Here is a 40,712-nt window from a genome sequence, read left to right on the forward strand (position 1 = left end):
TACGTGGGTGTCGGAAGTTTACGAAGAGTTCTGAATTTTTTCCACATTGTTAGAATTGAGAACAAGGTCAAACATTGTTCGAAAATTATGTGCAACGAGTTGTGTTGTATGGTGGGTTGTTGGTGTGGATTGGCCTGCCAATCGTTGATGCCTAAGGGGTTAGGCGTCTCTTGGTAGCCCTTTCTCAACGATGCGTATTAGCCTGTGCTTTTTGGTGAGGATTTTGCTGCTATCTTTTTGCACACAACTATTTTTCTGCGTAGAGCTATCTTCTTGCATGCTGCTAGCATTGGGTAACTGTTGTAGTTGTTTATTTAAAGCCCACTCAATATGTACATCCAGCATTTCGTTGTTGCCTCGATGAGATTCCAGTGTTTCAACAATGCGTTGTTGAAATGGCGCATTGCCCATAGCAACAAAGATATTGCGTAACCATTGGGTGTGTCCAATACGTCTTATCGCTGAGCCTTCCATCTTCTTTAGGAAGGTAGCTTCATCCCAACTTGAAAGTGAAACAAGGTTTGCCTCTCGGAAGTCTTCTCTGCGGTGGAAGTCAGTTTGCTCAGTGAGTTCGGCATGGCGGTTCCACGGGCAAACTAACTGACAGTCATCGCAACCGTAAATACGATTACCAATTGCGTCTCTAAACTCTTCCGGGATCACACCATCATATTCAATGGTTAAGTACGAGATACATTTTCGAGCATCCACTACGCCATCAGCAATAATGGCGCCCGTTGGACAAGAGGTGATACATGCGGTGCATTTGCCGCACTCATCGACACTGGGTTCATCTGTTGGAAGAGGAATGTTAACTAACAATTCTCCTAGGAAGAACCAAGAGCCAGCGTCTTTATCAAGAATTAATGAGTGTTTACCTGTCCAGCCCAACCCTGCTTTTTGAGCGAGCGGTCGTTCCAAAATGGGCGCTGAATCCACGAAAGGACGTGAGTCTAAACCTTCGACTTCCTTTTCGATTCTTTGTCCCAGCTTTTTCAACTGGTTGCGGAACAATTTGTGATAATCGCGGCCTAAAGAATAACGGCTGATATAACCTTGAGTGGTATCGCTTAGGTTAGAGGCAAACTGAGCTTCTGGTGGTAGATAGTTCATTCGGGCGCTGATCACTCGAATGGTGCCTGGGTGAAGTTCATTGGGACGAGCACGCATCATCCCATGTCGAGCCATCCAATCCATTTCGCCGTGGTTGCCAGCATCTAGCCATGCTTGAAGAGGGGCTTCATGTTCACTTAAATCAACATCGCAGATGCCAACTTTTTGAAAGCCTAGTTCTTTTCCCCAGATTTTAATTTTTTCAGCAAGATGGTCTAGATTCATGGCTTCATTCTTAATTCTTATTTTCTCTGTTTTACAATTAGAGATAAGGCTAATTAAAATTAGGTTCGGCAAAAATGGGGGCGGATCTTAACGGATCTTAGTGGTATTGACCAGAACAGACGTGTTTTGATCAGTATTTTTCATAGAACTTACACTTGAGTGCTTGTCTCCCAAAAGCATCACGGTTTACTATTCTTGTTCTTTTGATTTTTATATAGTCAACGATCGATTTTTAGAGAACGTATTCATGAGCACTAAACAATTTACTTTGAAAGATGAACAAGCAACGATTCAATTAGGAACGGAGCTTTCTAATCTTTGCTCACAGCAGACAACTATTTATCTGCATGGTGATCTTGGCGCAGGTAAAACGACCTTCAGTCGTGGTTTTGTAAAAGCACTTGGCCATCAAGGAAATGTAAAGAGCCCAACGTATACTCTAGTTGAACCTTATCAACTTGCCGATTGGCAGGTGTACCATTTTGATCTTTATCGCCTAGCTGATCCTGAAGAGTTAGAGTTTATGGGGATTCGTGACTACTTCACGCCAGATGCTATCTGTTTGGTTGAATGGCCAGAGAAAGGTTATGGAATGCTACCAGAAGCAGATTTGGATATTGATATTCGTTACCAAGACGATCACCGCATTGTTTCTTTAACCGCTAACAGTGAATACGGACAGCGCTTACTTAGTCAGTTGGAGTTATGTTGATTTCTAGACGCCTTATTTCAGCAGTAGCTATGTTGGCTGCTGTTTTTTCTATATTGTTTTCTTCACTTGTTTCTGCAAACTCACTAAAGAGTTTAAGGGTTTGGCCTTCTCCAGAAGAAACTCGTGTGGTTATCGATTTAAAATCAGAAGCGGATTTCAGCTATTTCACCCTGAGTAGCCCGAGTCGCTTGGTTGTTGATTTAAAAAAGACCAACCTTGCAACTAAGTTACCTGTCGTGGTGAAAGACAGCCCCGTTCTATCTAAGATTCGTAAAAGCTCACCGCCAGACAAAAACACCTATCGCTTGGTTTTTGAGTTAAAGAAGTCGTCTAAAGCAGAGTTGTTTAAACTCAGTCCGACTCCTGGTGGTCAGTACGGACATCGCTTGGTGATCGACTTGCCTCATGGTGCGGCAAGTAAAGGCAAAGCAACATCAACGCCGAGTAAGCCAACAGTGAGTAAGAACCTCAATCAAGTTAAGCGTCAGCGTGATGTTCTGATTGTGATTGACCCAGGCCACGGTGGTGAAGATCCTGGTTCCATTGGCCCATCTCGTAAATATGAGAAGAATGCGACTCTTAGTATTTCGAAAAAGATCGCTGCGCAGTTAAATGCAGTTCCAGGAATCAAAACGCGTTTAACACGTAATGCTGATTACTTTGTAAACCTGAACAGACGTGTTGCAATTGCTCGTGAGAACGAAGCACACCTCTTGATCTCTATTCACGCCGATGCCTTTACGACGCCTCAACCAAGAGGTGGTTCGGTGTTCGTGTTGAATACTCGACGGGCAAATACTGAGATTTCCCGTTGGATTGAGAACAAAGAGAAGCAGTCAGAATTGCTGGGCGGCAGCGGTGCTGCGTTTACTGGCAATATTGCAGATAAAAACGTCAACCAAACCCTGCTTGATTTGCAGTTTAGCCACTCTCAAAAAGAGGGCTATAAACTGGCAACGACCATTCTCTCTGAAATGGGTAAGGTCGCAAAACTGCATAACAGTAAGCCGATTAACACCAGCTTGGCAGTGTTACGTTCACCACAAATTCCATCGGTACTTGTAGAAACGGGCTTTATTTCGAATCCGACCGAAGAGAAGCTTCTTTTCCAACGTTCGCATCAAGACAAACTTGCGCGAGCTGTGACCAAAGCGGTCGTTAAATATTTGAAAGCGAATCCACCAGAAGGGATTGTTATTTCTAACGCGGCGGCATCTTCTAACTCTACCAGTCAGCACAAAGTACAGCGTGGTGAATCATTGTCTGTGATTGCGAAGAGGTACGGCACGTCTACACAAGCATTAGTGAAGTTGAATGGTTTGAAGTCGACGAGCTTAGCGGTAGGGCAAATTCTAAAAATTCCAAGCTCGGGTTCACAAGCGGCTACCACAACAAGCCGTAAAACGGTGACACACACGGTTAAGTCTGGAGAGTACTTAGGCAAGATAGCTAGCCGTTACAAAGTATCGGTAGCAAGCATTAAACGTGAGAACCGCTTGAAATCAGAAACCGTGAGAGTAGGCCAAAAGTTACGTATTACGGTTGAAGTAAAAGATATACCTCTACGTAAACATAAAGTCGCAAGAGGCGATTATCTTGGCAAGATTGCTTCGAAATATGGCGTGAGCGTCAACAGTATCCGTCAAGCAAACAAACTACGTTCCGATGAGTTGGCCATTGGCCAAGTGCTGATTATTCCGCACAAATAGTTGGCTAATGTTGAAGTAATGTTTAGAGCATAGAAGCAATCTCAAACGCGAGAAGTGCTTCTATAAATGGCAGTAAGGTAGCTATACATATGACGATCAAAATACTGCCAGCTCGGCTAGCTAACCAAATCGCAGCGGGTGAAGTGGTAGAAAGACCTGCTTCTGTTGTGAAAGAGTTGGTTGAGAACAGTTTGGATTCTGGTGCGACACGTATCGATATCGATATCGAGAAAGGTGGCGCTAAGATGATCCGCGTTCGTGACAACGGCAAGGGCATTGTTAAAGATGAGCTTGCCTTGGCATTAAGCCGTCATGCTACCTCTAAAATTCATACTCTTGATGACCTTGAAGCGATCGTCAGCCTAGGTTTCCGAGGTGAAGCACTGGCGAGTATTAGCTCTGTTGCCCGCCTAACTATGACTTCACGTCCTACGACTCAGGATCAAGCTTGGGCTGCACATAGTGAAGGTCGTGATATGCAGGTGAAACTGCAGCCAGCAGCGCATCCCATTGGCACCTCGGTTGAGGTATTGGATCTGTTCTTCAATACTCCGGCACGACGTAAATTCTTACGCACCGAGAAAACTGAATTCACGCATATCGATGAGCTGCTTAAACGCATTGCATTGAGCCGTTTTGATGTGACGATTAACCTTCGTCATAACGGTAAAATGATTCGTCAGTACCGCGCTGCAAAAACACAAGTTCAAGCCGAAAAGCGCATCGCAGCAGTATGTGGCAATCCTTTTGTTCGCCATATGCTTAAGATCGAACTTGAGCATCAAGGCTTAAAACTTCATGGTTGGATCACCACGCCTGAAGGAGCAAGACAACAAAGCGATCTGCAATACTGTTATGTGAATGGTCGTATGATGCGCGATAAGCTGATCAATCATGCGATTCGTCAAAGCTACGAAACTAGCTTGCGCCCCGACCAATTCGCGACGTATGTGTTGTTCATTGAGCTAGACCCACATCAGGTGGACGTGAATGTTCATCCTGCAAAACATGAAGTGCGTTTTCATCAAGCCCGCCTTGTACACGACTTTATCTACCAAGCCTTGAGTGATGGCTTAGCCCAAAGCAAACAAATTGATGCAGCACCGATCAAGCAGTCTGCGTTTCATCAGTCAGAAGTGATGCATCATCAGCAAGGTAGCTCGAATCCGGGTATCGGAGAGATTGCCAGTTTCTCAGAGCCTGAAAGCATAATGCCGAGCAGTTCAGAACAACCTCAAGTATCTGATAGTGAAAGATATGCTATTGAGCAAACGCCAGCCTACCCAAGAAAAGCCGAATCTGAACAGGTTTATGATAACCCTCAGCACAGCGTTAATGATGGTGGGCAGCGTTATAGCTCACCAGCTAACCGAGGTTCATCGTCTAGCAGAGGCTCGTCGGATCGCGAAACCAGTTTTACAGGCTCGCCTCGCCAAGAGTGGATAGAGTCTCGACCTGAACCTAAAAAAGAAAAAGAGCCGCACCAACATCATGGTGAACCTGCTCCATCTAAGCGAGAAGTGAAGGCCTATAAAGAGCTTCTGAAAACGCCAGATTTTGATGATCAAGTTGTACAGCCATCATCTCCTCAAGAGCACGTGGCACCAGTAGAAACCAGAGATAACATAGACAAAGAAGCTAAGCCTTCTCAACAGAATCCCGTTAACTTGAAACCAAGAGCACCTGTAACGGACTTGGGTAAAGCGGTCTCGATTGTGGAACGTCAATATCTGGTGATGGGCAATAAGAACGGCAGTGTGTTGGTTTCTTTGGCTAAGGCTGAGTTATTGCGTGTTGTTGGTCAGCTTGATACTCGAGGGGGCGCGTTAAAAAGCCAGCCACTATTGGTGCCCTTATCGATTAAGCTGGGCAGTGAACTTGTCGAAGTTGCTAAGGCGCTGAGTCAAACTTTGGCGTTACTGGGGATTGAGCTTAAGGCGCGAAACAGCGAGGCGGTAATGGTGATGGGCGTGCCTTCTCCTTTAAGGCAGCAAAACTTACAAATTTTGATCCCAGATCTGTTATCTTACGCGGCTTCATTAAACGCTCAGATTGTTGATAATCACTCGGCTAATGTTTCCAGCGATCTGTTGCCATCATTGGTTAACTGGATCGGGATTCAAACGGCACAAGTAAAAAGCGACTACACTTTATCTGAAGCGGTTCAACTAGTTGGGGAACTTGAACAACTTTGGCATGGTCTACTTCCATTAGATGATCCAGAGTTTGTTAATCCTATCGACTTTTCTGCAACCATCGCTGCTTTTATGGCTTAGTTTGCAGGTGAATTTTCACAGCTGAGTTTTAGATAAATTAAGCTTATTTACGGCTTCGGCTGTTTACGATTTAACTGTTGCGATGAGGCTTTTCTTAGTAGACAAGAGTATCGCGACATGAAGCCTTTTAATTAAGTGCTCTAACAGAGAAATAAATACAAAATATCATGACTGAAAAATTACCTTTAGCGTTGTTTTTAATGGGCCCAACGGCATCAGGAAAAACAGATTTAGCTATCCGCTTACGTCAGAAATACCCGGTAGAGATCATCAGTGTCGATTCGGCGCTAATCTACAAAGACATGGATATTGGTACTGCTAAGCCGGATGCAGGAGAGCTCGCGCTCGCGCCTCATCGCTTGATTGATATTCTCGATCCAAGCGAAGCGTATTCTGCGGCTGACTTTCGTCGTGATGCGATCAGTGAAATGAATAAGATTGTAGCGGAAGGTAAAATCCCGCTACTTGTTGGTGGCACAATGCTTTACTACAAGGCATTGTTGGAAGGTTTATCGCCACTACCCGCCGCGGATCAAGAGATTCGTAAGCAGATTGAAGCGGAGTCTATTGAACAGGGTTGGCAGGCATTGCATGATCAATTAAGAGAGATAGATCCCGTATCCGCTGAAAGAATACACCCAAATGATCCACAAAGGCTTTCAAGGGCATTGGAAGTTTATCGAATTTCGGGTAAAACATTAACAGAGCTAACTCAAACGAAAGGCGATAGCCTGCCATTTCGTGTAAAACAATTTGCAATAGCTCCCAAGGAAAGGAAAGAACTCCATCGCCGCATTGAGCTGCGTTTCGAGAAGATGATAGAAGCGGGATTTGAAGATGAAATGAAAGCGTTGTACGCCAGAGAAGATCTTCACCCTGAACTGCCGTCGATCCGATGCGTTGGTTATAGGCAGATGTGGGATTATTTAGATGGGAATTGCGATTTAGACGAAGCGGTTTTCCGTGGTGTCTGCGCAACCCGTCAATTGGCCAAGCGACAAATCACCTGGTTACGCAGTTGGGATGATTTAACTTGGTTGGATAGCGAAAACATTGAACAGGCGTTAGAAACTCTTTCAGATGCAATAGCATCTGATTAGTATTGCTGTGTATAATGTGATCGCTTTTGCGTGAATATACTCTGGAAAGGATCAGTTGTTGAGGCTTTTAAAAATCACAGCCTTTCAATAACAACGGAGTTTTTTTATTCGTTTAGCTCAGATGCAAAGGCCGCACCTTTTTGTGCACCACTAGCTAAATAATTACAACAAAATATAAATAAGGAAAATAAAATGGCTAAGGGGCAATCGCTACAAGACCCATTCCTAAATGCACTCCGTCGTGAGCGCATTCCAGTCTCTATCTATCTTGTTAACGGCATCAAGCTGCAAGGTCAGATCGAGTCTTTCGATCAATTCGTGATCTTATTGAAGAACACAGTAAACCAAATGGTTTACAAGCATGCGATTTCTACTGTGGTTCCTGCTCGTGCAGTTAGTCACCACAGCGGCGAGCAACAACGCGCGCCATCTGATCGTCCTGAGAAGACTGAAGATTAATCGTTCAATTGATACAGCTTGCGCTGTAATAAGGAGTTGGTTGCTTGTTTGACCGTTATGAATCCGGCGAGCGAGCCGTACTTGTTCATATCAACTTCACGCAAGAGGGAGAATGGGAAGACCTGAGCGAATGTGAAATGCTGGTCTCCTCAGCGGGGGTAGAAACGCTACAAGTGATTACTGGTAGCCGACAATCCCCACTCCCTAAATACTACGTTGGAGAAGGTAAAGCCCTAGAAATCGCACAAGCTGTTCAGCTAACCGGTGCTGAAATTGTGATTTTTAACCACTCCCTCTCTCCTGCCCAAGAGCGAAACCTCGAGCAATTGTGTAAATGTCGTGTGATTGATCGCACGGGTTTGATCTTAGATATCTTTGCACAACGTGCGCGAACTCATGAAGGTAAGCTACAAGTTGAGCTCGCTCAGCTTCGTCATATCTCTACTCGATTGATTCGTGGTTGGACTCACCTTGAAAGGCAGAAAGGTGGTATTGGTCTTCGTGGTCCAGGTGAAACTCAACTGGAAACCGATCGACGTTTGTTGCGTGACCGTATAAAGGCAATATTACGTCGTTTAGCGAAAGTCGCTAAGCAGCGTGAACAAGGACGACGTGCTCGTAATCGAGCTGAAATCCCAACAATTTCTTTGGTTGGTTATACCAATGCGGGGAAATCAACACTTTTCAATCGCATCACAAGTGCTGGTGTTTATGCGGCAGACCAACTGTTTGCAACCTTAGACCCAACACTACGTAAGATTGATTTGGCAGATGTCGGGCCTGCAATTCTCGCAGATACCGTAGGTTTTATCCGTCATCTACCACACGACTTGGTCGCTGCGTTCAAGGCTACGTTACAAGAGACGCAGGAAGCTGACATTTTGTTACATGTTGTTGATGCCAGTGATGACCGCTTTCGTGAGAACATTCAGGCTGTTCATGAAGTATTAGAAGAAATCGATGCTCATGAAGTGCCAACCCTTGTAGTCATGAACAAAATTGACTGCATGGAAGACCAAAAACCTCGAATTGAAAGAGACGAAGAGGGCGCACCTCGCGCTGTTTGGGTTTCTGCAATGGAAGGAGAAGGCATTGAACTGCTGTTTGAAGCTTTAACTGAGCGTTTAGCAAGTCAAATGGTTCAATTCCGATTGTGTATTCCACATCAACATCAGGGCCGTATTCGTAGCTTATTCTTTGAGATGAAATGTATTCAACAAGAAGAGTATGATGAAAATGGTAACTTGTTGATAGATATCCGAATGCAACAAATAGATTGGTCTAAACTTGAAAAAAGAGAAGGGGCGCTCTTAGGTGGCTTTATCGTTACCAAAGAGACTGCTACAGTATAACGTCATATCAAATGATGGAGCTTTCTAATGGCGTGGAATGAGCCTGGAAATAACAACAACGGCGATAATAACGGCCGCGATAACGACCCTTGGGGTAAGAACAATAATCGCGGCGGCCGAGATCAAGGACCGCCAGACTTAGACGAAGTGTTTAGTAAACTAAGTCAAAAGTTAGGTGGCAAGTTTGGTAAAAAAGGTGGCAACGGTAACGGGCCATCTATTGGTGGTGGCGGTGCGATTGGCTTTGGTGTCATTGCTGTCATTGCGATTGCTATCTGGTTCTTCGCGGGTTTCTATACCGTTGGCGAAGCAGAAAGAGCAGTAGTACTTCGACTGGGTCAGTTCGACCGTATCGAGGAACCTGGTCTTAACTGGCACCCACGCTTTATCGATGAAATCAAAGATGAGCAACTGGTAAACGTTCAAGCGATTCGTTCTCTACGTGCTGCTGGCACCATGCTAACGAAAGATGAAAACGTTGTGACCGTTGAAATGGGTGTTCAATACCGTGTTTCTGACCCATACAAATACTTGTATCGTGTAACGAATGCAGACGACAGTTTACGCCAAGCAACCGATTCTGCGCTTCGTGCGGTAATTGGTGACTCACTAATGGATAGTATCTTGACAAGTGGTCGTCAGCAGATTCGTCAAAGCACTCAAGAAACGTTGAACCGTATTATTGATAGCTACGACATGGGTATTCTGATTGTTGACGTGAACTTCCAGTCAGCACGTCCACCAGAGCAAGTGAAAGATGCATTTGATGATGCTATCGCGGCTCGTGAGGATGAAGAGCGTTTCGAGCGTGAAGCTGAAGCTTACCGAAATGACATTCTTCCAAAAGCAACAGGTCGTGCTGAGCGTTTGAAGAAAGAAGCGGTGGGTTACTCAGAGCGCACAGTTAATGGTGCTCTAGGTCAAGTAGCTCAGTTCGAGAAGCTGCTACCTGAATACCAAGCAGCTCCTGAAGTAACACGTAACCGTATGTACCTTGATACAATGGAAAAAGTGTACTCAAGCACATCGAAAGTCCTGATTGATTCTGAATCAAGCGGTAACTTGCTATACCTACCAATTGATAAGCTAGGCGCACAAGGTGGTTCTCAGTCGGGCACTCGCCCTGCAAAAACATCATCAACTTACGATCAAATTGAGTTAGAAACTCAAGCGGATCCAAAGTCTAGCACTCAAACTCGTTCAGACAGTTCACGTCAAGGGAGATACTAATAATGCGTAAATTAATGATCCCTGTATTAGTTGTGACGATTGCCCTTCTATTGATGTCACTATTTGTGATTCAAGAAGGCGAACGTGGCATGGTAATTCGTTTTGGTCGAGTTCTCGATGACAACGGCGTATCACGAATCTATGAACCAGGCTTGCACTTTAAACTGCCGATGTTTGATCGCGTAAAAGTACTTGATGCTCGTATTCAAACGATGGATGGTCGTTCTGACCGTTTCGTAACATCAGAGAAAAAAGACGTTCTAATTGATACTTACGCAAAATGGCGTATTGCTGATTTTGGACGTTTTTATCTGAGTACCGGCGGCGGCAATATCATGACGGCAGAAGCACTTCTTGAGCGTAAAGTGACAGATGTTCTTCGTTCTGAAATTGGTTCTCGTGAAATTAAGCAGATCGTGTCAGGCCCTCGTAATAAGGACATCCTGCCAGACTCTGCTGATAGCGAAGTTGTCACAACGGTAGCGGCTGCAGAAGCACTAGAAGTTGATGGCGAACGCGATAAGATCATGGAAAACGTTTTGTCTGGAACGGCAGAAAGTGCGATGGCTGATTTAGGTGTTGAAGTTGTTGATTTCCGAATGAAGAAGATTAACCTTCCTGACGAAATCAGTGAATCTATCTACCGCCGTATGCGTGCAGAACGTGAGTCGGTTGCTCGTAGACACCGTTCACAAGGTCGTGAGAAAGCAGAAGTTATCCGTGCTCAAGCTGAGCTAGAAGTCGCGACTGTTCTTGCTGAAGCTGACCGTACTGCTCGAGTGACTCGTGGTGATGCTGATGCAGAAGCAGCGAAGATCTACTCTGATGCATTTAGCAAAGACCCTGAGTTCTATGGCTTCATGCGTTCACTGCAAGCTTATGAGACATCATTTAGCGATAAGAGCGACATTCTAGTACTGGATCCGAAGACTGACTTCTTCCAATACATGAATCAAGCAAGCGGTGCTCCAGCAAAATAAGCTGATTCGTTAATTCATTAAATTAGCGAAGTACCTAAAAATCAAAAGGCTCCCATAATGGGAGCCTTTTTGTTTTCTATTCGTTGAAGACTGCAGGTTGACCATTGAATCTTCGAGGGAAGTCGTAGTGACAGCTCCGTACTTTGAGAAAACCTAGCGGTAGGTCATGAAAGCGATAACGGCACCAGCCACCACAAGACAACCGCCAATACGGCGCAGTTGGGTGTCTGGTTGCTCGCTCAGTTGCGCGACCATGTTTCTCCAGCCATTAGGTGCAATCAAGGGGCCGAGCCCTTCAGCGATAAGAACGAGCCCAATAGCGAGCCAAATTGATTGAGACATGGTTCTGCCTTTTGTCTATAAAATGCAATGATATCAGCATCTTTACACATTCGCCCTCAGTTATCTCTGGTTTATTTTTGTACAGCGTTAACGTTTATGAACAAAAAGTGACTGCAAGAAGTGTGATTCAGTGCTAGAATCCATTTTTAATTAGCAACAGAAATTGGAAAGATGGGAAATAACGTAGTCGTTCTAGGCACCCAATGGGGTGATGAAGGTAAAGGTAAAATCGTTGACCTTTTAACTGAAGATGCAAAATACGTGGTTCGCTACCAAGGCGGTCACAATGCAGGTCACACACTTGTAATTGACGGTGAAAAAACCGTTCTTCACTTAATTCCATCAGGCATCCTACGCAATAACGTTAAATGTGTTATTGGTAACGGTGTTGTATTATCGCCTGACGCACTTCTTAAAGAGATGAAGCCTCTTGAAGAACGCGGTATCCCAGTGCGTGAGCGTCTTTTCATCTCTGAAGCTTGTCCTCTAATTCTTCCGTACCATATTGCTATCGACAACGCGCGTGAAATCGCTCGTGGCGCTAAAGCTATCGGTACAACAGGTCGTGGTATCGGTCCTGCTTACGAAGATAAAGTTGCTCGTCGCGGTCTACGCGTTGGCGACCTTTTCGATAAAGAAGCATTTGCTGAGAAGCTAAAAGAAGTTATGGAATTCCACAACTTCCAACTAGAGCACTTCTACAAAGCTGAAACAGTAAGCTACGAAGAAGTACTTGAGCAAGCGATGAGCTACGCAGACATGTTAACTGCGATGGTTATCGACGTAACTGACGAACTAGACGCAGCACGTAAGCGCGGCGACAAGATCATGTTTGAAGGTGCTCAAGGTACGCTACTAGATATCGACCACGGTACTTACCCATACGTAACGTCTTCTAACACGACTGCTGGTGGTGTTGCTGCAGGTTCTGGTTTCGGTCCTCGTCACATCGGTTACATCCTTGGTATTACTAAGGCTTACTGTACTCGTGTTGGTTCAGGTCCATTCCCAACTGAGCTATACGATGGCCTTGAGAAGCAAGACCCAGTCGGTAAGCACCTAGGCGATGTTGGTCACGAGTTTGGCGCAACTACTGGTCGTCTACGTCGTACAGGTTGGTTCGATGCTGTTGCTATGCGTCGTGCAATCCAAATCAACTCTCTATCTGGTATGTGTCTAACTAAACTAGACGTTCTAGATGGCCTAGAAGAACTAAAAATCTGTACTGGTTACAAGATGAAAGATGGTTCTATCCTAGAAGTTTCTCCAATGGCTGCTGAGTCATTCGAAGAAGCGACGCCAATCTACGAAACAATGCCTGGTTGGTCTGAAAACACATTTGGTGCTAAATCTATCGACGCGCTTCCACAAGCTGCTCTAGATTACATCAAGCGTATCGAAGACCTAACTGGCGTTCCAATTGATATCGTATCAACTGGCCCAGATCGTAACGAAACTATCATCAAGGTTCACCCATACGGCGCATAATGCCCAGTTGAGTGATTACCACAGCACGAAGCGTACTGAGGTAATTAAAGTACTTTGATAATGAAATAGTTTTCTAAAAGCCGACTTTGTTAAGTCGGCTTTTTAATACCTGCAATTTGAAAACTAAGCCGCTCGTGATGATCTTTTGAACGCCATATGGCAAAATATTGCCCATTAGCGGCAAGTTTTGTCTAAAGCCGTCAAGGTTATTGCCGATACAGATATCATGGAAAGTGAAGTTCACCCTATTTTGGTGCGTGCAGAAATCGTCTGCTGCCCTCAATAGATAGCTTTAACGACAGATAATAGAGTGCAGGTATGAAGCTACGAATTGTAGCAGCTTCATTGATAGTGGCGCTGAGCTCACCCTTGAGTCATGCAGATTTGGCTGATGTGGGAGAGCCCGTTCCAATATATACAGAAGCTGAACTGATTAATTTAATCGAGAATAATCAACACCTAGAGCGAGTGAAAGCTGATAAGTGCCAGTTAGTTGAAGATATCGTTGCTCGTGCAACACGTATTAGCTTGCCTTCTTATGAGTTTTTATACGGTGATATGTTGGCTTGGGGTGTGTGTGTTCCGCAAGATGTAGAGCTTGGCCTTTACTATATGGAAAACGCGGCACATCAAGGTTTACCAGCGGCACTCGAGCAGTTAGGACGTTATTATTCTCTTGGCACTTTGGTGCAACAAGATAAAGAGCGCGCGATTCCGTATCTCCGAGAAGCAGCTTCAATGGGTAACTTAAGTGCAAGTATCCACTTAGCGGAACTCTTGCTACGTGATTACGGTAGCCCGTTAGATTATGAAGATGCTTATCGCTGGTTATACAACTCGGTGACAGCGGATCAAAGGCAACATAAGCGTATAACTGTGCTTCGAAGCGGTTTGGAGCGGAGAATGCCAGACAACATTATCGCTCGAGCAAAACGTCGAGACGTGTTCTGGTAATTACAATTATTAATTAAGGTTGATGATTAACGACTGCACTCGTTAACCATCAGTCTTGAACTAGAAATATATCGATATAAAAAGGCCTCATAGGTAAATACCTATGAGGCCTTTTTTGATCTGAACGGAAAACCGTTTATTTCATTCGATGACGTTACTGAACAACTTCACCAGATTCAATTACCGTCTTACGAACGACTTTGGTGAAATCGAGTGCTTCTTGGCGAATTTGATCTTCATCGACCGTTAGCATGTCGCGATCTTGCATGATGATCTTGCCATCAACGATGGTGTGACGAACGTTCCCCGAGTTAGCTGAGTAAACTAATGCAGAGTATGGGTTGTACACAGGAACCATGTTTGGAGCCTTGGTGTCGATCACTATGATGTCGGCTAGCTTGCCAGCTTCAAGAGAGCCGATCTTATCTTCCATGTGTAGTGCTTTTGCTGCGCCCATTGTTGCCATGTCGATCACTTTGATCGGCGGCATTGCAGCACGATCTTTATTCACCAATTTGTGAACCTTAGCGACTTGGTTGAACTCATCAATGGTGCTCAATGTGTTACCTGACATTGGGCCATCAGTACCTAAACCGATACGTACATTTTCGTCATACATCTTAAGCGCAGGTGACACGCCTTTTGCTGACTTGATGTTGGCACTCATGTTGTGAGCCACGCCCATATCTGATTTTTTCACTAGCTCGATATCATGATCGTCTACTAGGATCATGTGTGCGCCAACTAAGTTTTTGTTTAGTGCACCAATGCTGTCCATGTATTGAACCGGAGATAAACCTTCAGCTCGTTTTGCAATTTTTTCTTCTTCACGATGAGATTCAGCTAAGTGAATCATTACTGGAACATCAAGTTCTAGAGAAAGCTTTGCTACTTTTTGAAGGACTTCGGTTGTGTTTGTGTAAGGGGCGTGAGGAGCAAATGCAGGCGTAATACGCGGGTGATCTTTATATTCTTCAATGAAGTTTAAAGCGTATTTAATACCTTCTTCCGCGTTTGCTGCATCTGCCACTGGGAATTTGATTACTGTTTCGCCTAATACTGCGCGCATACCAATTTTATCAACAGTTTTAGCGACTTCGTCTTCAAAGTAGTACATATCAGCGTAAGTAGTTACGCCACCTTTTACCATTTCAACGTTACCAAGGTTGGCGCCTATACGAACCATATCGCGAGATACTAACTTAGCTTCAAGTGGGAAGATGTAGCGGTGCAAGCGATCAGGCACATCATCGGCCAACGAACGGAAAACCGTCATGGATACATGAGTATGAGTATTGATGAGACCTGGCATTACGATATCGCCATCAACGTCTAGCACTTGTTTAGCTTGGTACTGCTTCTCTAGTGAAGCATCGCCAACCGCAATGATTTTGTTGTCTTTGACCACAACAGTGCCGCTCTCGTAAACCGTTTTTTCTTGGTTCATGGTTAGAACCATGGCATCGGTTATCATCAGGTCAGCTTTTTCCATTGCTGAACTCGCAAATGGAAATAGAGCTAGGCTTGCCATCGCTGAAGCCAATAGGGTGCGTTTTAGTTTCATATCAATACTCAGAACAGGTGTTGTTAAAGTGTGTGGATAATAGTGTATTTCATTCATGGCGCAAACGTTTGTTTTATCGTTTGCTTGAAATTTTGATGATAGTCCGCGTCTATGAAGTGATGTTTCACAAAGTGAAGATATGTATCAATCTTAGGTTATTTTAGGCTTTTCCAAAGCATATCTGTAGCTTACCTCTAGCATCAGATATACTAGGGGTAATATACCTTCCTTGCTTAAGCAGGCCCGCCTATGTCAAAAAACACACCAATGTCAGAAAACACGACAGCGACAACCACTGTTGATCCTTTTGCCGACCGAGAGTCGAAAAATTACGAAAACCCAGTACCAAGCCGTGAGTTCATTATTTCGTTTCTAACAGACGCGAATATTCCTATGAACCGCAACGATCTATTCGAAGCTTTGGGTTTGGCTGGAGAGGAACAATATGAAGGGCTGCGTCGTCGTTTACGTGCAATGGAACGTGATGGACAGCTTATCTTTACCCGTCGTCAGTGTTACGCATTGCCTGAGAAGATGGAATTGATTAAAGGCTTTGTGATTGGTCATAAAGATGGTCATGGTTGGGTACGCCCAGACGGCAGTGTGGGTAAAGACAATGATATCGTGCTGCCGCATCATCAGATGAAAACCATCATGCACGGTGATTACGTATTGGTTCAGCCTACTGACAACAGTAAGCGTGGCCGTCGTGAAGGCCGTTTGGTTCGTGTGCTTGAAGAGCGTAAAACGCCACTTGTTGGTCGCTTCTTCCTAGAGTACGGCCATTCTTATGTGGTTGCTGATGATTCGCGTATTAGTCACGACATCCAGATCCCAACTGAGCATAAAGGCGGTGCTCGAATGGGTAATGTGGTTGTGATTGAAATTACGGACCGTGGTGGTCGTTCTCGTAACATGATGGGTAAAGTGACCGAAGTTCTTGGTGAGAATATGGCTCCGGGTATGGAAACGCAGATCGCGATCCGTACTCACCAGATCCCACAAGAGTGGCCTGAAGCCGTAGATAAGCAAATCGAAAATCTTGGTGAGCATGTTCCTGAAGAAGCAAAAGAAGGACGTGTTGATCTGCGTAAATTGCCATTGGTGACTATCGATGGTGAAGATGCGCGTGACTTCGATGATGCGGTTTACTGTGAAGCGAAGAAAGGCGGCGGCTGGCGCCTGTGGGTAGCGATTGCTGACGTAAGTTACTACGTTCGCCCAGAGACAGCGCTAGACAAAGAAGCGATTAACCGTGGTAACTCGGTATACTTCCCGTCACAAGTTGTCCCAATGCTGCCAGAAGTCCTTTCAAATGGTTTGTGTTCATTGAACCCTCAAGTCGACCGTTTGTGTATGGTGTGTGAGATGACTATCTCAGACAAAGGTAAACTGTCAGGCTACAAGCACTATGAAGCAGTCATGAATTCTCATGCTCGTCTTACTTATAACAAAGTAGGCGCGATCTTAGATGGCAATGAAGAGTTACGTGAACGTTACGAACCAGAAGTACCACATCTTGAAGAGCTTCATAAGATGTATAAGGTGCTTAAGAAAACGCGTGACGAACGTGGTGCGATTGAATTTGAAACGGTAGAAACTAAGTTTATCTTCAATGCGGATCGTAAGATCGACCGTATTGAGCCAGTAATCCGTAACGATGCACATAAGATCATCGAAGAATGTATGATTCTTGCGAATATCGCATCGGCATCTTACGTAGAAAAAGCAAAAGAGCCTGCGCTGTACCGTGTTCACGATACTCCGGGTGAAGAGCGCTTAATGGGCTTTAAGAGTTTCTTAAGTGAATTAGGTTTAACGCTGGAAGGTGGCCTGTCGCCATCTCCGGTAGATTATGCACAACTGATGCAGCAGATTAACGAACGTGAAGATCGTGAATTAATCCAAACTATGCTGCTGCGCTCAATGAAGCAAGCGGTATACAACGCGGATAACGCGGGTCACTTTGGTCTAGCTCTTAAGCGCTATGCTCACTTTACCTCGCCAATTCGTCGTTACCCAGATTTACTATTGCACCGTGCAATTAAGTACCTTATTGCGAAAGAAGAAGGTCGTAACAGCGAGCGTTGGACGCCAACCGGTGGTTACCACTACACTTTCGATGATATGGACTTCTACGGCGAACAGTGTTCAATGACTGAGCGTCGTGCTGATGATGCTACGCGTGAAGTGAACGACTGGCTGAAGTGTGAGTACATGCAAGACCATGTTGGCGAAGTGATGGATGGCGTGATTGCCAACGTGACTGGCTTCGGTTTCTTTGTGCGTCTAACGGAACTGCACATCGATGGTCTGGTACATATTTCTGCGCTAGCGAATGATTACTACCAATTTGATGCTGTTGGTCAGCGTCTAGTGGGTGAAAGCTCAGGTAATATCTACCGCTTGGGTGATTCGGTTAAAGTGAAGGTTTCTGCGGTTAACTTAGAAACTCGTCAAATCGATTTTGATTTAGAAGACACCGATCGTCAGCCGCGTGGTAAAGGTAAAACAGCCAAGAAGCGTGCTGCTGAAGCGATGAAAAAGGCGAAAAGCAAGAAGCGTTCAGCGGTGAAGAGCAATAAGCCGGGTGTACCTGCAACGCCTTTAGTTGAACCAACTAAGCGACCTGATGGAAGTAGCGAAAGTTCATCTAAGAAGAAAAAGCCAGCGAATAAAACTGGTGCTGCTAAAGCTCGTGCGAAGAAAAAGCGCGCAGCAAGCCGTAAGCCAAAGGCTGATAAGTCTTAAGCTATCGTCATTACAGTGACGAGTAGCGCTTAAACGTCTAACGAATTTAAATGCGAGAGTATCAGGCGGAAGATGCATGCTCTCGAAATAAACAATACAGAGATGGGTGCATCGGGTTTGATGACATTCACCTCTGAGCAATAAGAGTAACCAGAGACAATGAGTAACGAATTTATTTACGGTATTCACGCGGTGAAAGCCGTACTAGAAAAAGATCCAGCTCGTTTTATCGAAGCGTATGTACTGAAAGGTCGTCAAGACGATCGCCTGCTTCCATTACTGAATCAATTGCAGCAATTTGGTGTATCGATTCAACAAATGGGTCGTAAGCCGCTTGATGAAAAAGCACAAGGTGCGAATCACCAAGGTCTTATTGCTAAGGTGAAGCCTGCTAAGCAACTTAATGAAACTCACCTAGATGATATCCTTGCGCAGCACGAACAGCCTCTGCTGTTGGTTCTAGACGGCGTAACAGACCCTCACAACCTAGGTGCTTGTCTGCGTAATGCGGATGCCGCGGGTGTTGCTGCTGTTATCGTACCGAAAGACCGCTCTTCGCCGCTAACAGCAACGGTAAGCAAGGTAGCGTGTGGTGCGGCTGAGACCGTTCCTCTAGTACGTGTAACCAACCTAGCTCGTACAATGCGTGCACTGCAAGAACAGGGTGTATGGTTTGTGGGTACCGCAGGTGAAGCAACGCATGATATCTACCAAGCGAAGTTAACAGGCCCTCTTGCTGTAGTTATGGGTGCTGAAGGTGACGGTATGCGTCGTCTAACGCGTGAAACCTGTGATGATCTGATTAAGATTCCAATGGCAGGTAGCGTGTCGAGCCTGAACGTTTCAGTAGCATCGGGCATCTGTCTGTTCGAAGCGGTACGCCAACGTTTAGCTCAGTAAACCTAGGTTCAGCAACATTTGACTCAGTTACGCTTGGTTTAGTTGTGTGTCTCTATGTTGTTTAGAGGTACTTGCTATATAAAGAGTTAAATGACTTTAAGTCTATGAATTTATTAACGCTCACCACTTGCTGGTGGGCGTTTCTTTTTAGGGCCTAGAGTGACAAATTGACAGAATCACAGATGGCTAGATGGCGAAAGAAAAACTGTTTCATTATTAGCCAAATACCGCTTGCCAATACCGGGTTCTTTCTATAATATTTGCCGTCCTTAAAACTCGGTCATTTTTCTTTAGTTCCTTGCTTCCCTTGGACGACCGAGCCTTTCGTGGAAGCTAATAATCCGTAAGGAGCAACCAAATGCGTCATTATGAAATCGTATTCATGGTTCACCCTGATCAAAGCGAGCAAGTTGCTGGCATGATCGAGCGTTACACTGGTTCAATCACTGAAGCTGGTGGTACTATCCACCGTCTAGAAGACTGGGGCCGCCGTCAAATGGCTTACCCAATCAACAAACTTCACAAAGCTCACTACGTTCTTATGAACGTTGAAGCTGGCCAAGAAGTGATGGACGAGCTAGAAACTGCTTTCCGTTTTAACGATGCAGTTCTACGTAACATGATCATGCGCACTAAAGGCGCTGTGACTGAGCAATCTATCATGCTTAAGCAAAAAGAAGAGCGTGCAGAGCGTGCTCCTCGTCGTGATGACCGTGAAGAACGTGCACCACGTCGTGAAGAAGAAGCTAAGCCAGAAGCTGCTGCTGAGTAATTCTTTTTTGGCCTTTTAGGTCATTAAATTTTATTCAACTCGTTTAGGTATTCCCACTACAAGCATTTGCTTAGACTTATTTATAAGTTCGTGTGAGTACCGCATTATTAAATTTAGATCAGGAGATAGCCCATGGCTCGTTTCTTCCGTCGTCGTAAATTCTGCCGTTTTACTGCAGAAGGCGTACAAGAGATTGACTACAAAGACGTAGCAACTCTAAAAAACTACATCACTGAAGCTGGTAAAATTGTACCTAGCCGTATCACTGGTACAAGTGCTAAATACCAACGTCAGCTAGCTCGCGCTATCAAGCGTTCTCGTTACCTAGCACTACTACCGTACACTGACAAGCATCAGTAATCGGTAATAGTTAATAATAGTTTAAGAGGACTAAGATAATGCAAGTTATTCTACTTGATAAGATCGGTAACCTAGGTGGCCTTGGCGACCAAGTAAACGTTAAATCTGGTTACGCTCGTAACTTCCTTATCCCACAGGGTAAAGCAGTTATGGCAACTAAAGACAACGTTGCTATGTTCGAAACTCGTCGTGCAGAACTAGAAGCTAAAGTTGCTGAGCAACTAGCTGCTTCAGAAGCTCGCGCTGAGAGCGTTAACACTCTAGAAGGCGTTACAATCGCTTCTAAAGCTGGTGACGAAGGTAAACTATTCGGTTCTATCGGTACTCGTGACATCGCTGACGCTATTACAGCGGCAGGTGTTGCAGTAGCTAAGAGCGAAGTACGCCTACCTGAAGGCGCTCTACGTAACATCGGCGAATTCGAAGTAAGCATCCAACTTCACTCTGAAGTTTTTGCTACTGCGAAAATCGCTATCGTTGCAGCTGAGTAATTTCAGTACCAAGACGAATTCTTTCTTTTGAAAGTTTTAAACACCAGCTTCGGCTGGTGTTTTTTTATGTCTGCAATATGAGTTTTAAGCTTTTTGGAACAGCGACGATTGCAGGAATAGGAAGCACTAGAGAGGAGGGGCTTACATAGTAAAAACGAGGGTGTTCTTTATCGATACACCGTTATACCCGCTCTCAAATTTAGAATTGAAAAAGTAGATTTACAGACAGTACGGAATCTTCTTTGTTCAACCCTTCCGGTACCTTGTCGTGGTACTGTCGAGAGTGAGCAATTTTTAGTGCGATATTGTCGGTAATATCGTTGATGGCTTCTAATTCAGTATCAAATTTTAGGTTGCTGTGGCCAGACACCAACGTCACATCGGCTTTGAGCTTCAAATTTTTCAATACCTGCCATGATGTATTTACATTGCCACGGAAAATCGCTTCTTCAACGATCTCTGGGAAGATGATGTCATCGTCGTCTAATTCATCGAGATTAGGCTCTTGGTAACGAAAACCCGGCCCCACTTCGACCTCCAACACAAACTCTTCTGTATTCGAAAACTGATAACCTAGACCGCTAGAAACGGTGTAGTCCTTAAAATAAGCACTGTATCGTGAATCGACCCCTTTAAAGCTGCCATAGAGGTAGGTTTTCGGACTTAACTTGTAGTCACTCTGAGCAGAATATGTCGATTGCCTTTTATCTTCTTCGCCATCTTTGTAGAGATTGTAATATTTCCATTCGCCACTGGTTCTATGACGGCCAGCCGTGTACTCACCGTTCAGGCGTGCATTAAGCGATCGAGAATCAGAATTACCAGTATGCGACTGATATCCAAATTCGACTTCAGTATTCAGTGGGTTCGGCAGTTCTGAATCACTCGGTGCGATATCCATATCTTTTTCAAGTGTCGGTGCAACGACGATCGGCTCAGCAGCAGGTTCTGGTACCACTATCGAGTCGAGGATTGCATCAACAGAGGCTTTAGCATCATCCGCTAAGGCCGACGGAGTGCTCAGGAGACCGATGCTTAGAAGACTAGAGCTTAGAAGACCAGTGTTCAGAGCCAATAATTTGGACACGCATACCTCAGTTATACAGTGAATGAATGGAAGGATCGTAATGCTACCTTTGGTTAATTCCGTCAGCAATAGGTAAATTCTTGCTGAAGAATAAAACAAACTCATAGGATCGGATTACAAACGGATGTTCTTGGGTATAATGAACGATCATTATTAGTTATTGAGTGTAGTCATAGTGGATACCAAAAGTCAGAAATCAGCCAACGATCAGGTGGACGCCATCAAGGTCCCGCCACATTCATTAGAAGCTGAGCAATCTGTTATTGGCGGTTTGTTATTGGATAACGAACGCTGGGATACGGTGGCCGAAAAGGTTGTGGCCAAAGACTTTTATAGCCGTCCTCACCGTCTGATCTTTGAAGCGGTAAAGGATATCCTTGAAGAAAGCTCTCCTCTGGATCTTATTACACTCTCTGAACATTTAGAGCTGCGTGAGCAACTTGAAGAAGTGGGTGGCTTTGCTTACCTTGCTGACCTAGCGAAAAATACGCCAAGTGCGGCAAACATCAATGCCTATGCAGATATCGTGGCACAACGTGCATTGGTGCGTAGCCTGATTGGTGTGGCAAATGAAATTGCGGATTCTGGTTATGACCCTCAAGGTCGTACATCGGAAGAACTTGTTGATCTTGCTGAGAGTAAAGTTTTCGCGATTGCCGAAGGCCGAGCAAGTGAAAATGAAGGTCCACAAAACGTTGATAGCATTCTAGAGAAGACGCTAGAACGTATCGAAATCTTATATAAATCGCCACAAGATGGTGTGACTGGTGTCGATACTGGCTTTAACGACCTCAATAAGAAGACAGCAGGCCTTCAGGGTTCTGACTTAATCATTGTTGCTGCGCGTCCATCGATGGGTAAAACCACGTTTGCGATGAACCTATGTGAAAACGCAGCGATGAAGCAAGATAAGCCAGTGTTAATCTTCTCGCTAGAGATGCCAGCTGAACAGCTGATGATGCGTATGCTTGCATCACTTTCTCGCGTAGACCAAACCAAGATTCGTACCGGTCAGTTAGACGATGAAGATTGGGCTCGTATCTCGTCGAGTATGGGTATTCTGATGGATAAGAAGAATATGTATATCGATGACAGCTCGGGTCTAACGCCAACAGAAGTACGTTCTCGAGCTCGACGAATTGCTCGTGAGCATGATGGTATCTCTATGATCATGATAGATTACCTTCAATTAATGCGTGTACCTTCGTTATCTGATAACCGTACTCTAGAGATCGCCGAGATTTCTCGCTCATTGAAAGCACTAGCAAAAGAGCTCAACGTACCAGTTGTGGCACTTTCTCAGCTTAACCGTTCCCTAGAGCAACGTGCTGACAAGCGCCCAGTTAACTCGGATTTGCGTGAATCAGGTTCGATCGAGCAAGATGCCGACTTAATCATGTTTATCTATCGCGATGAGGTTTATAACCCAGATAGTTCATTGAAAGGCATCGCTGAAATCATCCTTGGTAAGCAACGTAACGGTCCGATCGGTTCGGTTCGTCTTACGTTCCAAGGTCAACACTCCCGATTTGATAACTATGCAGGTCCTGCATTTGATGATGAGTAATCACTAATGACTTACATGAAAGCAGCGACGGCGAGTATTGACTTAAACGCGCTTGAACATAACCTGAACCAGATAAAGTCGAAGGCTCCTCATTGCAAGGTAATGTCTGTTGTGAAAGCCAATGGCTACGGACATGGCTTACAGCATATTGCCAAGCATTCAAAAAGCTCTGATGCTTTTGGTGTGGCGCGTATTGAAGAAGCATTACAGCTTCGTGCTGGTGGCATTGTTAAACCTATTTTGTTGCTAGAAGGGTTTTATTCTTCGGGCGATTTGCCAATCTTAGTGACCAATAACATCCAAACAGTAGTGCATTGCGAAGAGCAATTAAGCGCGCTAGAGAATGCAGAGTTGGAAACACCTGTTGTGGTTTGGCTAAAAGTCGACAGTGGTATGCATCGCCTAGGTGCTCGTCCTGAGCAATACCAAAACTTTGTTGAGCGCTTACATCAATGTGCGAATGTCGCTAAACCTCTGCGCTACATGAGCCACTTCGGTTGTGCTGATGAACTTGATAGAGCAACCACCGTTGAACAGACCGAGCTTTTCTTATCGCTCACCGACGGTTGTGAAGGTGAGCGTTCACTTGCTGCTTCTGCGGGTCTATTAGCTTGGCCAGACAGCCACCTTGACTGGGTTCGCCCGGGAATTATCTCTTACGGTGTTTCTCCTTTTGCTGATAAATCAGCGCAAGACCTCGGCTTTTATCCTGTAATGACTTTGACCTCGCACCTGATAGCCGTTCGTGATGTTAAAGCGGGTGAAAGTGTGGGTTATGGCGGTAACTGGACCAGTGAGCGAGATACCAAGGTTGGCGTGATCGCGATAGGTTATGGTGATGGTTATCCTCGCACTGCTCCTAACGGCACTCCAGTGTTCGTTAACGGCCGAAAAGTACCGATCGCCGGACGTGTATCAATGGACATGCTAACGGTTGACCTTGGCCCTGATGCGGCAGATAAAGTCGGTGATGAAGCAACATTATGGGGTAAAGATTTACCTTCAGAAGAAGTCGCAGAACATATTGGCACTATCGCTTACGAGCTGGTCACTAAGCTGACTTCGCGTGTTGCGATGGAGTACGTGAAGTAGCTAATACGAAGTAACTAAATGTGAAGTAACTAATGCGAAGTAACTATGGATCCTATAAGTAAATGATGTTCATACGAACGACTCGACACTGGTTAATGTCTGCAATGGCATTACTTGGTGTCAGCTTGTCTTCTCCCGCTGTGAGTGAAGAAAAAGATTCAGCCTTTGTTCCTTTCTATTTTAGTACTGAAACCATGGGTAATACCTTCGGGGTTGCTGGTGTCGCAAAGGGTGTTTGGCAACCTCAAGCCGCTCTGTTTGGCATGGCGCTTTATTCAGATAAAGACAGCTACGTCGGTTTCTTATCAGCCTTTAACTTCGCACTGTCTGAGAACGTATTGTTCAGTACTCAGATGTACCAAGCTCGCTTTAACGAAAACCCGTATTACATTGGCTCTCAAGGCGATAATGATTCATCCATTGATGATAAAACCATTGCCGACGGCTTAGAAGAAAACTATCAGGTTGAGTTTAAGTATCTGCTGCCTTGGGGCAATGTTGCAGAGCATGGCTTGCTAGGAGCTTTCCAACCCATCAAAGATGTGAGCTTTGCTTCCCCATTAGAGTCAGGTGTCAGTTCGATTGTCTTTACGCCTTTCTATACGGCTCGTGAGCTAGAAGGCTTAAACAATAGCGAACAAGCGACAGGTTTTAGTTTGGCGTTTGATTGGGATAACCGTGATAGCACACGCAACCCAACCAAGGGGTCTCATACCAATCTTGAGTTTACTACCGGCGCTGAAAGTTGGTCTAACGATGACTTATGGCTGAAGTGGACATTCCAAAACAGTCAGTATTTTGCATTGGGTCCTTTGGGGAACTTGTTCGACCAACAAGTCGTGGCATTTGATGTCTATACCGCTGACACACCTACGTGGGGCAACTGTTCAGGGCAAGATTGTGCTCGTCCACCGGAAACAGAGCAAGCTCGACTCGGTGGCTTATATCGCTTAAGAGGTTATACCGGAGGCCGTTACCACGGTCGTTCTGCTATTCACTACTCTGCGGAATATCGAGTGCTTCCTGATTGGCAACCGCTGGACGATATCCCACTGATTAACTACTACGATTTGCCTTGGTGGCAGTGGGTGGCGTTTGCTGAAGTCGGGCGTGTTGCTGATGAGTACGATATCAAAACACTGCACACAGACATGAAATGGAGCCTAGGCGGCGCAGTTCGTTTCCAGGTTGAAGGCATTGTTGTACGTGCTGAATTAGCGCGAGGCGGTGATGAAGGGACCTTTAGGGTTATGATAAACCAGCCTTTCTAATTCTGGTTTTACCAACTCGACTCTCTTATATTTTTAAAGGGTGACACATAACTGTGTCACCCTTTTTTGTTTTCTACCATTATGTTCGTTAAGCGGTATTTCATTGTTGATGACGTAACGTTACTCACCTTGAATGGTCGCAATAACGGTACGACTTCCGCCACAATCTCGGTGTTCACCTAAGTAAATGCCCTGCCATGTCCCTAATGCTAGACGACCATTGGTAATTGGAATTGTCACACTGGTACCAAGTGTCGATGCTTTAATGTGAGCGGGCATATCATCATCACCTTCGTAGGTGTGCTTGTAGTAGGGTGCTCGTTCGGGAACAAACTTATTAAAGTGTGATTCCATATCAGTGCGGACAGTAGGGTCTGCGTTCTCATTTAGCGTAAGGCTAGCAGATGTATGCTGAATGAATAGATGTAATAAACCAACAGACAGTGAATGGATATCGGATATCTGTTGTTCAATTTCATCAGTGATGAGATGAAATCCACGTTTTTGTGCGTGTAGGTGTATCGTCTTCTGAATCCACATACGCCATCCTCTATAATGTATTTGGAAAAAAAGTGGTTTAACGCTATCTTTTGAACTTGAATTTATCAGGTTTCGCTCACATTTAATGAAGTGAGCGCTAGAGTCAGTACCGATTCTTCTATCAGGAAATCTAATTCTGATTTATCTCAAGGTACCGCTCTTCATATGCGGCATAATACGTCGTGAAAAAAAATTACAAAGAATCTTTCAGTGGTGATGCGATTTGGTCATCATAGAAAAATATAAACTTTCGCCTAATCGGGGGTTCTATTCATCACTTTGGTGACGTCTAGAATAAAACCTACAGTAACATCGGGATAGATACCATGTTGAAAAATATCAACCCAACGCAAACACAAGCGTGGAAAGCTCTAACTGCACATTTTGAGTCTGCTCAAGATATGGATATGAAAGAGCTATTTGCTCAAGATGCAAAGCGTTTCGAGAGCTTCTCTACTCGTTTCGGTTCAGACATCTTAGTGGATTACTCTAAGAACCTTATCGACGCTGAAACGATGCAGCACCTATTTGCTCTTGCGAACGAGACTGAAGTTAAGTCTGCAATCGAAGCAATGTTCGGCGGTGATGCAATCAACAAGACTGAAGGTCGTTCAGTTCTTCACACTGCGTTACGTAACCGTAGCGACAAGCCAGTAATGGTTGATGGCAAAGACGTAATGCCAGCAGTGAATGCAGTACTAGCAAAAATGGAACTGTTCACACACCGTATCGTTTCTGGTGAGTGGAAAGGTTACACAGGTAAAGAGATCACTGATGTAGTTAACATCGGTATCGGCGGTTCAGACCTTGGTCCATACATGGTAACTGAAGCACTTACGCCATACAAAACTCGCCTAAACATGCACTTTGTTTCTAACGTAGACGGCACTCACATCGTTGAGACACTAAAGCCTCTTAACCCAGAAACAACACTGTTCCTAGTGGCATCTAAGACATTTACCACTCAAGAAACAATGACGAACGCACACTCTGCGCGTGATTGGTTCTTGGCTGAAGCGGGCGACTCAGCACACGTTGCTAAGCACTTCGCAGCACTATCAACAAACGCGGCTTCAGTTGCTGAGTTTGGTATTGATACTGACAACATGTTCGAATTCTGGGATTGGGTAGGCGGTCGTTACTCACTATGGTCAGCGATCGGTCTTTCTATCTCACTATCTATCGGCTTCGATAACTTCGCTGAGCTACTCGATGGCGCACATGAGATGGATAACCACTTTGCTTCAACGGAATTTGAAAGCAACATTCCAGTGATCCTTGCGTTAATTGGTGTTTGGTACAACAACTTCCACGGCGCTGAGTCAGAAGCAATCCTACCTTACGATCAATACATGCACCGTTTTGCTGCTTACTTCCAGCAAGGTAACATGGAATCTAACGGTAAATTCGTTGACCGTGAAGGTAACCCAGTAGAATACCAAACAGGCCCTATCATCTGGGGTGAACCTGGTACAAACGGTCAGCACGCGTTCTACCAACTGATTCACCAAGGCACTAAGCTGATCCCATCAGACTTCATTGCTCCGGCTATCAGCCACAACCCAGCATCTGATCACCACCAGAAGCTAATGTCTAACTTCTTTGCTCAAACTGAAGCGCTAGCTTTCGGTAAGACAAAAGAGACAGTAGAAGCTGAATTCCTAGCGGCTGGCAAAACAGCTGAAGAAGTTGCTGAGCTAGTACCTTTCAAAGTATTTGAAGGTAACCGCCCAACGAACTCTATTCTTGTTAAGCAAATCAACCCTCGCTCTTTAGGTAACCTAATCGCGATGTACGAGCACAAGATCTTCGTTCAAGGCGTTATCTGGAACATCTTCAGCTTCGACCAATGGGGCGTAGAACTTGGTAAGCAACTAGCAAACCAAATTCTTCCAGAGCTTGCAGACGATGCACAAGTAACGTCTCACGACAGCTCTACTAACGGTCTAATCAACGCATTTAAAGCGCTGAAAGCTTAAGACTGTTTAAGTAACACCAAGTAATAATTGTAAACGCCAACCTTTCGGTTGGCGTTTTTTATGTCCGTTGATTTACGGCAATAAAAAAAGGCTGACGTATGTACGTCAGCCTTTCGCTTTTTATTTAGTCGATTGTCTCTATTCGAAACAGATCTCGATGAAAGCATTACCCCACTGAGATGAGAAAGGCATGATGATGATTGCGCCTTCACACTTGTGACGAATAGTATGGCCTTTACCTGAAACCACGATTGGCGTTGCCATATCGAAGTCAAAGCCGCTTTCTGCAAGAATACGCTTTGCGCCACCGGTTACCATGTTAGTGATTTCACCCACCATGTCGGTCACTTCTTCGTTCAAACCGTTTGGTCGTTCACCTAGCATGTTTTCCATGATTTCTAGAGCAAGCCCTTCATCAAAGGTGATCGACATTGAGCCACGAGACTGTGTACCAACCATACCAATTAGGCCGGACACATCACCACGAGCGATTTCATCTTTCTTCACTCTTGGTTTCTGAGGCTTTAATTCTAGAGATGCCATCGTTTTTAGTACGTTCATCAAAGAAGCTAAAAACGGGTTTACAAATTCAGCGCGCATAATGTTCTTCTATAATCTTATTCTTTCATTTCGGAGGAGCAAGTTTGGCAAATGCCATGTGATTCAATGACATGGTTGGTCAACTTGAATCCATGCTGCTCGGCGTTACTCGCGAGTAGGGCGACAAGCGCATCGTCTTGTAATTCTATCACAGTGCCACATTTATCGCAGATCAGTAATTGGGAAAAATGCGTGTTGGCATTGCAAGAGCAGCAGCATATAAAGCTATTCGTTGACTCAACTCGGTGAATGAACCCTTGCTCTAACAAAAAATCCAAAGCGCGATAAACTGTAGGAGGCTTGGCTTGCGGTTCACTGACTTTCAATTGCTCTAATAATTCATAAGCACTGGAGGCTTTTTTATTAGATAGGATAAGCTCAAACACTCGCTTTCTTTGGGGTGTTAGCCTAACACCTCGCGATACGCATATCCCTTCAACTTGCTCTATTAATGTGTGGTCCAAATTTTTCACCGTTCAATCAAACATCCCCATTTAGCCCCTATTGCTAGGTAACCTTGTTTGAGGAGACATTGATTTTATTAAAGTCAGGTACAGAGCGTATTGTGACCTACGACTTTGAATAAGACAAGGTAACTCAAAACGACAGTGTGACTCAAGGCATAACTGATTAATCAAGCTGAATTAGAGATCTGGTGAATGAGTTTGAAAATATCAAGTGCAACAATGTGCTTATTGAGCGAGAGTTCTCAATCGACATTGGCCTGTCATCGGCTAAAAAGGGTTTAGTGTTATCTGGCGCAGGAGCGGTTTTGGCAGCTGGTCACCCTGAAGTTATCACCGCGAGCGTATCGGCAGACGGTGTTCAATTCGGTGGCATTATTGGCGCAAGTGCTCCAATAGTATTTGGCCTATGGGAAACCCTACGCAATGAGTTTAAGTAATGGCAGAGTATCAAACAATAATTGTTGCCGTTGTTAGTGCCTTGTCTAGTGAGGTGGGGGAGGTATTACACTTAAAACCGATGTTAAGTGGCTGCGCTTAATGATGGAAAAGATGGATGAGCGTTTGACGTATCTAGAACAAAAAAGCCCCTGAAAAGGGGCTTTTTTGTTGGTAATGTATATTTAAGCCATAGCGACATTCTCTGCAGTCTCAAAGGGCTTTTTTCGCTCAATTTCTCTACGTTGAATAACTTTAGCTATGCTTCTCAGGATGCTTTCTTTAGCGTTCAGAATAGTCACTTGTTTTACGAAGGCATCAAGACCATGCTTGGCCACTAATACGCCGAAAAGCTCATCGGAATATGATTCAGATATGGAGTTGACGGACTCTAGATCTACTTCAACTGCATCGCCAAACAGTATTGCTTCTTCAAGAGCCTTACGTTCTACCGAGGCTGTTCTTCTTGAAGCTAAATCACTTTTATTTATTGCTATTTTAGTTTTCATTATCATCCCCCCCTGAGTTGTTCCATCAACGCTAAGAGTTGTTCATCGACTGTATCGTTTATCTCTTCACAAAGTAAAGATAGCTTAAATTTACAGCTTATTGCAACGCCTTTCCAATAAGTTGGAAGCGTTTCTTGTACTCTTTCACCATCTTCATTGATATTTAAGAGGCATCTTCCAGAAGCGATTGTCAGCGTTCCTTGGAATTGTTCAATTAATCGAACCAAATGAGCTAAGCCCAAGCCTTGGTGGTGGTTTACTGTATAATCTGAACCAATACCACCACCGTAAGGAGAGTTACCTATGTGTTCTGGTGGTAATTGTTGAGCCCATGGGTCGCTGTCATCTGCATGCTTTGTTGAGTTCCCTTCTTCTATACACCAAAGCAACGCTTCTTGATCACATGTGATGCCGTGTAACTGAGCTTTGCCTGAACGTCTCATTTCTTCTAAGAAACCTAAGCCTTTATCCGCGATCGCAAACTCTAAGTGAAAGTCCGTCTTGTTAGTCCCAGGAACTGCGTTTTTTTGCGCCATAGAAAAGCCCGTTGATTGGCCATGTGACCATACATTGTCATGCAACTCGCCTACAACATGATACAGCTGAACTAACCCGTCGGGAGAAGGACCTTCAACGTTGTCAGTGAAATGACGTAAGCAGCTGTTTATAGATGTAGTTACATCGTCAGTTGCTTCTGCTGAACATAGCTGGGTTATAGGAGTGTAAGTTACTCCATTCTTTATTCTTACCGGTTCCGGACAATTCCAAAGGATATGGTTCAAACCTAAAGTTCTGAGGTATCCAGCTATTTTTGGATCACAGTCAAAATTACGCTCAGGAGTTCTCTTGTCTTTGAGGTACGCTGTTAGTGTTGATAAAAAACCCGGAGAATAAAAATCCTTAGCGAGATAGTAAGCGTTATATTCATGTTCGTAATCCTCTGGAATTTCTTTCAGAGCTTCGCTAAGTCCTTTTCCCATAGTGGCCTCTTGGTGTGCATATTAACTTTTTGACAATATTGGGTTGCCTAGAGTTACTTTCAAGGTCTTGTTTTTATTGATAATCTTGTCACCCATTTGTGTGGGGTTATTACTTTTTATTTATCAGTCGTTTAATGATTTCTTATGAAGGTTTGCTGGGAATGATTGAGTATAAACTTGCCACAAAATATTTAGATATCTATGCCCAGTCACTTGAGCTACTTCTTCAATAGAGTAGCCCTTTCCAAACAACTGACTTGCTCCCTCTCTTCGTAGGTCGTGATACCTCAAATCCTCAATACCCAATTCGTTTCTCACTCGCTGAAAGCCTGCACTAACACTTCGTGAGTTGTAGGGAAAAATAAGTTGGTCTTTGTTCCTGAATGTTTTCGATTCCCTGTGTATAATCGCCGAATTATTTTTGACTACAATGTCCACTGTGAAGCGTGATTCACCGCTTTGAAGTGTTCTTTTTAATGCTAGATGCCTTCGTTCCACTCCATCAATACGTACTATAAGCGTACTGAGTGGGGGAGCTTGCGGTTGAACTAGCGAGTTTCTGTATATATATGCAGTGTATAGATTTTGAGTAACGCTTTATGAAACCTGACAATACCAGTAAATACGCGGCTAACCGCTTATCCGTTGCACCCATGTTGGATTGGACTGACCGCCACTGTCGTTACTTTCACCGTTTGCTATCTCAGCAGACGCTTCTGTACACGGAAATGGTCACAACTGGTGCGATCTTACATGGTAAGGGCGACTTTCTAGAGTATAACGAGCAAGAACACCCATTAGCACTTCAACTTGGTGGTTCAAACCCGGTTGATTTGGCGGCTTGTGCCAAGCTTGCTGGTGAGCGTGGTTATGATGAAGTGAACCTCAATGTAGGTTGTCCTTCAGACCGAGTTCAGAATGGTCGCTTTGGCGCTTGCCTAATGGCTGAGCCCGAGCTGGTGGCAGACTGTGTGTCAGCGATGAAAGAAGTCACAGATATTCCAATTACGGTAAAAACGCGTATTGGTATCGACGACCAAGATTCTTACGAGTTTCTGACTAAGTTTGTTTCTACTGTTTCTGAAAAGGGCGGTTGTGAGCAATTTACTATCCATGCGCGTAAGGCGTGGTTGAGTGGCCTTAGCCCGAAAGAGAACCGTGAGATCCCACCGCTAGATTACGATCGTGCATACCAAATCAAGAAAGACTTCTCAGATCTAGTGATTGCGGTAAATGGTGGCATTACTACATTAGAACAAACTAAAGAGCACTTGCAGCACCTTGATGGTGTGATGATTGGTCGTGAGGCATACCATAGCCCGTTTATCTTGGCTGAAGTTGATCAGCAGATCTTTGGTTTAGACACACCAATCAAGAAGCGTTCACAAGTAGTTGAAGAGATGTACCCGTACATTGAGCGTCAGCTTTCGAATGGAGCGAGCCTTGGTCATATCTCTCGTCATATGCTGGGTTTGTTCCAAAGCATGCCGGGTGCAAGACAATGGCGTCGTTACATCAGTGAGAATGCACATAAGAAAGGCGCGGGCATTGAGGTGATTCAGACGGCATTGGCTAAGATCCCTAAAGAGCTAAACGTATAGACACCCTCAAGGTTAAAGCAAAAGCCAAGAACTAAAAGTTAAAAGCTTAAAGAACAAGGCTAAATTCGCCATTAGAGGCTAAATTTACCATTGTGAGTTTCCGAAAAGCCACGCATGAAGATGTGTGGCTTTTTATTTGCCTGATAAATAAGGAGTTTATGGTTGTATCTAACTTGGTATGGAAGCTGCAATGTTAGAAAGTAGGAAAGATAGGTCATGAACTCATTAGGGAGACCATTATGTTTGAATTAATCTTTGTTCTTATTTTCGTCGCAACTTTACTCGTTACTGGTATTACGTTTATGACGGTACTAGCGGCAACCGGAATCGCGTTAGCGGTCATGCTGGTCTTAGGTATGATGGGGGTTGTGTTTAAACTGCTGCCTTGGCTGATCGTGATTGCAGTGGGTGTGTGGTTTTTCAAAAACTATGTACACAGCTCTAACCAAAGACGTTATTAAGGTCATCGTGTCGTCAAATCTTTACTCGTCAGCGGTTTATCGTTTTAGAATTTAAGATGTGTGGTAGAATTTTCCCCAATAATCTATGAATGTGCATACAATTAGCACAACGATATGGAATTGGAGCTATCTCAAATGAATAAAATGCCATTAATTGCTTTAGTGGGAATGCTTTCTTTAAGTTCGGCTGTGTCCGCTGAAGAAGAGTTTTCTTACACGACTAAGATCGGTGCTGATATGTGGTGGGGAAGTACAAAGCTGAACGAAGCTAGGTCGAGTGACTCAAACTCACCTTCGTTGTATTTCGCATTTGAGCATAATGCCCCTAAGCTGCCAAATGCGAGTTTCCGCTACTCTACTGTTGATACAACATTGTTAGCGTTTGATAAGTATGACTACACGTTCTACTACACAATGTTGGATCACAAGTTGATGAACTTCGATGCGGGTGTGACATTTACTCAGTATGCAAACTCACATTACAAAGACCCGTACAGTTCGAAAACGACAAGTTTTGATGAGTTTACCTGGAGCTTCTACGGTAACGCAGAAATCAATGTCCCTAATACTCAGCTTGATATCATTGGTACGATGGAATTTGGTGATAGCAACGGTATTAAGAGTACCGATTTGATGGCGGGTGTTCAGTACCGTATTCCAGTGGCAGATACTGAAATAGCACTTCGTGGTGGCTATCGTGTGATCGACCTTGATTCGGACAAATTCTTCTCTTCAGAGCTGAACAAACCTCTTGAGACGGACAAAGAACCTGATCCGTTAGATGACCCAAAGCCAGGGCCACCTAAATCGTTTGTTATGGTTGATGGTTGGTTTGCTGGCGTAGAAGTACGCTTCTAGGCAATTAAAACGAATCTAGAACGAAATTTAAGAACGTCACTTTATTAAGTGGCGTTTTTTTATATCTATTGGTTATACCCAAGCATCTTGAAGTTACTTGGGTATATACTTTTCTGGAATTAGTTAGCACATTCATCACTTTCGACCATCCTTAATACAGAGACCTAATTAGCGTCTATTCTTATAAGGTCTATGTTGTGAGGTCAAAGCAAGGGATGGAATATGACACTCAATGAATTACGAAATTTATATCGAGAAAATCTGTTGGTTGAAGCGATCATAGAGCCCTCAATTCAAGAGGGGTCTTGGGTTGTGGAGTTTCGCCATATGGGCGGTGGCTTTGTTTTGCTTACTGATGTTCATGGTGAAGAGTGTCATTACGCGGATTTAGACCTAGCATCTAAGTCGGCAATGGCGGTTGGCTTTCAACAAGTTCGTATTGAAAACCAGTAACTCAATTGACGTTTCAATCGGTTTTTACTTCCAAAAAGTTATAAAACATACTTTTCTATTCTTTCTTGTTATTAAAAGGAGTGGTTAATCTATCGTCACGCAATGATTAGGGATGTCGTGACCATGTCTTTAAATAAGAAAGAGTCTTCACAAAATAATAATGCACAGTCTGGGGCTAATGAGTTACCTGGGCTAGCAGCACCACTTAATGACCAACAATTGGGTCATCTTCAGCAAACTGTTTCTGAATTATCTTCTCAACAACTGGCATGGGTCAGTGGTTACCTTTGGGGTGTGAGCCAAACTCAGCCTGTGGGTGCCGCCGCGCCAATCGCTCAAGCAGCCGCTGCAGTAGCCGCAAAACCTGCGGGTAAGCTCAGCATTATCTTCGCATCCCAAACCGGTAATGCGAAAGGTGTCGCCGAATCGCTTGAGGCAGAAGCGAAAGCCTTAGGGATTGCTGTCGAGCTTTTCGATGCAAGTGATTATAAAGGTAAGAACTTAGCCAAAGAGACACACGTCATTTTTGTAGCTTCAACCAATGGTGAGGGCGAAGCCCCTGATAACGCTATTGAGTTGCATGAATTCCTTCAATCGAAGAAAGCGCCAAAATTATCAAACCTACAATACGGTGTGATCGGTTTAGGTGACTCAAGCTATGAGTTCTTCTGCCAAACGGCTAAAGACTTCGATAACTTCCTCGCTAAGCTTGGTGCTAAATCGTTTGTTGACCGTCTTGATTGTGATGTTGATTACGAAGAATCAGCAACGGAATGGCGCGCTAAAGCATTAGAGCAAGTAAAAGAGACGCTATCGACAGGTACTGAAGCCGATGTGGTTCAATTACCAGTCGGTCAAGCGGCTGCTGGTCATTCGCAATACACCAAACAAAACCCATACACCGCGACATTATTGACGAGCCAAAAGATCACTGGTCGTGATTCGGGCAAAGATGTTCGTCATATCGAAATTGATCTTGATGAGTCGGGTATTACTTACCAACCGGGTGATGCGCTAGGCGTATGGTTTGAAAACAGTTCAGAACTCGCAAATCAAATTCTTTCTAAGGTTGGGCTGTCTGGTATCGAAAGTGTCGATGTCGATGGTGACAACTTGTCTGTGCATAGCGCACTCGTCAGCAAATTTGAGATTACATCTTCAAACCCTCAGCTAGTGACTAAGTTTGCTGAGCTATCGGGCAGCAAGAAGTTAATTAAGCTGGTGGAAGATAAAGACAAGCTTCGTGAATACGCGGGTAATACTCAAGTTGTTGATGTTTTAGCTGAGAAGAAGACCAAGCTATCGGCTGATGAACTGATTGGCCTACTACGTAAGTTAACTCCACGCCTCTATTCTATTGCATCAAGCCAAGCTGAAGTGGATGAAGAAGTTCACTTAACGGTTGGTCTGGTTGAATACCAAAAGGGCGATGAATCTCGTCTGGGTGGTGCTTCAAGTTTCTTAGCTCAACGCCTTGAAGAAGGTGGTGAAGTTAAGGTGTTTGTAGAGAACAACAATAACTTCAAACTGCCGCAAGACGACAACACACCAATCATCATGGTTGGCCCGGGTACAGGTATCGCACCTTTCCGTAGTTTTGTTCAAGAGCGTGAAAACAATGACGCTGAAGGTAAAAGCTGGTTGTTCTTTGGTGACCGTACCTTTACTCAAGATTTCTTATATCAAGTTGAATGGCAGAGGTATCTTAAATCTGGTGCATTAACCAAGCTTGATGTTGCGTTTAGTCGTGATCAAAAAGAAAAGGTTTATGTTCAAGACCGATTAATTGAGCAGGCAGAGCAGGTTTGGCAATGGCTTCAAGAGGGCGCGTACCTCTATGTATGTGGCGATGCAACTCGAATGGCAAAAGATGTCCATGAAGCGTTAGTTACGATAGCGGAAAAACATGGCAATCAGAGCCGCGAACAAGCTGAACAATATATTAATGATTTACGTAAAGCGAAACGTTACCAAAGGGATGTGTACTAATGAGCAAGCAAGTAATAGAGCAAGAAGTGCTAGGTCAAGTACTGGGACCTTTGGCTGACAATGAACGTCTGAAGCGTGAAAGTAAAAACCTTCGCGGTACGATTGAACAAGATCTTCAAGATCGTATCACTGGTGGTTTTACCGCAGATAACTTTCAACTGATCCGTTTCCACGGTATGTATCAACAAGATGACCGTGATATTCGTAACGAACGTACCAAGCAAAAATTAGAACCTTTACATAATGTAATGCTACGTGCGCGTATGCCAGGCGGCATCATCACTCCTAAGCAGTGGCTCGCGATTGATAAATTCGCAGATGAAAGCACCTCTTATGGTTCAATTCGTCTAACAACACGTCAAACCTTTCAGTTCCATGGTGTGTTGAAGCCGAACATTAAGTTAATGCACCAAACACTAAACAGTATTGGTATTGATTCGATCGCTACTGCGGGTGATGTAAACCGAAATGTTTTGTGTACCACGAACCCGGTTGAGTCCGAGCTACACCAAGAAGCTTATGAGTGGGCGAAAAAGATCAGTGAACACCTATTACCTAAAACTCGTGCTTATGCTGAGATCTGGTTAGATGGTGAAAAGCTCGCAACAACAGATGAAGAACCTATCTTAGGTAGTAACTACTTACCACGTAAGTTCAAAACGACGGTTGTAATTCCTCCGCAAAATGACGTAGATGTTCATGCTAACGATCTTAACTTTATTGCGATTGCTAAAGACGGAAAGCTGGTGGGCTTTAACGTATTAGTGGGCGGTGGTCTTGCAATGACGCACGGCGATACTTCTACTTATGCACGTAAAGCTGACGACTTTGGTTTTGTGCCATTAGAAAAAACGTTAGATGTAGCGGCAGCTGTTGTGACGACACAACGTGACTGGGGCAACCGTTCGAACCGTAAGAATGCTAAAACCAAATACACACTAGACCGTGTTGGTATTGATGTATTTAAAGCAGAAGTAGAAAAACGTGCAGGCGTTGAGTTTTCTGAAAGCCGTCCTTATGAGTTTACTGGCCGTGGCGACCGTATCGGTTGGGCGGAAGGTATTGATGGTAAGCACCACTTAGCGTTATTCATCGAAAATGGTCGTTTACTTGATTTTCCGGGTAAAGCGCTGAAAACAGGTGTTGCTGAAATAGCGAAGATCCACAAAGGTGATTTCCGCATGACAGCGAACCAAAATCTCATTGTTGCAGGTGTACCTAAGAGCCAAAAGGCACAAATTGAAAAGCTGGCACGTCAATACGGTCTGATGGATGATGCCGTTTCAGAACAGCGCAAGAACTCAATGGCGTGTGTGGCATTCCCAACATGTCCGTTAGCAATGGCAGAAGCCGAACGTTTTCTTCCTGAGTTTGTAACGGATGTTGAAGACATTCTGAAGAAACACGGATTACCAGAAGAAGATAACATCATCCTTCGCATCACGGGTTGTCCAAACGGCTGTGGTCGTGCAATGTTGGCTGAGTTGGGTTTAGTCGGTAAGGCGCCGGGGCGTTACAACATGCACTTAGGTGGCAACAAAGCCGGAACTCGTATCCCGAAGATGTATAAAGAGAACATCACTTCAGCTCAGATCTTAGAAGAGATTGATTCGCTGGTGGGACGTTGGGCTACGGAACGTAACGACAATGAAGGGTTCGGTGATTTTACAATCCGAGCTGGCATCATCGAAGAGGTGATCATTTCAAAGAGGGATCTGCATGCATAATTCTGTCGCTTCAAAATTGAAGTTAGCAGAGCTACTCGCATTGACTAAGACGGAGCAGATACTTCATCTTGGACAAATTAATGCTGAGTTAGAGCAGCTAACTGCATTAGAAAGAGTGAAGTGGGCTCTAGAAAACTTAGAAGGAACACATGTGGTGTCTTCTAGTTTCGGAATCCAAGCAGCATTGATGCTGCACTTAGTGACTCAAGCCAAACCCGATATTCCAGTTATTCTGACAGACACCGGGTACCTATTCCCAGAAACGTATCGCTTTATAGATGAGTTAAGTCAGAAGTTGACTCTAAACCTTCAAGTCTTTCGCGCACAACAGAGCTCTAATTGGCAAGAAGCGCAATATGGCAAACTTTGGGATCAAGGTATAGAAGGGATAGAGAAGTACAACAAACTTAATAAAGTTGAACCGATGAGAAGAGCGCTGGATGAACTAGAGGCTGGCACTTGGTTTTCAGGGTTGCGAAGAGAGCAATCTCAATCGCGCGCAAACTTGCCGATCTTATCTATCCAAAATGGTGTGTTTAAGTTCTTGCCAGTAATAGATTGGACAAATAAAGATGTTCACTATTACTTGGAAGAGCATAGCCTTAGTTACCACCCACTTCGTGAGCAGGGGTACCTTTCTGTCGGAGATACTCATACAACTAAGAAATGGGAACCGGGTATGACTGAAGAAGAAACCCGTTTCAATGGTCTGAAACGAGAATGTGGCCTCCATGAAGACGATGGAGAGCAATATGGCTCTGGGATTTAGACTCATTGCCATTTAAAAAGCTGCCTCAAGGCAGCTTTTTAGTTTCTAGGGGATAAAATTAAAGCGATTGTGGATAAGTCTGTGGTTATTATGTAGGTACTTTGTAGTTAAACTTGCATAAATAAGGCTTTGGGTGTTTATCCATCATCTAATCGTTATTTTTGCAATTTTCGGTAATAAACACTTGCCAATGTGAGGAACATCTCTATAATGCCGCCTCACTGACACGGTAGACGCCACAAGGCTTCAGCGAAGAATGTTAGTAAGGCAACTAGCTTTAAGCGATAATTCGCTTCTACTTTTAGAAAGTAGAAATTAATTTTCAAAAGTGTTTGACACTGAGAATTAAAACGCTAGAATGGCCGCCTCTTCCGAAGTGATGTAAGTCACAACGAAGAGTAGCTCTTTAACAATTTAAACCTATCAATCTGTGTGGGCACTCGTTGATGAATATCAAAACGTTATTACTTAGGTAATGACAGTTACTTCGGTAACAAAATGATTTCAATGAACTGAGTGACCAATACGTTTAACTACTTGTAGTTATTCGGCACAGTCAATTCATTATCATTCTGTTGGAATGATAATAGCTTTAGAATTACATGTTCATGTTTACATGAATATTAGTTTTGAAGTCAGTATTCGTTGAGTCACAAAATCTTAAATTGAAGAGTTTGATCATGGCTCAGATTGAACGCTGGCGGCAGGCCTAACACATGCAAGTCGAGCGGAAACGACACTAACAATCCTTCGGGTGCGTTAATGGGCGTCGAGCGGCGGACGGGTGAGTAATGCCTAGGAAATTGCCTTGATGTGGGGGATAACCATTGGAAACGATGGCTAATACCGCATAATGCCTACGGGCCAAAGAGGGGGACCTTCGGGCCTCTCGCGTCAAGATATGCCTAGGTGGGATTAGCTAGTTGGTGAGGTAATGGCTCACCAAGGCGACGATCCCTAGCTGGTCTGAGAGGATGATCAGCCACACTGGAACTGAGACACGGTCCAGACTCCTACGGGAGGCAGCAGTGGGGAATATTGCACAATGGGCGAAAGCCTGATGCAGCCATGCCGCGTGTATGAAGAAGGCCTTCGGGTTGTAAAGTACTTTCAGTTGTGAGGAAGGGTGTGTAGTTAATAGCTGCGCATCTTGACGTTAGCAACAGAAGAAGCACCGGCTAACTCCGTGCCAGCAGCCGCGGTAATACGGAGGGTGCGAGCGTTAATCGGAATTACTGGGCGTAAAGCGCATGCAGGTGGTTCATTAAGTCAGATGTGAAAGCCCGGGGCTCAACCTCGGAACTGCATTTGAAACTGGTGAACTAGAGTGCTGTAGAGGGGGGTAGAATTTCAGGTGTAGCGGTGAAATGCGTAGAGATCTGAAGGAATACCAGTGGCGAAGGCGGCCCCCTGGACAGACACTGACACTCAGATGCGAAAGCGTGGGGAGCAAACAGGATTAGATACCCTGGTAGTCCACGCCGTAAACGATGTCTACTTGGAGGTTGTGGCCTTGAGCCGTGGCTTTCGGAGCTAACGCGTTAAGTAG

At 44.4% G+C, this 40,712-nt stretch carries 37 protein-coding genes and 1 other annotated feature; of the genes, 27 read left to right on the forward strand and 10 right to left on the reverse strand.

The features are described from left to right. Positions 1-159: 159 nt before the first annotated feature. On the reverse strand, positions 160-1,338 hold the full coding sequence (gene queG, locus MED222_RS06520) for a tRNA epoxyqueuosine(34) reductase QueG (RefSeq protein ID WP_009847877.1): 1,179 nt from the start codon (positions 1,336-1,338) through the stop codon (positions 160-162). Positions 1,339-1,585: 247 nt separating this feature from the next. Between queG and tsaE the strand changes: the two genes are divergently transcribed. The 8 genes from tsaE to hflC all read left to right on the forward strand — a co-directional run bounded on the left by tsaE (position 1,586) and on the right by hflC (position 11,156). Beyond that, positions 1,586-2,050, forward strand: coding sequence for a tRNA (adenosine(37)-N6)-threonylcarbamoyltransferase complex ATPase subunit type 1 TsaE (gene tsaE, locus MED222_RS06515; protein ID WP_004735870.1), 465 nt, complete (start codon positions 1,586-1,588; stop codon positions 2,048-2,050). Continuing rightward, positions 2,044-3,759, forward strand: a complete 1,716-nt coding sequence (locus MED222_RS06510; RefSeq protein ID WP_009847878.1) for an N-acetylmuramoyl-L-alanine amidase — start codon at positions 2,044-2,046, stop codon at positions 3,757-3,759. Before tsaE ends, MED222_RS06510 begins: the two co-directional genes overlap by 7 nt. 89 nt (positions 3,760-3,848) lie before the next feature. Further along, complete coding sequence (gene mutL / locus MED222_RS06505) at positions 3,849-6,035, forward strand: DNA mismatch repair endonuclease MutL (protein WP_009847879.1); 2,187 nt, start codon at positions 3,849-3,851, stop codon at positions 6,033-6,035. A gap of 167 nt (positions 6,036-6,202) precedes the next feature. Then, positions 6,203-7,135, forward strand: a complete 933-nt coding sequence (gene miaA, locus MED222_RS06500) for a tRNA (adenosine(37)-N6)-dimethylallyltransferase MiaA (RefSeq protein ID WP_009847880.1) — start codon at positions 6,203-6,205, stop codon at positions 7,133-7,135. Between the two features lie 192 nt (positions 7,136-7,327). Further along, positions 7,328-7,594 (forward strand): RNA chaperone Hfq, encoded by a 267-nt coding sequence (gene hfq / locus MED222_RS06495; RefSeq protein WP_004735866.1) that lies wholly within the window; start codon positions 7,328-7,330, stop codon positions 7,592-7,594. Between the two features lie 44 nt (positions 7,595-7,638). Then, positions 7,639-8,946, forward strand: coding sequence for a ribosome rescue GTPase HflX (hflX, locus tag MED222_RS06490; protein WP_009847881.1), 1,308 nt, complete (start codon positions 7,639-7,641; stop codon positions 8,944-8,946). Positions 8,947-8,973: 27 nt separating this feature from the next. Next, a complete protein-coding gene (gene hflK / locus MED222_RS06485; RefSeq protein ID WP_009847882.1) occupies positions 8,974-10,176 on the forward strand; it encodes an FtsH protease activity modulator HflK in 1,203 nt (400 codons plus the stop codon). A gap of 2 nt (positions 10,177-10,178) precedes the next feature. Further along, a complete protein-coding gene (gene hflC, locus MED222_RS06480) occupies positions 10,179-11,156 on the forward strand; it encodes a protease modulator HflC (protein WP_009847883.1) in 978 nt (325 codons plus the stop codon). A 153-nt stretch (positions 11,157-11,309) separates the two neighbouring features. On the opposite strand, the gene MED222_RS06475 is transcribed toward hflC, so the two are convergent. Continuing rightward, positions 11,310-11,498: a DUF2065 domain-containing protein gene (locus MED222_RS06475; protein ID WP_009847884.1), complete on the reverse strand. Its 189-nt coding sequence runs from the start codon at positions 11,496-11,498 to the stop codon at positions 11,310-11,312. Between the two features lie 171 nt (positions 11,499-11,669). Here MED222_RS06475 and MED222_RS06470 point away from each other — a divergent pair, with 171 nt between their 5' ends. Both MED222_RS06470 and motX read left to right on the forward strand, forming a co-directional pair. Further along, positions 11,670-12,986, forward strand: coding sequence for an adenylosuccinate synthase (locus MED222_RS06470; RefSeq protein ID WP_009847885.1), 1,317 nt, complete (start codon positions 11,670-11,672; stop codon positions 12,984-12,986). 318 nt (positions 12,987-13,304) lie between these two features. After that, positions 13,305-13,940: a flagellar protein MotX gene (gene motX / locus MED222_RS06465; protein ID WP_009847886.1), complete on the forward strand. Its 636-nt coding sequence runs from the start codon at positions 13,305-13,307 to the stop codon at positions 13,938-13,940. A gap of 154 nt (positions 13,941-14,094) precedes the next feature. Here motX and MED222_RS06460 read toward each other — a convergent pair whose 3' ends face one another. After that, complete coding sequence (locus MED222_RS06460) at positions 14,095-15,504, reverse strand: amidohydrolase (RefSeq protein WP_009847887.1); 1,410 nt, start codon at positions 15,502-15,504, stop codon at positions 14,095-14,097. 249 nt (positions 15,505-15,753) lie between these two features. Between MED222_RS06460 and rnr the strand changes: the two genes are divergently transcribed. The 5 genes from rnr (at position 15,754) to rplI (ending at position 20,778) form a co-directional block, all read left to right on the forward strand. Then, positions 15,754-18,255, forward strand: coding sequence for a ribonuclease R (rnr, locus tag MED222_RS06455; protein WP_009847888.1), 2,502 nt, complete (start codon positions 15,754-15,756; stop codon positions 18,253-18,255). 159 nt (positions 18,256-18,414) lie between these two features. Next, a complete protein-coding gene (gene rlmB, locus MED222_RS06450; RefSeq protein WP_009847889.1) occupies positions 18,415-19,155 on the forward strand; it encodes a 23S rRNA (guanosine(2251)-2'-O)-methyltransferase RlmB in 741 nt (246 codons plus the stop codon). 358 nt (positions 19,156-19,513) lie between these two features. Beyond that, positions 19,514-19,927, forward strand: a complete 414-nt coding sequence (rpsF, locus tag MED222_RS06445) for a 30S ribosomal protein S6 (protein WP_004735855.1) — start codon at positions 19,514-19,516, stop codon at positions 19,925-19,927. 132 nt (positions 19,928-20,059) lie between these two features. Then, complete coding sequence (gene rpsR, locus MED222_RS06440) at positions 20,060-20,287, forward strand: 30S ribosomal protein S18 (RefSeq protein ID WP_000090472.1); 228 nt, start codon at positions 20,060-20,062, stop codon at positions 20,285-20,287. Positions 20,288-20,325: 38 nt separating this feature from the next. Further along, positions 20,326-20,778: a 50S ribosomal protein L9 gene (gene rplI / locus MED222_RS06435; RefSeq protein ID WP_009847890.1), complete on the forward strand. Its 453-nt coding sequence runs from the start codon at positions 20,326-20,328 to the stop codon at positions 20,776-20,778. Between the two features lie 199 nt (positions 20,779-20,977). Here the strand turns inward: rplI and MED222_RS06430 are convergent, their stop codons facing one another. Next, positions 20,978-21,865: a DUF481 domain-containing protein gene (locus MED222_RS06430; RefSeq protein ID WP_032555291.1), complete on the reverse strand. Its 888-nt coding sequence runs from the start codon at positions 21,863-21,865 to the stop codon at positions 20,978-20,980. A 175-nt stretch (positions 21,866-22,040) separates the two neighbouring features. On the opposite strand from MED222_RS06430, the gene MED222_RS06425 reads away from it, so the two are divergent. From MED222_RS06425 to MED222_RS06415, 3 genes are all read left to right on the forward strand, one after another. After that, on the forward strand, positions 22,041-23,432 hold the full coding sequence (locus MED222_RS06425) for a replicative DNA helicase (protein WP_009847892.1): 1,392 nt from the start codon (positions 22,041-22,043) through the stop codon (positions 23,430-23,432). 6 nt (positions 23,433-23,438) lie between these two features. Beyond that, positions 23,439-24,524 (forward strand): alanine racemase, encoded by a 1,086-nt coding sequence (gene alr / locus MED222_RS06420; RefSeq protein WP_198135331.1) that lies wholly within the window; start codon positions 23,439-23,441, stop codon positions 24,522-24,524. Between the two features lie 65 nt (positions 24,525-24,589). Continuing rightward, positions 24,590-25,795 (forward strand): BamA/TamA family outer membrane protein, encoded by a 1,206-nt coding sequence (locus tag MED222_RS06415; protein WP_032555310.1) that lies wholly within the window; start codon positions 24,590-24,592, stop codon positions 25,793-25,795. A 120-nt stretch (positions 25,796-25,915) separates the two neighbouring features. On the opposite strand, the gene MED222_RS06410 is transcribed toward MED222_RS06415, so the two are convergent. Next, the gene (locus MED222_RS06410) at positions 25,916-26,335 is read right to left on the reverse strand and encodes a secondary thiamine-phosphate synthase enzyme YjbQ (RefSeq protein ID WP_009847895.1); all 420 of its coding nucleotides are present in this window, start codon (positions 26,333-26,335) and stop codon (positions 25,916-25,918) included. Positions 26,336-26,661: 326 nt separating this feature from the next. Here MED222_RS06410 and pgi point away from each other — a divergent pair, with 326 nt between their 5' ends. After that, on the forward strand, positions 26,662-28,314 hold the full coding sequence (pgi, locus tag MED222_RS06405) for a glucose-6-phosphate isomerase (protein WP_009847896.1): 1,653 nt from the start codon (positions 26,662-26,664) through the stop codon (positions 28,312-28,314). Positions 28,315-28,452: 138 nt separating this feature from the next. Here pgi and MED222_RS06400 read toward each other — a convergent pair whose 3' ends face one another. Both MED222_RS06400 and zur read right to left on the reverse strand, forming a co-directional pair. Then, positions 28,453-28,914, reverse strand: coding sequence for a chemotaxis protein CheX (locus tag MED222_RS06400; protein ID WP_009847897.1), 462 nt, complete (start codon positions 28,912-28,914; stop codon positions 28,453-28,455). Between the two features lie 17 nt (positions 28,915-28,931). Beyond that, complete coding sequence (gene zur / locus MED222_RS06395) at positions 28,932-29,387, reverse strand: zinc uptake transcriptional repressor Zur (protein ID WP_012603115.1); 456 nt, start codon at positions 29,385-29,387, stop codon at positions 28,932-28,934. Positions 29,388-29,638: 251 nt separating this feature from the next. Here zur and MED222_RS21575 point away from each other — a divergent pair, with 251 nt between their 5' ends. Then, complete coding sequence (locus tag MED222_RS21575; protein WP_029225597.1) at positions 29,639-29,818, forward strand: hypothetical protein; 180 nt, start codon at positions 29,639-29,641, stop codon at positions 29,816-29,818. 183 nt (positions 29,819-30,001) lie between these two features. Here MED222_RS21575 and MED222_RS06390 read toward each other — a convergent pair whose 3' ends face one another. The 3 genes from MED222_RS06390 to MED222_RS22750 form a co-directional block, all read right to left on the reverse strand. Further along, entirely contained in the window at positions 30,002-30,325 is a 324-nt protein-coding gene (locus tag MED222_RS06390) for an STAS-like domain-containing protein (protein WP_232281817.1), read from the reverse strand. A 2-nt stretch (positions 30,326-30,327) separates the two neighbouring features. Further along, positions 30,328-31,305, reverse strand: coding sequence for a hypothetical protein (locus tag MED222_RS06385; protein ID WP_009847901.1), 978 nt, complete (start codon positions 31,303-31,305; stop codon positions 30,328-30,330). Positions 31,306-31,428: 123 nt separating this feature from the next. After that, a complete protein-coding gene (locus MED222_RS22750; RefSeq protein WP_009847902.1) occupies positions 31,429-31,743 on the reverse strand; it encodes a tyrosine-type recombinase/integrase in 315 nt (104 codons plus the stop codon). A gap of 161 nt (positions 31,744-31,904) precedes the next feature. Between MED222_RS22750 and dusA the strand changes: the two genes are divergently transcribed. The 7 genes from dusA (at position 31,905) to MED222_RS06345 (ending at position 39,163) form a co-directional block, all read left to right on the forward strand. Next, the gene (gene dusA, locus MED222_RS06375; protein WP_009847903.1) at positions 31,905-32,906 is read left to right on the forward strand and encodes a tRNA dihydrouridine(20/20a) synthase DusA; all 1,002 of its coding nucleotides are present in this window, start codon (positions 31,905-31,907) and stop codon (positions 32,904-32,906) included. 239 nt (positions 32,907-33,145) lie between these two features. Then, on the forward strand, positions 33,146-33,367 hold the full coding sequence (gene pspG / locus MED222_RS06370) for an envelope stress response protein PspG (protein ID WP_009847904.1): 222 nt from the start codon (positions 33,146-33,148) through the stop codon (positions 33,365-33,367). Between the two features lie 135 nt (positions 33,368-33,502). After that, positions 33,503-34,225, forward strand: coding sequence for a TIGR04219 family outer membrane beta-barrel protein (locus MED222_RS06365; protein WP_080518003.1), 723 nt, complete (start codon positions 33,503-33,505; stop codon positions 34,223-34,225). A 222-nt stretch (positions 34,226-34,447) separates the two neighbouring features. Continuing rightward, entirely contained in the window at positions 34,448-34,678 is a 231-nt protein-coding gene (locus MED222_RS06360; protein WP_004735813.1) for a hypothetical protein, read from the forward strand. Between the two features lie 123 nt (positions 34,679-34,801). Further along, complete coding sequence (locus MED222_RS06355) at positions 34,802-36,667, forward strand: assimilatory sulfite reductase (NADPH) flavoprotein subunit (RefSeq protein ID WP_009847906.1); 1,866 nt, start codon at positions 34,802-34,804, stop codon at positions 36,665-36,667. Beyond that, a complete protein-coding gene (gene cysI, locus MED222_RS06350) occupies positions 36,667-38,394 on the forward strand; it encodes an assimilatory sulfite reductase (NADPH) hemoprotein subunit (RefSeq protein WP_009847907.1) in 1,728 nt (575 codons plus the stop codon). The genes MED222_RS06355 and cysI overlap by 1 nt, the downstream gene beginning before the upstream one ends. Then, positions 38,387-39,163 carry a phosphoadenylyl-sulfate reductase gene (locus MED222_RS06345; RefSeq protein WP_009847908.1) on the forward strand — a complete coding sequence of 259 codons (777 nt, stop codon included), beginning with the start codon at positions 38,387-38,389 and terminating at the stop codon, positions 39,161-39,163. The genes cysI and MED222_RS06345 overlap by 8 nt, the downstream gene beginning before the upstream one ends. Before the next feature lie 662 nt (positions 39,164-39,825). Further along, positions 39,826-40,712: a sequence feature (16S ribosomal RNA rRNA prediction is too short), on the forward strand.

Source organism: Vibrio sp. MED222 (assembly GCF_000153005.1).
Taxonomy (GTDB): domain Bacteria; phylum Pseudomonadota; class Gammaproteobacteria; order Enterobacterales; family Vibrionaceae; genus Vibrio; species Vibrio tasmaniensis_A.

Excerpts from the sequence above, each read along its gene's own strand:
- queG (WP_009847877.1), bottom strand. The coding sequence starts at position 1,338 with ATGAATCTAGACCATCTTGCTGAAAAAATTAAAATCTGGGGAAAAGAA.
- tsaE (WP_004735870.1), top strand. The coding sequence starts at position 1,586 with ATGAGCACTAAACAATTTACTTTGAAAGATGAACAAGCAACGATTCAA.
- MED222_RS06510 (WP_009847878.1), top strand. The coding sequence starts at position 2,044 with ATGTTGATTTCTAGACGCCTTATTTCAGCAGTAGCTATGTTGGCTGCT.
- mutL (WP_009847879.1), top strand. The coding sequence starts at position 3,849 with ATGACGATCAAAATACTGCCAGCTCGGCTAGCTAACCAAATCGCAGCG.
- miaA (WP_009847880.1), top strand. The coding sequence starts at position 6,203 with ATGACTGAAAAATTACCTTTAGCGTTGTTTTTAATGGGCCCAACGGCA.
- hfq (WP_004735866.1), top strand. The coding sequence starts at position 7,328 with ATGGCTAAGGGGCAATCGCTACAAGACCCATTCCTAAATGCACTCCGT.
- hflK (WP_009847882.1), top strand. The coding sequence starts at position 8,974 with ATGGCGTGGAATGAGCCTGGAAATAACAACAACGGCGATAATAACGGC.
- hflC (WP_009847883.1), top strand. The coding sequence starts at position 10,179 with ATGCGTAAATTAATGATCCCTGTATTAGTTGTGACGATTGCCCTTCTA.
- MED222_RS06475 (WP_009847884.1), bottom strand. The coding sequence starts at position 11,498 with ATGTCTCAATCAATTTGGCTCGCTATTGGGCTCGTTCTTATCGCTGAA.
- MED222_RS06470 (WP_009847885.1), top strand. The coding sequence starts at position 11,670 with ATGGGAAATAACGTAGTCGTTCTAGGCACCCAATGGGGTGATGAAGGT.
- motX (WP_009847886.1), top strand. The coding sequence starts at position 13,305 with ATGAAGCTACGAATTGTAGCAGCTTCATTGATAGTGGCGCTGAGCTCA.
- MED222_RS06460 (WP_009847887.1), bottom strand. The coding sequence starts at position 15,504 with ATGAAACTAAAACGCACCCTATTGGCTTCAGCGATGGCAAGCCTAGCT.
- rnr (WP_009847888.1), top strand. The coding sequence starts at position 15,754 with ATGTCAAAAAACACACCAATGTCAGAAAACACGACAGCGACAACCACT.
- rlmB (WP_009847889.1), top strand. The coding sequence starts at position 18,415 with ATGAGTAACGAATTTATTTACGGTATTCACGCGGTGAAAGCCGTACTA.
- rpsF (WP_004735855.1), top strand. The coding sequence starts at position 19,514 with ATGCGTCATTATGAAATCGTATTCATGGTTCACCCTGATCAAAGCGAG.
- rpsR (WP_000090472.1), top strand. The coding sequence starts at position 20,060 with ATGGCTCGTTTCTTCCGTCGTCGTAAATTCTGCCGTTTTACTGCAGAA.
- rplI (WP_009847890.1), top strand. The coding sequence starts at position 20,326 with ATGCAAGTTATTCTACTTGATAAGATCGGTAACCTAGGTGGCCTTGGC.
- alr (WP_198135331.1), top strand. The coding sequence starts at position 23,439 with ATGACTTACATGAAAGCAGCGACGGCGAGTATTGACTTAAACGCGCTT.
- MED222_RS06415 (WP_032555310.1), top strand. The coding sequence starts at position 24,590 with ATGTTCATACGAACGACTCGACACTGGTTAATGTCTGCAATGGCATTA.
- MED222_RS06410 (WP_009847895.1), bottom strand. The coding sequence starts at position 26,335 with ATGTGGATTCAGAAGACGATACACCTACACGCACAAAAACGTGGATTT.
- pgi (WP_009847896.1), top strand. The coding sequence starts at position 26,662 with ATGTTGAAAAATATCAACCCAACGCAAACACAAGCGTGGAAAGCTCTA.
- MED222_RS06400 (WP_009847897.1), bottom strand. The coding sequence starts at position 28,914 with ATGCGCGCTGAATTTGTAAACCCGTTTTTAGCTTCTTTGATGAACGTA.
- MED222_RS06390 (WP_232281817.1), bottom strand. The coding sequence starts at position 30,325 with ATGAAAACTAAAATAGCAATAAATAAAAGTGATTTAGCTTCAAGAAGA.
- MED222_RS06385 (WP_009847901.1), bottom strand. The coding sequence starts at position 31,305 with ATGGGAAAAGGACTTAGCGAAGCTCTGAAAGAAATTCCAGAGGATTAC.
- dusA (WP_009847903.1), top strand. The coding sequence starts at position 31,905 with ATGAAACCTGACAATACCAGTAAATACGCGGCTAACCGCTTATCCGTT.
- pspG (WP_009847904.1), top strand. The coding sequence starts at position 33,146 with ATGTTTGAATTAATCTTTGTTCTTATTTTCGTCGCAACTTTACTCGTT.
- MED222_RS06365 (WP_080518003.1), top strand. The coding sequence starts at position 33,503 with ATGAATAAAATGCCATTAATTGCTTTAGTGGGAATGCTTTCTTTAAGT.
- MED222_RS06360 (WP_004735813.1), top strand. The coding sequence starts at position 34,448 with ATGACACTCAATGAATTACGAAATTTATATCGAGAAAATCTGTTGGTT.
- MED222_RS06355 (WP_009847906.1), top strand. The coding sequence starts at position 34,802 with ATGTCTTTAAATAAGAAAGAGTCTTCACAAAATAATAATGCACAGTCT.
- cysI (WP_009847907.1), top strand. The coding sequence starts at position 36,667 with ATGAGCAAGCAAGTAATAGAGCAAGAAGTGCTAGGTCAAGTACTGGGA.
- MED222_RS06345 (WP_009847908.1), top strand. The coding sequence starts at position 38,387 with ATGCATAATTCTGTCGCTTCAAAATTGAAGTTAGCAGAGCTACTCGCA.